General features: G+C 28.5%; 45 protein-coding genes, 4 tRNA genes and 1 rRNA gene. 35 read left to right on the forward strand and 15 right to left on the reverse strand.

Annotated features, from left to right (window positions below):
• From IC173_RS17725 to dnaA, 12 genes are all read right to left on the reverse strand, one after another.
• Positions 1-67, reverse strand: a 16S ribosomal RNA gene (locus IC173_RS17725); the annotation flags it as partial.
• A gap of 181 nt (positions 68-248) precedes the next feature.
• Complete coding sequence (locus IC173_RS17730) at positions 249-1022, reverse strand: SigB/SigF/SigG family RNA polymerase sigma factor (protein ID WP_227436593.1); 774 nt, start codon at positions 1020-1022, stop codon at positions 249-251.
• Positions 1022-1429, reverse strand: a complete 408-nt coding sequence (locus IC173_RS17735) for an ATP-binding protein (RefSeq protein ID WP_227436592.1) — start codon at positions 1427-1429, stop codon at positions 1022-1024. Before IC173_RS17735 ends, IC173_RS17730 begins: the two co-directional genes overlap by 1 nt.
• 3 nt (positions 1430-1432) lie before the next feature.
• The gene (locus tag IC173_RS17740) at positions 1433-1750 is read right to left on the reverse strand and encodes an STAS domain-containing protein (RefSeq protein WP_227436590.1); all 318 of its coding nucleotides are present in this window, start codon (positions 1748-1750) and stop codon (positions 1433-1435) included.
• Between the two features lie 11 nt (positions 1751-1761).
• The gene (locus IC173_RS17745; RefSeq protein WP_054272124.1) at positions 1762-2022 is read right to left on the reverse strand and encodes a hypothetical protein; all 261 of its coding nucleotides are present in this window, start codon (positions 2020-2022) and stop codon (positions 1762-1764) included.
• On the reverse strand, positions 2022-2318 hold the full coding sequence (locus tag IC173_RS17750) for a YtxH domain-containing protein (protein WP_227436588.1): 297 nt from the start codon (positions 2316-2318) through the stop codon (positions 2022-2024). Before IC173_RS17750 ends, IC173_RS17745 begins: the two co-directional genes overlap by 1 nt.
• 68 nt (positions 2319-2386) lie before the next feature.
• On the reverse strand, positions 2387-4813 hold the full coding sequence (gene gyrA, locus IC173_RS17755; RefSeq protein ID WP_227436586.1) for a DNA gyrase subunit A: 2427 nt from the start codon (positions 4811-4813) through the stop codon (positions 2387-2389).
• Positions 4814-4832: 19 nt separating this feature from the next.
• Positions 4833-6734 carry a DNA topoisomerase (ATP-hydrolyzing) subunit B gene (gene gyrB / locus IC173_RS17760; RefSeq protein WP_227436584.1) on the reverse strand — a complete coding sequence of 634 codons (1902 nt, stop codon included), beginning with the start codon at positions 6732-6734 and terminating at the stop codon, positions 4833-4835.
• Entirely contained in the window at positions 6735-7850 is a 1116-nt protein-coding gene (recF, locus tag IC173_RS17765) for a DNA replication/repair protein RecF (RefSeq protein WP_227436582.1), read from the reverse strand.
• Between the two features lie 16 nt (positions 7851-7866).
• The gene (gene yaaA, locus IC173_RS17770; protein WP_227436580.1) at positions 7867-8073 is read right to left on the reverse strand and encodes a S4 domain-containing protein YaaA; all 207 of its coding nucleotides are present in this window, start codon (positions 8071-8073) and stop codon (positions 7867-7869) included.
• A gap of 137 nt (positions 8074-8210) precedes the next feature.
• Positions 8211-9317: a DNA polymerase III subunit beta gene (gene dnaN, locus IC173_RS17775; protein WP_227436578.1), complete on the reverse strand. Its 1107-nt coding sequence runs from the start codon at positions 9315-9317 to the stop codon at positions 8211-8213.
• 241 nt (positions 9318-9558) lie between these two features.
• Positions 9559-10878: a chromosomal replication initiator protein DnaA gene (gene dnaA / locus IC173_RS17780; protein ID WP_255613434.1), complete on the reverse strand. Its 1320-nt coding sequence runs from the start codon at positions 10876-10878 to the stop codon at positions 9559-9561.
• Between the two features lie 658 nt (positions 10879-11536).
• Here dnaA and rpmH point away from each other — a divergent pair.
• The 12 genes from rpmH (at position 11537) to IC173_RS17840 (ending at position 21837) form a co-directional block, all read left to right on the forward strand.
• The gene (rpmH, locus tag IC173_RS17785; RefSeq protein WP_003420485.1) at positions 11537-11674 is read left to right on the forward strand and encodes a 50S ribosomal protein L34; all 138 of its coding nucleotides are present in this window, start codon (positions 11537-11539) and stop codon (positions 11672-11674) included.
• Between the two features lie 77 nt (positions 11675-11751).
• On the forward strand, positions 11752-12096 hold the full coding sequence (gene rnpA, locus IC173_RS17790; protein ID WP_227436576.1) for a ribonuclease P protein component: 345 nt from the start codon (positions 11752-11754) through the stop codon (positions 12094-12096).
• Between the two features lie 32 nt (positions 12097-12128).
• A complete protein-coding gene (gene yidD, locus IC173_RS17795; RefSeq protein ID WP_227436574.1) occupies positions 12129-12380 on the forward strand; it encodes a membrane protein insertion efficiency factor YidD in 252 nt (83 codons plus the stop codon).
• A 31-nt stretch (positions 12381-12411) separates the two neighbouring features.
• Positions 12412-13119: a YidC/Oxa1 family membrane protein insertase gene (locus IC173_RS17800; RefSeq protein ID WP_227436572.1), complete on the forward strand. Its 708-nt coding sequence runs from the start codon at positions 12412-12414 to the stop codon at positions 13117-13119.
• Positions 13088-13717 (forward strand): RNA-binding cell elongation regulator Jag/EloR, encoded by a 630-nt coding sequence (gene jag, locus IC173_RS17805; RefSeq protein ID WP_227436570.1) that lies wholly within the window; start codon positions 13088-13090, stop codon positions 13715-13717. The genes IC173_RS17800 and jag overlap by 32 nt, the downstream gene beginning before the upstream one ends.
• 109 nt (positions 13718-13826) lie before the next feature.
• On the forward strand, positions 13827-15206 hold the full coding sequence (gene mnmE / locus IC173_RS17810; RefSeq protein ID WP_227825085.1) for a tRNA uridine-5-carboxymethylaminomethyl(34) synthesis GTPase MnmE: 1380 nt from the start codon (positions 13827-13829) through the stop codon (positions 15204-15206).
• A 122-nt stretch (positions 15207-15328) separates the two neighbouring features.
• Positions 15329-17224 carry a tRNA uridine-5-carboxymethylaminomethyl(34) synthesis enzyme MnmG gene (mnmG, locus tag IC173_RS17815; protein ID WP_227831491.1) on the forward strand — a complete coding sequence of 632 codons (1896 nt, stop codon included), beginning with the start codon at positions 15329-15331 and terminating at the stop codon, positions 17222-17224.
• Positions 17217-17936 (forward strand): 16S rRNA (guanine(527)-N(7))-methyltransferase RsmG, encoded by a 720-nt coding sequence (rsmG, locus tag IC173_RS17820; RefSeq protein WP_227834982.1) that lies wholly within the window; start codon positions 17217-17219, stop codon positions 17934-17936. The genes mnmG and rsmG overlap by 8 nt, the downstream gene beginning before the upstream one ends.
• Positions 17937-18100: 164 nt before the next feature.
• Positions 18101-18886 (forward strand): nucleoid occlusion protein, encoded by a 786-nt coding sequence (gene noc / locus IC173_RS17825; RefSeq protein WP_227436562.1) that lies wholly within the window; start codon positions 18101-18103, stop codon positions 18884-18886.
• Between the two features lie 134 nt (positions 18887-19020).
• Positions 19021-19794: a ParA family protein gene (locus IC173_RS17830; RefSeq protein ID WP_227436560.1), complete on the forward strand. Its 774-nt coding sequence runs from the start codon at positions 19021-19023 to the stop codon at positions 19792-19794.
• Between the two features lies 1 nt (position 19795).
• Positions 19796-20662 (forward strand): ParB/RepB/Spo0J family partition protein, encoded by an 867-nt coding sequence (locus IC173_RS17835; RefSeq protein ID WP_227436557.1) that lies wholly within the window; start codon positions 19796-19798, stop codon positions 20660-20662.
• A 32-nt stretch (positions 20663-20694) separates the two neighbouring features.
• The gene (locus tag IC173_RS17840; protein WP_227825083.1) at positions 20695-21837 is read left to right on the forward strand and encodes an aminotransferase class V-fold PLP-dependent enzyme; all 1143 of its coding nucleotides are present in this window, start codon (positions 20695-20697) and stop codon (positions 21835-21837) included.
• A 78-nt stretch (positions 21838-21915) separates the two neighbouring features.
• Here the strand turns inward: IC173_RS17840 and IC173_RS17845 are convergent, their stop codons facing one another.
• Positions 21916-22497 (reverse strand): GerMN domain-containing protein, encoded by a 582-nt coding sequence (locus IC173_RS17845; RefSeq protein WP_227855997.1) that lies wholly within the window; start codon positions 22495-22497, stop codon positions 21916-21918.
• Between the two features lie 258 nt (positions 22498-22755).
• Between IC173_RS17845 and rstA the strand changes: the two genes are divergently transcribed.
• The 19 genes from rstA to IC173_RS17940 all read left to right on the forward strand — a co-directional run bounded on the left by rstA (position 22756) and on the right by IC173_RS17940 (position 35554).
• Positions 22756-24048 carry a toxin production/motility transcriptional repressor RstA gene (rstA, locus tag IC173_RS17850; RefSeq protein WP_227436552.1) on the forward strand — a complete coding sequence of 431 codons (1293 nt, stop codon included), beginning with the start codon at positions 22756-22758 and terminating at the stop codon, positions 24046-24048.
• Positions 24049-24152: 104 nt separating this feature from the next.
• A complete protein-coding gene (gene yedF, locus IC173_RS17855; RefSeq protein ID WP_227436550.1) occupies positions 24153-24740 on the forward strand; it encodes a sulfurtransferase-like selenium metabolism protein YedF in 588 nt (195 codons plus the stop codon).
• A gap of 78 nt (positions 24741-24818) precedes the next feature.
• Positions 24819-25082 carry a DUF3343 domain-containing protein gene (locus IC173_RS17860; protein ID WP_227436548.1) on the forward strand — a complete coding sequence of 88 codons (264 nt, stop codon included), beginning with the start codon at positions 24819-24821 and terminating at the stop codon, positions 25080-25082.
• A gap of 14 nt (positions 25083-25096) precedes the next feature.
• Positions 25097-25282 carry a DUF951 domain-containing protein gene (locus tag IC173_RS17865; RefSeq protein ID WP_054275506.1) on the forward strand — a complete coding sequence of 62 codons (186 nt, stop codon included), beginning with the start codon at positions 25097-25099 and terminating at the stop codon, positions 25280-25282.
• A 102-nt stretch (positions 25283-25384) separates the two neighbouring features.
• A complete protein-coding gene (locus IC173_RS17870) occupies positions 25385-26581 on the forward strand; it encodes a PLP-dependent aminotransferase family protein (RefSeq protein WP_227851740.1) in 1197 nt (398 codons plus the stop codon).
• Positions 26582-26800: 219 nt separating this feature from the next.
• Positions 26801-27079 carry a 30S ribosomal protein S6 gene (rpsF, locus tag IC173_RS17875; RefSeq protein WP_227436544.1) on the forward strand — a complete coding sequence of 93 codons (279 nt, stop codon included), beginning with the start codon at positions 26801-26803 and terminating at the stop codon, positions 27077-27079.
• A gap of 36 nt (positions 27080-27115) precedes the next feature.
• Positions 27116-27550 (forward strand): single-stranded DNA-binding protein, encoded by a 435-nt coding sequence (locus IC173_RS17880; RefSeq protein WP_227436543.1) that lies wholly within the window; start codon positions 27116-27118, stop codon positions 27548-27550.
• An 18-nt stretch (positions 27551-27568) separates the two neighbouring features.
• Positions 27569-27796, forward strand: a complete 228-nt coding sequence (gene rpsR, locus IC173_RS17885; RefSeq protein ID WP_021386573.1) for a 30S ribosomal protein S18 — start codon at positions 27569-27571, stop codon at positions 27794-27796.
• Between the two features lie 141 nt (positions 27797-27937).
• On the forward strand, positions 27938-28258 hold the full coding sequence (locus IC173_RS17890; RefSeq protein WP_227436541.1) for a MazG-like family protein: 321 nt from the start codon (positions 27938-27940) through the stop codon (positions 28256-28258).
• Between the two features lie 7 nt (positions 28259-28265).
• Positions 28266-29222, forward strand: coding sequence for a YybS family protein (locus IC173_RS17895; protein ID WP_227436539.1), 957 nt, complete (start codon positions 28266-28268; stop codon positions 29220-29222).
• A gap of 10 nt (positions 29223-29232) precedes the next feature.
• Entirely contained in the window at positions 29233-31227 is a 1995-nt protein-coding gene (locus IC173_RS17900) for a DHH family phosphoesterase (RefSeq protein ID WP_227855998.1), read from the forward strand.
• Positions 31228-31677 (forward strand): 50S ribosomal protein L9, encoded by a 450-nt coding sequence (gene rplI, locus IC173_RS17905; RefSeq protein ID WP_227855999.1) that lies wholly within the window; start codon positions 31228-31230, stop codon positions 31675-31677.
• A gap of 18 nt (positions 31678-31695) precedes the next feature.
• Positions 31696-33024 (forward strand): replicative DNA helicase, encoded by a 1329-nt coding sequence (dnaB, locus tag IC173_RS17910; RefSeq protein ID WP_227856000.1) that lies wholly within the window; start codon positions 31696-31698, stop codon positions 33022-33024.
• A 204-nt stretch (positions 33025-33228) separates the two neighbouring features.
• The gene (locus IC173_RS17915) at positions 33229-33537 is read left to right on the forward strand and encodes a hypothetical protein (protein ID WP_227436532.1); all 309 of its coding nucleotides are present in this window, start codon (positions 33229-33231) and stop codon (positions 33535-33537) included.
• An 81-nt stretch (positions 33538-33618) separates the two neighbouring features.
• Entirely contained in the window at positions 33619-34908 is a 1290-nt protein-coding gene (locus tag IC173_RS17920; protein ID WP_227436530.1) for an adenylosuccinate synthase, read from the forward strand.
• Positions 34909-35216: 308 nt separating this feature from the next.
• Positions 35217-35292, forward strand: a tRNA-Lys gene (locus IC173_RS17925).
• Positions 35293-35298: 6 nt separating this feature from the next.
• Positions 35299-35373, forward strand: a tRNA-Glu gene (locus IC173_RS17930).
• A gap of 4 nt (positions 35374-35377) precedes the next feature.
• A tRNA-Val gene (locus IC173_RS17935) sits at positions 35378-35453 on the forward strand.
• 26 nt (positions 35454-35479) lie between these two features.
• Positions 35480-35554 (forward strand) — tRNA-Thr (locus IC173_RS17940).
• 365 nt (positions 35555-35919) lie between these two features.
• Here the strand turns inward: IC173_RS17940 and IC173_RS17945 are convergent.
• Together IC173_RS17945 and IC173_RS17950 are read right to left on the reverse strand one after the other, a co-directional pair.
• Positions 35920-36912: an ATP-binding protein gene (locus IC173_RS17945; RefSeq protein WP_227436528.1), complete on the reverse strand. Its 993-nt coding sequence runs from the start codon at positions 36910-36912 to the stop codon at positions 35920-35922.
• 8 nt (positions 36913-36920) lie between these two features.
• Positions 36921-37979, reverse strand: coding sequence for a DnaD domain protein (locus tag IC173_RS17950; RefSeq protein ID WP_227436525.1), 1059 nt, complete (start codon positions 37977-37979; stop codon positions 36921-36923).
• 124 nt (positions 37980-38103) lie between these two features.
• Between IC173_RS17950 and IC173_RS17955 the strand changes: the two genes are divergently transcribed.
• The 4 genes from IC173_RS17955 to rlmH all read left to right on the forward strand — a co-directional run bounded on the left by IC173_RS17955 (position 38104) and on the right by rlmH (position 43112).
• Entirely contained in the window at positions 38104-39567 is a 1464-nt protein-coding gene (locus tag IC173_RS17955; protein WP_227856001.1) for a M1 family metallopeptidase, read from the forward strand.
• Positions 39568-39651: 84 nt separating this feature from the next.
• A complete protein-coding gene (locus IC173_RS17960) occupies positions 39652-40449 on the forward strand; it encodes an MBL fold metallo-hydrolase (RefSeq protein WP_227436522.1) in 798 nt (265 codons plus the stop codon).
• A gap of 12 nt (positions 40450-40461) precedes the next feature.
• The gene (locus IC173_RS17965; RefSeq protein WP_227483323.1) at positions 40462-42564 is read left to right on the forward strand and encodes an EAL domain-containing protein; all 2103 of its coding nucleotides are present in this window, start codon (positions 40462-40464) and stop codon (positions 42562-42564) included.
• Positions 42565-42632: 68 nt separating this feature from the next.
• Positions 42633-43112 carry a 23S rRNA (pseudouridine(1915)-N(3))-methyltransferase RlmH gene (gene rlmH / locus IC173_RS17970; protein WP_227436517.1) on the forward strand — a complete coding sequence of 160 codons (480 nt, stop codon included), beginning with the start codon at positions 42633-42635 and terminating at the stop codon, positions 43110-43112.
• The last annotated feature ends 181 nt before the right edge of the window (positions 43113-43293 follow it).

The following is a 43293-nucleotide window of genomic DNA, read 5'->3' on the forward strand; positions in this document are numbered from 1 at the left end:
GCTCAACTTGCATGTGTTAGGCACGCCGCCAGCGTTCATCCTGAGCCAGGATCAAACTCTCAAATAAAAGTTTATCAGGCTCAGATACTATTGTTATCTAAATATCTGGCTTTATGGTTTGTTTCTTAATATAAATTAACCTACTGTTTAATTTTCAATGTTCGTATTTTTTCTTGTTCCTTTTTTTCAAGGACAAGTAATACTATACCATCATTCAAACAGTAGGTCAATACTTTTTTTATTATTTTTTAGAAATTTTTTTCATATTCTTTTTTTAGCTTTTCTACGACCTTTTTTTCTAAGCGAGAAACAGTCATTTGAGATATATCTAATTCTTTAGCTATACTAGACTGGGTTTTATCGAAGAAAAATCTATCTTTAAATATTTTTACTTCTAACTCATTTAAAGTTTCAATAAACTTATTAATAAAATCTTCGTATTCTATACTTCCGAAATTACCTTCTTCTTTTCCTATTTTATCAATAAGAGTTATGTCTTTGTCTTCTGAATCATCATTACTTGATGAATCTAAAGACATAGGTTGATAACCATAAGATGCTTCCATAGCCTCTAGTACATCTTCTTCACTAACTCCTATATAGTCAGCGATATCTTTTACCTTTGGATGTTTTTTATTTTCTTGCTCTAGTTTAATTTTCGCATCACTTATCTTTTTGCTTAATTCTTGTATTCTTCTTGGTACTCTAAGTGTCCATACTTTATCTCTAAAATATTTTTTAATTTCTCCTACTATAGTTGGTGTTGCAAAACTGGAAAATTCAAATCCCTTTTCAACATCATATCTATCAATAGCATAAATTAATGCTAATGAAGCAACTTGATATATGTCTTCAAAATCAACACCCTTGTTTATATACTTTTTAGCTAACAACCTTGCTAAATATAGATGTCTTTCAATAAGAATATTCCTGATATCTACGTTTTTATTTGTATTATATAAATTAAATAGCTCTTTTGTATCCATATTTAGGTAATGTGTAGCATTAGCTACATTTTTCATTAAATATCAACTCCTAAATACTTAGTCATTTTTATTTTTGTTCCTTGATTACATTCTGATTCAATATCTACATCATCCATTAAAGTTTTAATTATAAATAATCCAAGACCACTTTCTTTTGGATTCTCTAAATCTGGTGTACTTATTGAGCTAACATCATATCCTTTTCCATTATCTTGAATCTCTATATTAATTGCATCGTCTAAAATATTAAATACTATATTGAATACATCATCATTACTATGTTTTATTGCATTGGTACATGCCTCTGATACTGCTACCTTTATATCTTCTATATCATCTATTGGAAACCCCATTTTATTTGCAATCCCAGACGCTGTTAATCTTATTATGCCTACATAATCTGGATTTGTAGTAATTTCCATCTTTATAGTTTCACAAGCCAAAATTTATCCCTCCACTTTAAATATTTTATCTAGACCTGTTATAGTAAAAATTTTCCTAACATTACTCTTAGGATTTACTATGTATATCTCTTTTTCATTTATTTTTAGTTTTTTTAAAACACCTATCATAGCTCCTAAACCTGTAGAATCTATATAATCTAAATCTTTAAGATTAATCTTTACATCCAACATGTTTCTTTCTATTAAACCATGTAAATGTTCTTTTAATTTATCTGCTGTAGAGACATCAAGTTCTCCATCAATACAAACATTCCAAAACTTATTTTGAGAATCTAAATTTGAATCTATATTCATAGACATGTAAAAACCTCCTATTTTCTCTTAATAATTTTAAATATATTACCTATACTCAATATCTTATTAATTACATAAACTATATCATCTATTCCCTTTGATATTGATGATGCATTTTCAACAATATCTTGTATATGTCTTTCATTGTAATCTACAATCTTATAAGCTTTTTCAACAACTTTATTTAAACTATTTAGAGTTTTAGCTAAATAAATTGCTACTATAAGAGCCGAACTACCTACTAACACTGCTCCTATTTGCCACCCCCATGCATTCATTAGTTAACATCTCCCTCGTCGTCAAAACTTTTACTTATTACTATATCTTCTTCTGAAATTTTTATATCTTCTTCATTATTATCATCATCTACTAAAGTTATTATTCTCTCTTTAACATCATTAAATGTTTCATGTAGAACTTCTTTTGGGTTTTCTTTCACTTTATCAAACTTATCTTTTGTCTCTTTTCTTAACTCAGAACCTTTTTTTGGTGCAAGAAACATACCAAATATAAAACCTAAAATGGCTCCTATTAATAAAAATCCACCTTTTTTACAACCTCTTTTATTACACATAACAACTACTCCTTTCAATTTTAAATTTTTATCTAAGTACATTATACAAAAAGAATAGGATATTTATCCTATTCTTCTTCAATATTTATTTTAGCAATCGAAACTACATTCACTTCTTCATTAGTCTTCATTAATTTAACACCACTTGTAACCCTTCCAAATAGTGAAATTTCATTAACTCTTATTCTAATAAGAACTCCATCAGAATTTATAATCATTATCTCATCATCTTCATTGACCATCTCTGCACCAACAATTGTACCAGTTTTTTCAGATATGTTATAAGTTTTAATTCCTTTTCCAGCTCTTATTTGGCTTCTATATTCTTCTATATTTGTTCTTTTACCAAAACCATTTCTACTGACAACTAATACATCTGTACCTTTACTACAAAGATTCATAGATACAACAAAGTCTTTTTTACTTAAAGTTATACCTTTTACACCCATTGCTGTTCTACCCATATATCTTATATCATTTTCATCAAACCTTATAGACATACCTTCATTAGTTACTAAAAGTACTTCCTGTTTTCCATCTGTTAGCTCTACTCCAATAAGTTCATCATCATCTCTTAAACCTATAGCAATAAGACCAGATTTGTTTATATTTTTAAACTCTTCTCGTTTAGTCTTTTTAACGATACCTTTTTTAGTTGTAAGTAATAAATATTCATTTTCATCATTACCATCTATAGGTATTAAAGTTGCAATCTTTTCGTCTGCTGACAATTGAAGTAAGTTTACTATAGCAGTACCTTTTGCTTGTCTCTTACCTTCAGGTATTTCATATGCATTTAATTTAAATACTCTACCCTTATTTGTAAAGAACAGTAATCTACTATGAGTAGTTGTAGTTATCAAATGTCTTACAAAGTCCTCTTCTCTAGTTGTAAGTGCTGAGATACCTCTTCCACCTCTTTTTTGGCTCTTATAAGTATCAGATGGAAGTCTTTTTATATATCCAAAGTGAGTAAGAGTTATGGCTATTTCCTCATCACTTATAAGATCTCTCATATCTATCTCGCCTTCAGCATGTCTTATTTCTGTTCTTCTTTCATCAGAATAATTTTCTTTTATTATTGTCATTTCATCTTTTATTACATTTAAAAGTAATCTTTCATCAGCCAAAATTTCTTTTAATCTATTTATTTTCTTTATTAAGTCTTCATACTCAGCTTCTATCTTATCTCTTTCTAGACCTGTAAGTCTTTGAAGTCTCATATCTAGTATAGCTTGAGCTTGAATCTCAGTTAGATTGAATTTTTCTACTAAACCTATCTTAGCTTCTTGGCCTGTTTTTGAAGCTCTTATCAAGCTTATAACAGCATCTATATTATCTAAAGCAATTTTTAATCCTTCTAAAATATGTGCTCTTGCTTCAGCTTTGTTTAATTCAAATTTAGTTCTTCTTGTAACAACATCTTCTTGATGTTTAATATAATGATATAGTATTTGCTTAAGATTTAAAACTCTTGGTTGACCATCTACAAGAGCAAGCATTATTATACTAAATGTATCTTCCATTTGAGAATGTTTATACAGATTATTTAATACTATATTAGCATTAGCATCTCTCTTTAATTCTATAACAATTCTCATACCATTTCTATTACTTTCGTCTCTTAAATCTGATATACCTTCTATTCTTTTTTCTTTAACTAACTCAGCTATTCTCTCAACTAATTTAGCTTTATTTACTTGATAAGGTATTTCTGTAACTATTATCTGTTGTTTTCCTTTTGGAAGTTCTTCTATAAAAGCTCTAGATCTAACCTTAACTTTACCTCTTCCAGTTCTATATGCCTCTGCTATATTCTCTTTTCCCATTATAATTGCAGCTGTAGGAAAATCTGGACCTTGTATAAATTTTATTAAGTCCTCAACACTACAATCTGGATTGTCAATCAAATGTACAGTTGCATCAATTACTTCAGCTAAGTTATGTGGAGGTATTGAAGTTGCCATCCCAACAGCTATACCATTAGACCCATTCACTAATAGATTGGGATACCTTGCTGGTAGTACTGAAGGTTCTTTTAATGATTCATCAAAGTTTGGTTTAAAATCTACAGTTTCTTTTTCTATATCTCTTAATAATTCTAATGATAATTTACTCATCTTAGCTTCTGTATAACGCATTGCCGCTGGTGAGTCTCCATCAACAGAACCAAAGTTACCATGACCATCTACTAAAAGTGCTCTAGTTGAAAAGTCTTGAGCCATTCTAACCATTGCAAAATAAACAGCAGTATCTCCATGTGGATGGTACTTACCTAAAACGTCCCCAACAATACGGGCTGACTTTCTATATGGTTTATCTGGTGTTAAGTTTAATTCACTCATTGAGTATAGTATTCTTCTGTGAACTGGCTTTAGACCATCTCTAACATCAGGAAGAGCACGTCCAGCTATAACACTCATCGAATAATCGATATAAGATTTTTTCATTTCTTCCGCTATTTCAATAGGGAGTATTTTGTTATTTTCTTCCATGTATACTAATCCCCTCTCTCTATATATCTAAGTTTCTAACGAATCTTGCATTTTCTTCTATAAATTCTTTTCTTGGAGCAACCTTATCACCCATAAGCATTGAAAATACTTCATCTGCAATTGCAGCATCTTCTACAGTTACTTGCAATAAAGTTCTTGTATCAGGATTCATAGTGGTATCCCATAATTGTTCTGCATTCATCTCTCCAAGACCTTTATATCTTTGAAGTTCTGCACCATTTCTTCCAATTTCATCTAATAAAACATTTAATTCTTTATCTGAATAGACATAATGTTCCTTTTTTTGCTTTGTTACTTTATATAAAGGAGGTTGTGCTGCATAAACATACCCCTCATCTATAAGAGGTCTCATGTATCTAAAGAAGAATGTTAATAGCAAAGTTCTTATATGAGCTCCATCTACATCGGCATCGGTCATAATTATAATTTTATGATATCTAGCCTTATCTATATCAAAATCTTCTCCTATACCACAACCATAAGCTGTTATCATATTTTTTATTTCGTCTGAAGATAATATTCTATCTAGTCTTGATTTTTCGACATTAAGTATCTTACCTCTTAATGGAAGTATCGCTTGGCTATTTCTATCTCTACCTTGTTTTGCGGAACCTCCCGCTGAATCTCCTTCGACTAAGAATATTTCACTTTTAGCAGGATCTTTTTCTGCACAATCTGCTAATTTTCCAGGTAAAGATGTGCTTTCTAAAACACTCTTTCTTCTTGTTAATTCTCTTGCTTTCTTTGCAGCTTCTCTAGCTCTTTGTGCTCTCAAAGCTTTATCAACTATTATTCTAGCTGTTGCTGGATTTTCCTCTAAGAAAGAGCCAAGTTCATCAACTGTTACACTATCAACTACACCTCTCATAAAACTATTACCTAGTTTTGTTTTAGTTTGTCCTTCAAATTGAGGTTCTGGTAATTTAACTGATACTACAGCTGTAAGTCCTTCTCTTATATCTTCACCTAATAAGTTAACATCATTTTCTTTTAAGAATTTATTTCTTTTAGCATAATCATTTACAGTTTTAGTAAGAGCTGCTTTGAATCCACTTAAATGAGCTCCTCCTTCATGCGTATTTATATTATTTGCAAAAGAATATATGTTCTCTGTATAACCATCCGTATATTGCATAGCTAATTCGACAATACAATCATCAACTTTTTTATCTATATAAACTATGTCATCATGTATTCCAGTTCTAGATTTATTTAAATACTTAATATATTCTACTAGACCACCTGTATAGTGAAATTCTTTTCTTTTTTCTTGATTTTCTCTTTTATCTTCAAATACTATTTTTATTCCTTTATTTAAAAAAGAAAGTTCTCTAAGTCTATATTCTAATGTTTCATATTTAAACTCTATTTCATCAAATATAGTAGCATCAGGCATAAATTGAATTATTGTTCCTGTACTTTGAGATTCTCCAACTATCTCAATCTTAGATGTTGGTAGACCTTTTTCATATGTCTGCTTATATATTTTTCCATTTAAATAAACTTCTGCTATCATCCATTTTGATAATGCATTAACTACAGAAACACCAACTCCATGAAGACCTCCAGATACTTTATATCCTCCGCCTCCAAATTTTCCTCCTGCATGAAGATTAGTTAATACTGTTTCTAAAGTCGATTTTCCAGTCTTAGGATGTGTTTCGACTGGGATACCTCTTCCGTCATCTTTTACTAAAATACTGCCATCTTCATTAATAGATACATATATATTTGAACAATAGCCTTGTAAAGCCTCATCGATACTATTATCTACAACTTCATAAACTAAGTGGTGTAAACCTCTTGGGCTTGTACTACCAATATACATACCTGGTCTTTTTCTAACGGCCTCTAATCCCTCTAATACCTGTATCTGACTTGCACCGTATTCTTGTTTCATTTAATTTCCTCCATTCTCTATGCTAATAACATTGCCGTTTTCAATATTAAATATTGTAACATCCTTTTCATCAAATATTTTTTTATGTGAAATTTCAGCACTTGTTATAAACATTTGAACATTGCTTAAATTATTTACTAAAAGTTTTTGTCTTGCTTCATCTAACTCACTAAAAACATCATCTAAAATTAATACTGGATATTCTTCAACCTCATTTTTTATTAATTCTATCTCTGATAGCTTTAATGATATTGAAGCAGTTCTTTGTTGACCTTGTGAACCAAAAAGTCTTGCATCTAAATCATTTATGAATATATTTAAGTCATCTTTGTGTATACCATATCTAGTAGTTCTAGATTCTATATCATTAGGTCTATTTGATGACAACTTGGCTAAAAATTTATTATATACTGTTTCTATAGTATCTTCGTCAGTTATATTTATTTGAGTTTTATATTTGATTGATAATTTTTCAACTCCATTAGTCAAATTCATATGCATATGTTCAGATATATTAGCTATCTTTTTTATAAAGTCTCTGCGTAAAATATAAATATAACTTCCGTATTTTGCTAGTGTATCATCATATACATCTAATAAAGCTTCATCAACATGCATGCTTTTTAGAACTCTACTTCTTTGAGAAAGTATTTTATTGTAATTAGTAAGATAATTATAATATTTAGGAATAATTTGGCTAATCTCTTTATCTATGAAAGTCCTTCTCTCTTTAGGACCTTCTTTAACCAGTCTTAAATCTTCAGGTGAAAATATGACAACATTTAAGTTGCCAAGTAATTCCTGCATTTTTTGCAAAGGAACTTTATTTATTCGTATCCCCTTTTTATCTTTTCCAATAATTAGCTCTATTAGACTATATTTATTATATTTTGAAAAACTTCCTCCAACATATAAATTTTCACTATTAAATCTAACCATTTCTCTATCTTTGTTGGTTCTAAATGACTTGCCAAAAGAAAGCATATAAATAGATTCTACTATATTTGTCTTTCCTTGACCATTTTTTCCAACAAGAAGATTCACTTTACCATTAAATTCCAGATGCAACTTTTCATAATTTCTAAAATTAACAAGCTGCAAACTTTTAAGTTTCACAAAAAGTTCTCCTTTTTTACAATACTTTTATTTTAGTTCCTTCTATCTCAACTATATCTCCTGATTTTATCTTTTTCCCTCTTCTTAATTCTATTTCATCATTTACAGTCACTAAACCTTCTTGAATTAAAAATTTTGCATGACCTCCGGTTGATGCAATCTCTGCTAGTTTTAGGAATTGATCTAACTTTATATAGTCTGATTCTATAGTTATTTCAGTCATAAGAGTTCCTCCTTGCCATTATTTTAGGTAAATAGGTATTAATACACTAAAAGTATATTATACCATAAAAATACTTGCAAAAGGAGTTGCCTAAGATTAGAAAAATTTTTCTACAAAAGACAACTCCTTAATATCTACTATATATTAGATGATATTCTTACTGGAAGTAATAAGTAAATATAATTAATATCATCTGTTGGTTTAATTATACAAGGATTTACATTTGTAGTAAATTCTATAAATATTTCCTCATTATCTATATTTTTCAATCCTTCAATAAAGTATCGAGAGTTAAAAGCTATATCTAAATAATCTCCATCTAAATCTATTTCAACTTCTTCATAGACATTTCCTTTTTCTGTATTAGAAGTAATTGCCATTACTTTATCCCTTATAGATAATTTTATAAGGTTATTTTTTTCTGATTGAGACAATAAAGATGCTCTTTCTATACTATTTAAAAGTTCTTTAGTATTTAACTTTACTCTACTATTATGCTCTCTTGGCAATAATTTTTTATAATCAATAAAATCTCCTTCAAGTAATCTTGTAATAATTTTTGTATCATTAATTATAAAAATAGCATTTTTTTCGTTAAATCCAACTTTAACATTATCTTCTCCAGAAAGCAAGCTATTTACATCTATAAGTGTCTTTCCTGGAATTATTACTTTTATATTTTCAGTTAAACTATCAACTGAACAGCTTTTTACAGCTAATCTATAGCCATCAATTGCTACTAGATTTAAATTTTTATCTACAATTTCTAGAAGTTCTCCCATTAAAACAGGTTTTGTTTGGTCTTGTGAAATAGCAAATACAGTTTGTTTAATCATATTTTTTAGGAGTTCTTGAGGTATGCTGTATAAATCTTCTTCATTTAATTCTGGTAGTTTAGGAAATTCTTTAGCTGCATATCCTTTAATTTTAAATCTTGAATTTACACAATTTATGTAAATATTATTTTCTGAATCTGTTTCTATCTCAACAAAAGAATCTGGTAATTTTCTAATTATATCTCCAAATAATCTTGCATCTACAACAACATCACCTTTTTCTATAATCTCTGCTTGTACATAAGTTTCTATTCCTATCTCCGCATCATATCCAGTAAGTTTTAACTGGCCTTCTTCTGTAGATATAAGTATACCCTTTAATAGTTCTATAGTTGTTTTTCCATTAATAGCTTTTTGAGCAATCCCGATTCTATTTGCTAGGATTTTTTGATTACAAATTATTTTCAATGTGGATAACCTCCTCTGGCTTTTTATATAAAAAAATAAGTTAAAATCATAGTAGTAATAGTAGTAGGTGTTGTTGATAATGTTAATAAGTACATGTAACATTATAAATGCAAAGATATCAACATGTGTATAAGATGTTGATATCTTTGTTATTTTATACTTAATTATTTGTTAATAAATTTTAAGATAAAAAAGTATAAACAAGTTATTCAATAGATATAAACAGACAATTGTGTATAAATTATCCCTTTAAATCTGATATAATTTTGTCTATTTTAGTCTTAATTTCTTCGCTTTCTTCTATGTCTTTAGATACTTTATCATGAGCATGAATTACTGTTGTATGATCTCTTCCTCCAAATTCTTCACCTATTTTAGGGAGAGATAAATCAGTAAGTTCGCGCGTTAAATACATAGCTATTTGTCTTGGAAAAGCTATTGAACGAGTTCTTTTTTTAGAATTAAAATCTTCCATTTTTAAATTAAATACAGAAGAAACTTTTTCTTTTATTCTAAGCACATTGATTTCTTCATTTTTAGAAGTTGTTATAATATCTTTTAAAGCTTCTGTAGCAAGATCAAAAGATATCACTCTATTACTAAGAGAAGAGTAAGCAACTACTCTAGTTAAGGCACCTTCTAGTTCTCTTATATTTGACTTAATATTTTTTGCTATATATGACATAACTTCGTTTGGCACTTCTATACGTTCTAATTGAGCCTTTTTTCTAAGGATAGCAATCCTTGTTTCAAAGTCTGGCGCCTGAATATCAGTTATAAGTCCCATTTCAAATCTCGATCTTAATCTATCTTCTAGTGTAGGTATATCTTTTGGTGGTCTATCACTAGAGATAATTATTTGTTTATTTGCCTCATGAAGAGTATTAAATGTATGGAAAAACTCTTCTTGAGTTCTTTCTTTCCCAGCTATAAATTGAATATCATCAATTAATAAGACATCTACGTTTCTATATTTATTTCTAAATTCTTCATTTTTATCATCTTTTATAGAGTTTATAAGTTCATTAGTAAATTTTTCTGAAGAAACATAAACAACTTTTGAATCCTTTTTTTGGCTAACAATATGATGTCCAATAGCGTGCATTAAATGAGTTTTACCTAAGCCAACCCCTCCATACAAAAAAAGTGGATTGTAAGCTTTAGCAGGAGATTCAGCAACTGCAACACATGCAGCATGAGCAAATCTATTGCTATTACCAATAACGAACGTATCAAATGTGTATTTTGGATTCAGGTTAGGGTAAAGTACTCTATAATTTAAATCTGCACTATCAGAATTTAGGTCAGCAACTTCTTTTTCGCTCAATACAAATTTAATATTATACTTTTTTAATGACAGTTGATTTATAGCATCTTCAATTAAATGCAAATATCTATTTTCTAGAATATCTTTATTGAAATCACTAGGAGCTAGTAGTATCAAGTCATTAAGATGTATTTTTAATGGTACGATGTTTTTAAAAAAGGTATTAAAACTTACTGAAGTTAAGTCACCTTTTATTAATTGTAGGGTTTTGTCCCATAAAGAAACTATATCCATAATATAAACCTCCGAACAGAATAATTAATATTTTCCACAAAGTTATTAACAGAAAAGCAAAAATATATATAAATTTTACAGAATAACTAAATTTATGGATAATGGTGTTGATAAATTAATAATAGTATAAATTATTAAAAAAATATGAAAAGATATAAACAATATGTAGATAAAGTTATAAATAACATAAACATACAATAAATGGTGATTATAACTAGAGTATTGTCAGTAATCTTAAAAGTTATACACAAAAGTATCCACAAGCTGTGAATAATTTTTAATAAGTTGATAACATTTATACACATTATCAACAAGTATATTTATAATATCAAAATATATGTCAAACTTCAATGATTTGTAACTAATTTATCCACAATATTAACTAATTGTTGATAAAAATATAAACATGTTAAATTTGCTTTATTTGTGTATATAATTGAAAAAAATAATTTAGAATAAAATTAAATAGATTTTTACTAGTATTTTCAATAAAAAAAATACATAATATATATATGGTAGATTTTGTGATGCAAGCATACCAAAAACTCGTTGACAACGATAGTAAAAGTATTTATAATTATATGTGTTATGTTTACTTTGAGGGTAAAGTTATTATTTTTATAAACGGAAAATGAAATCTGAAAGGCGGTGCAAAATAATGAGTAAAAGAACTTATCAACCAAAAAAGAGACAAAGAAGTAAAGAACATGGTTTCAGAAAAAGAATGAAGACGTCTAACGGAAGAAACGTGTTAAAAAGAAGAAGAGCTAAAGGAAGAAATAGATTAACTCATTAATTACAAAAGGGCCGCTGCAAAGGTGGCCTTTTTGTGTAAATAATTACAATGCATAGCTGTGTTTATGGAGGTTAACTATGGACTTTAATAGGACAAAGGGGTTAAAAAAAGACTCTGATTTTAGAAAAGTATATAAACACGGCAAATCTTTTGCAAACAGATATTTAGTAATATATATACTTAAAAATAAATCAGATTATAGTAGAATAGGTATTTCTGTTTCAAAGAAAGTAGGAAAAGCTATCACTAGAAATAGAGTAAGAAGATTAATAAAAGAAGTCTACAGATTAAATATTGATGAAAAAATTAAGCCTGGATATGATATAGTATTTATAGCAAGAGTATCTAGTAAAGATGCTAGTTTTAAAGAGATAGACAAGTCTATAAAAAATTTAGTTAAAAGAACGGATATTTCTCTTTAAATTATATGCTATAAATATGGAGGTTAATAATTTTGAATAAAATAATTTATATATTAAAGGAAATAAGTAGGTATTTATCGAATTTATGTATTTATTTAGTAAAATTTTATCAAAAGTATATATCTCCCTTAAAGGGACCTACTTGTAGATTCTATCCAACTTGCTCACAATATTCAATAGAGGCATTTAAAAAATATGGATTTGTAAAAGGTATGTACTTAACAATAAGAAGACTTCTAAAATGTCATCCTTTTCATCCAGGAGGTTACGACCCTCTAAAATAAAAGAGAGTAACTATTAGGAGGTATAAAAAAATTGAATATAATAGGAAATTTCTTAGGATTAATTCTTAAGGTAATATTTGAATTTGTTAACCACTATGGTATTTCTATAATAATTTTTACTATACTTGTAAAGATTATTTTACTACCATTAACAGTTAAACAGACTAAGTCAACAAAGGCAATGCAAGATATACAACCTCGTATAAAAGAGATACAAGAAAAATATAAAAATAAGCCAGAAAAACAAAATGAAGAAATTGTTAAGTTATATGGAGAAGCTAAAATTAATCCACTATCTGGTTGTTTACCTTTATTAATACAGTTTCCTATATTAATAGGATTATTTAGCGTTTTAAGAGAGCCAGTTGCTCATGGCGTTTTTGCAAATCAAGCTGCATTTATGGCAGCTGACAATGGGTTTTTATGGATAAAAAGTTTAACAGCACCAGATTATGTATTAGCAGTATTTTCAGGAGCAAGTGCATATGTAATGCAAAAAGTAATGACTCCAAAGGACCAACTACAAGGCTCTATGAAAGTAATGACATATGTAATGGCAGGGATGTCTTTCTATTGGGGATTTATATTCCCAGCAGGACTTACATTGTACTGGACAGTAAGTAACTTATTCTCAATAGCTCAGTATTACTTAATAATGAATCCTTTAAAAGCTAAGCTGGCTGCTAACTCTAAGGAGGAAAAAGTTAATGAGAAAAAGCCTAAAATTAATAAAAAGTAAAAGTAAAGAAGAAGCTATAAATAAGGCGATAGCAGATTTAAATTTAAAAGTAGAGGATATAGAGGTAGAAATACTAGAAAATCCAAGCAAGGGGTTTTTAGGTTTTATAGGTGCTAAAGATGGTACCTATGAAATTTTTGTTATTGAAAAGGAACTAGATGTAGCTAAAAATTTTATAGAGGTAATGTTGAAAAATGCAAATGTTGATGCCAAAGTCAATGTATCTCAAAAAGATAATTTAATCATGGTTGATATTGAAGGCAAAGAAGCTGCAAGTTTAATTGGTAGAAGAGGGGAAACTTTAGATTCTATTCAATTTTTAACTGGATTAGCTCTTAATAAAATAAATAAAGACTCTCATACAAGAGTACTTGTAGATATAGAAAACTATAGGTCAAAAAGAGAAGAATCTTTAATAAGATATGCTAATAAGGTTGCTAGAGAAGTAGCGAAAACAAGAAAAACTAAAAAATTAGATTATATGAATCCATATGAGAGAAGAATAATACATTCAGCCCTTCAAAATGACAAATATGTAATTACATATAGTGAAGGAACCGATCCATATAGAAGATTAGTAATTGAGTGTAAAAGATAAAATCAACCTCCTAAACATTAGGGGGTTTTATTTTTTAATCTTATTAAATCATTGTAATTGGTCAAAAATAAATCTATATGTAAAAATTATAAATTAAGAGGTGATAAATTTGTTTATAGATGATACAATAGCGGCTATAGCTACAGCACCTGGAGAAGGTGGTATAGGTATACTGAGAATAAGTGGAGAAAAAGCTTTAAAAGTTGCAGAAGAAATCTTTAAATCCATGTCAGGAAAGAGTATTAAAGATTATAATAAAAGAACATTAATATATGGAAATATTGTAGATAATGAAAATGCAATAGATGAAGTATTATTGGCATATATGAAGGGTCCCAATTCATATACAGGAGAAGATGTTATAGAAATAAATTGCCATGGTGGATTTATTTCAGTAAAGAAAATTTTAGAACTAATATTATCTAAAGATGTTAGATTGGCAGAAGCTGGGGAGTTTACTAAAAGAGCATTTTTAAACGGAAGAATAGATTTATCTCAAGCAGAAGCAGTAATAGATGTTATAAAGGCAAAAACTGATATAGCTCATGAAGTTGCTCAAAACCAGTTAGAGGGTTCTCTATCAAAGAAGATAAGAGACTTAAGAGATAAAGTTACTGAGATACTGGCACATGTAGAAGTTGCTATAGATTATCCTGAAGAAGATATTGAACATATAACATATCAAACGCTTAAGGATAAAACTGGTGAACTTAAAAAAGAAATTAAAAAATTATATGATACAGCTGAAAGTGGGAAAATACTTAGAGAAGGCTTGAAAACAGTAATTGTTGGGAAACCAAATGTAGGAAAATCTTCACTGCTTAACTCTATTTTGGGAGAAAATAGAGCTATAGTTACAGACATACCAGGAACTACTAGAGATGTTATAGAGGAATTTGTTAATATAAAAGGTATACCTCTTAAGATAGTTGATACAGCAGGTATAAGAGATACTGATGATATAGTTGAAAAAATAGGAGTTGAGAAATCTAAAGAATCATTTACAAGTGCTGATTTAATTATAATGGTTTTAGATGCATCAAGAAAGTTGTCAGAAGAAGATATAGAAATATTAAAGAAGCTTAAAGATAAACAAACAATAGTACTATTAAATAAAAATGACTTAAAACAAGAGATTGAAGAAGAAAAAATACTTAAATATGTAGAAAATAATAGTATAATAAGAATATCAGCTTTACAGCAAGAAGGAATAGAAGCATTACAAGATAAGATAGAGTCTATGGTATATAAAGGAAGTATCAAAAATAATTCTAGTTTAATAGTAACTAATTCTAGACATAAGGATGCACTTGGTAAGGCATATAAGTCTGCAACAGATGCTTTAATTGCTCTAGAACAAAGTATGCCATTTGACTTTGTAGAAGTAGATTTAAAAAATATATGGGACTACCTTGGATATATTAATGGAGATACAGTAACAGAAGATTTACTAGATAATATATTCCATAACTTCTGTATAGGAAAATAGGATGTAAAATACAAAAGGAAAGAAGATATAGAAGTAATAAATTTCATTTTTTATTATAGAAATTATAGATATTTTATAGTGTTTCTCATGAAACATTAATATTAAAAAGAAAGGAATTATAAATGATAAAGTTTGAAGCAGGAAAATATGATGTTATAGTAGTTGGGGCAGGTCACGCGGGATGTGAAGCTGCTTTAGCTACGGCAAGAATGGGATATAAAACTTTGATAATAACAATGTCTTTAGATTCTATTGCATTAATGCCTTGCAATCCATCAATTGGTGGAACGGGTAAAGGTCAATTAGTAAAAGAGATAGATGCTTTAGGTGGTCAAATGGGACTAAATATAGACAAGACATATATACAAAGTAGAATGTTAAATACTGCTAAAGGACCAGCAGTTCATTCTTTGAGAGCCCAAGCAGATAAATTTAAATACCATGAAGAAATGAAAAAAACATTAGAAAATGAGCCAAACCTCGATATAGCTATGGATGAAGTTGTAGAAATATTACATGAAGGAAATGTTGTAATAGGTGTTGGAACTAAGCTAGGATGTTCATTTAAATCTAAAGCTGTAATATTAGCTACTGGAGTTTATTTAAATTCAAAAATATATATGGGTGAGGTGGCATTTTACGAAGGTCCTAATGCACTAGGATATGCAAAATACCTTACAGATAGTTTAGTTGAATTAGGTCTTAGAATGAGAAGATTTAAAACAGGAACACCAGCAAGAGTCCATAGAGATAGTATAGATTTCTCTGTAATGTCTCTACAAGAAGGTGACGAAAAAGTAACTCCTTTCTCATTTATGAATGAAAACATAGAGAAAGAGCAAGAACCTTGTTATTTAACAAGAACCACTGAAGATACTCAAAGAGTTATACTAGATAATTTAAAAAGGTCTGCCATGTATAGTGGAGTTATAGAAAGTACTGGGCCAAGATATTGTCCTTCTATAGAAGATAAAGTAGTAAGATTTAGTGATAAAACTTCACATCAATTGTTTATAGAGCCAGAGGGTTTGAATACTAAAGAAATGTATATTCAAGGGATATCAACTAGTTTACCTTTTGAAGTTCAACTAGATATGTATAAAACTATAAAGGGGCTTGAAAACTGTAAGATAATGAGACCTGCATATGCTATAGAATATGATTGTGTTGACCCAACACAATTAAAAATAAGTTTAGAAATAAAAGGTGTTGAAAACTTATTTAGTGCAGGGCAATTTAATGGAACTTCTGGATATGAAGAAGCAGCAGCTCAAGGGCTTATGGCGGGTATAAATGCTGTTAGAAAGATAGAAGGAAAAGAACCTTTTGTATTAGATCGTTCAGAAGCATATATAGGTGTATTATTAGATGACCTTGTTACTAAAGGAACTAATGAACCTTATAGAATGATGACATCAAGAGCAGAATATAGATTGTATTTAAGACAAGATAATGCGGATATGAGATTAACTCAAAAGGGTTATGAATTAGGCTTAGTTAAAAAAGATAGATATGAAAGATTCATAAATAAAAAGGATGCTGTTGAAAAAGAATTTGAAAGATTAAAGAGCGAAAGGGTTACACCAAAGGAAGTAAATAATTTACTAGAAGAAAAAGGTGCAACGCCAATAAAAGTTGGAATATCACTGTATGAGTTTTTAAAAAGACCAGAAGTATCCTATGAATTGCTTGAAGAAATAGGAAAAGATGCTGGTGAAGATGTTTCAAGAGAAGTTAAAGAACAATGCGTAATAATGACTAAGTATGAAGGTTATATAGACAAGCAATTAAAACAGATAGACCAATTTAAAAAGCTTGAGAATAAAAAATTAGATGAAAAAATAAATTATTCATCAATAGAAGGACTTAGATTAGAAGCAAGACAAAAACTAGATGACATAAAACCTATTTCAATAGGTCAAGCATCTCGTATATCAGGTGTTTCTCCAGCTGATATATCAGTATTACTTATACACCTAGAACAAGTTAGAAGAACTAGAGGTGGAAAAAGTGAATAATATAAAACTTCTAGAAAATGGAATTAAAAATTTTAATATAGATACAAATGATGATATGTTACAAAAATTTAAGACTTATAGAGATATATTAGTTGATTGGAATCAAAAAATGAACCTTACAGGAATAGAGGATGAAAAAGAAGTATATATAAAACATTTTTTAGACTCTATTTCAGCTGTAAAAAATGGATATATAAAAAATGGTATGTCCATAATAGATGTTGGTACAGGTGCTGGTTTTCCAGGTATACCACTAAAAATATGTTTAGAGGAGTTAGAGTTAACCTTATTGGACTCTTTAAATAAAAGAATAAGCTTTCTAGAAGAAGTTGCTAGAGCATTAGAACTAGAGGGTATTAAATTTATACATGGAAGAGCTGAAGATTTTGGAAAAGATGAAAAGTACAGGGAAAAGTATGATATTGCTACAGCAAGAGCTGTAGCTGGATTACCAATTCTTATGGAATTTTGTGTACCATTTATAAAAGTAGGAGGATATTTTATTTGTTTAAAAGGTCCAAATGCTAATCTAGAATTAGAGGAATCAAAAAAGGCTATAGATACTTTAGGATTAGAGTTTGTTGAAAAAATAGATGTAGAATTACCAGAAATAGATTTAAATCATAATATATTAGTTTTTAAAAAGATACATGAAACACCAGTTAAATACCCTAGAAAAGCTGGTAAGCCAGCTAAAAATCCTATTAAATAATCAAGATATTAATTAGTAGGCAACCTTAATCATTTCTCAGGAAATAATTAAGGTTGCCTCAAAACAAACAAAAATAAAGGAATTATTAAAGTAGATGCAGAAATAAAATTGTATGTACATATAGAGAACAAAAATATTTATATCTAAAATAAGAGAGGTATGTTATGGAAGATAAAAGAGTTATGGAGATACCTATAGAAGATATAGTTCCAAATCCATACCAACCAAGAAAAATATTTTCACAAGTTTCATTGGAGGAATTGAGCAATTCTATAAAGGTATATGGTATAATTCAACCTATAACAGTTAGAGCAAAAGATGGTAAATATGAACTAATTGCTGGAGAAAGAAGATTAAGAGCAGCTAAGTTAGCAGAGCTTAAAACTGTACCAGCAATTATAAATAATATGAACGATGAATCTTCTGCTGTTCTAGCGTTATTAGAAAATTTGCAACGAGAAGACTTAAATTTTATTGAAGAAGCAATTGGCTATGAAAACTTAATAAAAGAGCATGCTTTTACTCAACAGCAATTAGCAGAAAAATTAGGTAAAAATCAATCTACTGTAGCAAACAAGCTTAGAATATTAAAGCTTCCAAACGATATAAAAATGAAGCTAATAGAGAATAATTTAACAGAAAGACATGCTAGGGCATTCCTTAAATTACCAAGTGAAGATTTAATGAAAAGTGTACTAGAAAAGGTCATAAAGAATGAATTGACTGTTAAAAAAACAGAAAAACTGATACAAGATATACTAGAAGAAATTGAAATTCAAGAAGAGCCTGATAAAAAACAGAATATAAAGGGTGCTATGAGTATAAGAATTTACATAAATACTATAAAGCAAGCCTTTGATGCTATATCAAATACAGGAATTGATGCTAAGTATAATGAAATAGATAAGGGAGATTATATGGAAGTTGTCGTAAAAATCCCTAAAAAATAGAGATTACTGCTTACCAGTAATCTTTTTTTTTAAACAAGCCTTGTAATATAAATTGATTTATAGACATTATTTATAATTATAAAAGCAACTAGTCAATATTTAAAATTAATTTGATTCTTAAAGGGGGGAACATCATGGGCAAAGTTATAGCTATATTTAATCAAAAGGGCGGAGTCGGAAAAACTACAACAAATGTAAATTTAAGTGCCAGTTTAGGAACCTTAGGAAAAAAGATATTAGTATTAGATTTGGACCCTCAAGGAAATACAACTAGTGGATATGGTATTGATAAAAATGAAGTAGAAAATACAATCTATGAGATTATGTTAGATGGTTTGCATATTAAAGAAGCAATAATAAAAACAGAGTTTGAAAATGTAGATGTAGTTCCATCAGCTACGGAACTAGCAGGTGCAGAGATAGAGCTTGCATCTATAAATAATAGAGAGTATATTTTAAAAAATTCCATAAAAGTAGTAAAGGATGAATACGACTATATATTTTTGGATTGCCCACCTTCACTTGGAATGCTTACAATAAATTGTCTAACGGCTGTAGATAGTGTTTTAATTCCTATACAATGTGAATATTATGCCTTAGAAGGTGTAAGTCAATTAATGGAGACTATAAAATTAGTAAAATCAAGATTAAATACAGATATAGAAATTCAAGGTGTTGTTTTGAGTATGTTTGATGGAAGAGCCAATCTATCAATACAAGTTGTTGAAGAAGTTAAAAAGTACTTTAAAGGTAGTGTATACACTACTCTAATTCCAAGAAATGTAAGACTTGCAGAAGCTCCTAGTCATGGTAAACCAGCAATTTATTATGATAAAAGATGTAGGGGGTCTGTAGCTTATTTGGAACTAGCAGAAGAATTTATAGATTTAGAAGAGGAGGAGTGGTAGTATGGAGAATAAGTCTAAAAGAAGTAATAGATTGGGTCGAGGTCTTAGTGCATTGATACCAGAAATTAAAGGAGAAACTTCAGATAAAGAAATAGTTAATATAGATATAGACAAAATATATCCAAACGAAGTTCAGCCAAGAAAGCAATTTGATGAAGAAAAAATAAAAGTATTATCTGAGTCTATAAAAAATTATGGTGTACTACAACCAATAGTAGTTAAAAGAGATGAAAACAATAAGTACATGATAATAGCTGGTGAAAGAAGATTTAGAGCATCAAAACTTGCAAATAAAAGTCAAATACCTGCTATAATTAAAGATATAGAGATGAAAGACATAATGGAGATAGCTTTAATTGAAAACTTACAGAGAGAAGATTTAAATTCAATAGAAGAAGCACTAGCATATAAAAGTTTAATTGAGCATTATAATGTAACTCAAGAAGAAATATCAGAAGCTGTCGGTAAAAGTAGACCTCATATAACTAACACTTTGAGACTTTTAAATCTAGGACAAGATGTTATAGACATGATAGATAGTGGTAAAATCACAGCAGGTCATGGAAAGGCTCTATTAAGAATTGTAGATAAAAAATTACAACTACAAATTGCAAAAAAGATAGAAGAGGAAGAACTTTCTGTAAGAGAAGTTGAAAACATTGCAAAAAAAATATCTGAAAATAAAGAAGAAGATATGCCAAAGAAGTCTAAGCCTAAAGATGTATTTATTTTAGATGTAGAAGATAAACTTAGAAATATTTTTGGAACTAAAGTAAATATTTCCAAAGGTAAGAAAAAAGGTAAAATAGAGATAGAATACTATAATGATGATGATTTAAACAGTATTGTATCAATGCTTCTTGAATAACACACAAATATAAAATAGAGAGGACGATGAATATGATTTATCTAGACAATGCTGCAACTACATATCCAAAACCAGAAAGAGTTTATGATGCTGTTTTAGATTGTATGAAAAACTATTGTGCAAATCCAGGAAGAGCAGGGCATAAGCTTGCTATGCGAGCTGCTAGAGAAATTTATGATACAAGAGAAAATATAGCTAAGTTATTTAATGTAAGTAATCCTATGAATATAGTATTTACGTCTAATGCAACAGACTCTTTGAATTTAGCAATAAAAGGTGTATTACAAAAAGGAGATCATGTAATAACAACATCTATGGAACATAATTCAGTAATAAGACCTATAAAAGCTCTTGAGAAAAAAGGGGTTGAAAATACTGTAGTAAAATGTGATGATGAAGGTTTTTTAGATTATGAAGAGTTAGAAAAATCAATAAAGGATAACACTAAGCTGATTGTAACTACACATGCATCTAATGTATGTGGAACATTAATAGATATAAAAAAAGTTGGAGAAATAGCTAAGAAACATAATATAATATTCTTGGTAGATGCATCACAAACAGCAGGTGTTTATGATATAGATGTGAAGAAATGTAATATAGATATGTTGGCTATGCCAGGTCATAAATGCTTATTTGGACCTCAAGGAACAGGTATCTTATATGTAAGAGAAGGCCTAAATTTGAATATATTAAAAGAGGGTGGAACAGGTAGTAAATCAGAAGAAATGGTTCAACCAGAACTGTTCCCAGATAAATACGAGTCAGGAACTCATAATACTCCAGGTATAGCAGGGCTTAACCAAGGTGTATTATTTATATTTGAAAGAGGAATCAACAATATAAGACAACATGAAGAAGAATTATGTCAATATATGCTAAATAAGTTAGAAGAAGTATCAGATATAAAGATATATGGACCAAAAGACAGTAAAAAAAGAGCCTCAGTAATAGCTATAAATATAGGAAACATGGATTCTGGAGAGGTTACTTTCTTATTAGATAGTGAATATAATATAGCAACTAGATCAGGAATACATTGTTCTCCATTAGCTCATACTACTTTAGGTACGTTAAAACAAGGTGCGGTAAGATTCAGTATAGGATATTTTAATACGAAAGATGAGATAGATAAAGCAATAGATGCCTTGAAGAAAATTTCAAAAAATAAATAGTATAAATTACAACATAAAAATAGTGTCAACTTTATAGATAGTTGACACTATTTTTGTAGCTTAATATAATTTAAAAACTTACTTTAAATAATCTCCATCTTCAAGAACTATATGACCACTTTCATAGTTAGCGCCATCAACAGTAAGCTTTATTTGTTCAACATTCATGTTTTTTATGTAAGTACGTGCAACTGAATCAAGCATAAAAGTTTCTGCATCACTACCTAAGTTTGATTTTGTAAAATCAGAGTTAACATCTAATATACCAGTTTTTACACCATCAATATCTTTTGTAGTAAATGAATTTAGTTTTGCAGATTCTGGAATTACTTTAAGCTTTTGTAGTTCAGCAAATAAAGTGTTTTCATCAATTTTTTCTAAATCAACCTTATTCTCAATTAAATCTGTTTTGTCTACATCAAAAGAATAAATAACAGCAGACTCCGTCTTTTTTTCTTCCTTTGGAGCTGATGTAGACTTTTTATTAGGAACTTCTTTTTCATCATTATTTTCTTTATTGTTTTCTTCCTTTGGTTGCTCAACATTTGTATTATTTTTAGTTTCTTTTTTAGTTGCTTCATTTTGAGCATTGCTACATCCAACTGCCAATATAGATATAGATAATATACTTAACACTAACATTATTTTCTTGTTTTTCATAAAAATTACTCCTCTCAAGATACTATTCTTATATATAATTATAATCGTTATGACTGAATATATGAATACAAAATAGTAACAAATTTAAAAAATGATTTATTTAAGTTAATTAAATACAAAATAAACTAAATATTAGTCATTTTTATGGGAAATCATTTAATGTATAGAGAAAATATTGTAAAATAAAAGTAGTGTTTTTAAAATAAATATAAGTTATAATTATATTATAAAAAAATGTCTTCAAAAGGTGGGAATAGTATGGAAATTTTGAGCTTAGGAGAAAAGATTAAGAAATTAAGAAAAGAAAAAAATATGACATTAAAAGAGTTAGCTGGAGATAGAATAACAGCAGCACAAATAAGCCATATAGAGAGAGATAAATCTCATACTAGTTATGAACTGTTGGAATATCTAGGTGATAAGTTAGATGTAAGCGTGGAATATTTATTAGAAACAAAAGAAATGCAGTCAAAAAAGATAACAGATAATTTAATACTGCAAAGTGAAATTTATATAAAAGAGAATGAGTTAAACAAGGCTGAGGACCAAATAAAAGAAGTTTTAGATATATGTAAGAGATACGATTTAATGGAGAACTATGGCAGATGCAATTTTCTTATGGCTAACATTAACTTAAAAAAATCTAATTACAATAATGCTATAGAAAACTTTGAAAAGGCTTTATTTTTCTTTATAAAAAACAATGATAGTGAAAACATACTAAAGTGCTATTTAAACATAGGAAAGATATATATGCAAGAAGACTTTTATAAAGGTGCGATAAGTCACTTTAATTTTGCAGAGGAAATTTTGTCAGAGAATAAGTTTGAGGATATTAACGTATATAAGGAATTATATAGTAAGATGGCATATTGTTATATAAAATTAGATAATCCAAATATGTCATTAAAGTACATAGATAAAATAAATGAAATAGATAATAAAAATGATAGAAAAGAAGATGTCGATATTTTGGTGTTAAAAGCAAACAACATGCTTGAGATTGGAAAATATGAGGAATCAAAAGAGTATTTTAAAAAAGCACTAAAAATACTTGAAAATGAAGATAATAAAACTGGAATAGCAAATGTATACTTAACAATTTGTGATGTTTATAGAAAAATAGGTGAGACAGATAGAGTTCTTGAATATTCTCAAAAAGTGTACAACATAAAGAAAAATGATGAAGACGAATATATGATGTCAGGTTTATTCAAGATAATAGAAGCGTACATAGATAAAGAAGATTATGATTTAGCTAGAAAATATTGTAAAATAGCTTTAGCATCATCAATAAAAAATAAAAATAAGTTTAATGAGTATAAGGCATTAAAATTCTATTCTAATATGTATAAGAATCAAAATGAAATTACTCTTGCTATTGAGTACTTAATTAAATGTATAAAAATAGTATCAGACTTAGGTAATAATAAGATATTAGCAAACTTGTACATAGACTTAGGTCAATTATATTCAAGCATATCAAAAGAGAAAGAATTAGAGTACTACCAAAAGGGAGTATTTATGTATAAAAATTTAGAGATAATGTAAGTATAATAAACCTATAATAGTATAGAAACAATCTATAACAAGCAAGATAATATCTATGATAAAATATAAATTGTATGAATAATTTTAAGGAGATGAATCAAACAATGAGTATAAAAATAGATGCTAGAGGGCTTGCTTGTCCTAAACCAGTTATAAATACAAAAAAAGAATTAGATAATATAGAAGAAGGCATTGTAGTTACAACAGTTGACAATGAAACAGCAAAAGAAAATATATTAAAGCTTGCTAAATCTTTAAATTGTGAAGCAAGGATTGTTGATGAAAAAGAAAACTTAATTTCTATAGAAATTAAAAAAGGTAATAATGTTGTAGTTCAAAAAGAAGAAAGCGAACTAGAAGATACATGTGTATTTATATCTTCAGATAAGATGGGATTGGGAAATGATGAATTAGGACAAGTATTAATAAAAGGTTTTATATATACTTTAACAGAATCAAAGCCATATCCTAAACATATACTTTTAGTTAATGGAGGAGTAAAATTAAGTGCTGAAAATGAAGCAACTATAGAAAATCTTAAAATACTTGAAGATGCAGGGGTAGAAATTTTATCTTGTGGAACCTGTTTAGATTACTATAATTTAAAAGAAAAATTACAAGTTGGTTCAGTTACAAATATGTACACTATAGTTGAAACATTAAAAAATGCATCAAATACTATTTCTATATAATGTATGTTTGTTTAACAATATAAAGTTAATAGGAAATATTAAACTAAAGAAAAGTAGATAGTCAGAAAGGATTAAGCAATGAATCAAATGTATATAGTATCATTTAATTCTACACATCATGCAATAAGGTCAGAAAAGCTATTTGGTGAAAATGGTTTAAAAGTAATGGCTCTTCCAACACCAAGAGAAATAACAGCAAGCTGTGGAATATCAATTAAATTTTCTTTTGAAGATATGAAAAAAATAAAGACAATTTTAGTTGAAAATAATGTAGATATAAAGGGAATTTACTGTATAAGTAAATTAGAGGATGGCTCAAGGGAAGCAAAGAAGTTAGATTAGGAGGCTAATTATTTATGCCAATGGATTTAAAAATAGGGGATATTGTTGAATTGAAAAAACAACATGCATGTGGATGTAAAGAGTTTGAAATCGTAAGAACTGGAATGGATATAAAGATAAAATGTACGAAATGTTCAAGGCTAATAATGCTTGATAGAGAGACATTAGAAAAGAGAGTAAAAAAGCTAATAAAAAAATGATATAAATTTAACATTTAAAAAATGTCAAATACCGTATATTAATATCCAAATTTTTGGTATAATAGAAATTGAAGAAAACATTTTCATGGGGGTGCTTTAATTATGGCAGTTAAATATGCAAAAAGAATGGAAGGTTTACAAGGATCTGAAATACGTGAGCTTTTAAAACTTACTCAACAACCACAAATAATATCTTTTGCGGGTGGAATGCCTGCTCCAGAATTATTTCCAGTTGAAGAAATGAAAAAAGTATCAGTTGCAGTGCTTGAAGAAAATGGAAGATCAGCTATGCAATATACTACAACAGAAGGATATGAACCATTAAGAGAAAAAATAGCAGCTAGAATGAATGACAAAAACAAAACTAATGTAAATAAAGATGATATATTAGTTACAAGTGGTTCTCAACAAGGTCTAGATTTTGCAGGAAAAGTATTTATTGATGAAGGTGATGTAATTTTATGTGAAAGCCCATCTTACATAGGAGCTATAAATGCATTTAAATCTTACCAACCTAAATTCATAGATGTTCCAACAGATTCTAATGGAATGATAATGGAAGAACTAGAAAAAATACTAGAAACAACTGATAGAATAAAAATGATTTATGTAATACCTGATTTCCAAAATCCAACAGGAAGAACTTGGCCACTTGAAAGACGTAAAAAATTCATGGAAATAGTAAATAAATATGAAATACCAGTAATAGAAGATAATCCATATGGAGATTTAAGATTTGAGGGAGAATCTTTACCATCTTTAAAATCAATGGATACAAAAGGATTAGTAATATTCTTAGGAACTTTCTCTAAAATATTCTGCCCAGGATACAGATTAGGATGGACTTGTGCTTCTCCAGAAATACTATCTAAATTTAACTTTGCAAAACAAGGTGCAGACTTACAAGCATCAACTATATCTCAAATGGAAGTAAGTAAATTTATGGATATGTATGACTTAGATGAACACGTTGATAAAATAAAAGCTGTTTATATCAAACGTAGAGATGTTATGCTTAAGACTATGGAAGAAGAATTCCCAGAAGGATTAGTATTTACTCATCCAGAAGGTGGATTATTTACATGGGTAGAGCTTCCAAGTAATTTAAATGCTAAAGAATTAATGCCAAAATGCTTAGAAAAGAATGTTGCTTATGTTGCTGGAGGAGGATTCTTCCCTAATGGTGGTAGAGAAAATACTTTCAGACTTAACTATTCAAATATGCCAGAAGAAAAAATAATAGAAGGTATCAAAAACATAGCATCAGTTTTAAAAGAAGCTATGGGTGTTGAAGCTTAATTAAAAATAATAACTTAAGATATATTATAAGGGATGGCAATAGCCATCCCTTGTTAATTTAAAAAATATATTTCACCTTATATTAAATATTAAAATTTGTCCAAAATTTAAATTGACATAAATAAGAAAAAATGATAAAATGTGTAGGTATGAGATTTTAGTCTCATTTCTCTGCTCTAAGAGTGTAGAGCCGTTAAGTCCAAAGGGAGGTGAATTATAGTGAGAAATTATGAATTAGTTTATGTAGTAAAGCCAAACTCTGATGAAGAAACAAGAGAAGCTGTACTAAACAAAGTTAAGGAAGTTGTTGCAACTGAAGGAGAAATAGTTAAAGTTGATACTTGGGGAACTAAAAAATTAGCTTATCCAATAGCTAAGTTTACAGAAGGTTTCTATGTGTTAGTTAACTTCAAATCAGCAGTAGACGTTCCTAAAGAAATAGACAGAAACTTAAAGATAAATGAAAACGTAATAAGACACATGATAGTTGTTGCTTAACAACTAGTTTTATTATAAAAAATAGGTGGTGTTTTTATGAATCAAGTTGTATTAGTGGGAAGGTTAACTAAAGACCCTGAATTAAGATACATCCCAGGTACAGGAACACCAGTGGCATCATTTACAATAGCCATTGATAGAGACTATGTAAAAAAAGATGGATCTAAAGAAACTGATTTTATACCTGTTGAAGTAATGGGTAAATCCGCTGAATTTTGTGCCAACTACATAACTAAAGGTAGATTAGTTGCACTTCAAGGATCGATAAGAGTAGACAATTATCAGACACAATCAGGCGAAAAAAGAACTTTTACAAAAGTAAGTACTAGATCGGTACAAGCTTTAGATAGCAAGAATAAATCGGAAAATTCATATAAAGAGAGTGCTCCAGCTTTTGAGCCAAGCTTTGAACCTCAAGGGTTAGACCCACAAGGTTTCCAAGCTATAGATGATGACGATATACCATTTTAAAAAGGAGGGAAAAAAGTCATGATGAATAAAAAAAGACGTAAGAAAAAAAGAGTTTGTCAATTTTGTGCTGACAAAAACGCTAAAATAGATTACAAAAGTACTCAGAGATTACAAAAGTATATAACTGAAAGAGGAAAGATATTACCAAGAAGAATATCTGGAACTTGTGCTAAGCATCAAAGAGAATTAACAGTTGCTATAAAAAGATCAAGAAATATAGCACTTTTACCATATACATTAGATTAAAAAATGAGCCTTGTGCTCATTTTTTATTATAGATATTTATATAAGTAAATGAGACGAGCTATAACGCTCGTTTTTTTGTTTATATACTTAAATATATTATTATTTATGATATAATATTATATATTAAGGAGGGTTGCAAACGTGAAAATAGATAAAGGTTCTGAGATAACAAGAAACATAAAGATAATAGAGTGGATGAAAACAGAAATATTAATGAGTGTAAGTGATTTGTTTAACTTATTATTTAAAGGGGTAAAACCTTTAGATGAGGCAATTCAAGATACTCTAGCAAATATAATAATGATAACATATCTCTTAGCAAAGAGATTAGGAATTAGTTTTAGAGACGTAGATTATAAAGTCAAGGAAAAAATAAAAATTGGTATAGAGGAAGACCATAGTGTTGAAAGATGGTATGGAGATTTATCTAACTTAAAAAAACATATGGATAATAGGGAGTGATATTAAATTGAATAATAAAATTAGACTATCTAAAGCCATGTCTATAATAGTTTTAGCTATAATAATTGCTTTAGTAATAGCCTATATTCCAATGCTAGGAATGTTTAGCATATTAGCAGCTGTCCCATATGTAATTATAGGTGCCATCACTGATAAAAAGTATTCTTTTTTATCTATTTTGATTACATTTTGTGTGCTAGTTTTATTTGCAGACATTTCGTATGCATTAAATATATGTATAATGTATTCTTTGCCAGGCATAGCAATAGGAAAGATGCTAAAGAGAAGTTTTGAGCAAGAAGATAGTAATAAATTTGAACCAATATATGGAGGAACAATAATATTTGTGCTTGCAATGGTTGTGTATTTCTTTGTATTGAAGACATTTTTAAATGTAAATTTATTAGATGAAGTTTCTAAAATGATAACAGAAATTGTAAATATTCAAAAAAATAGTTTTTCTGCAACTGAGCTTAAAGTATTTGATAAAATGAAGCCAGATGAAATTGTAAGTTATTTTACAAATATGCTACCAATGATGTTATTCTTACAAGGTTTATTATCAGCATTTGTAACATATTATTTAAGCGTATTCTTTATCAAAAGGATTACAAATTTGAATATAAGATTTCCTAAATTTGCTGACTTTTATTTACCAGGAAATGCTATAGTCACAACTTTTTTACTTTATTTATTAGTCTTATTTATTGAAATTATTGGCTCAAAATTATATACAGAATTAATAATGACTAATTTACAGCTAGTTTTTAACTTAATGTTTGTAATTCAAGGAATAGCAGTTTGTATTTATTATTTAAAGAAATGGATAAGACAAGGGCCAAATAAAATTATGTTTCTTTCAGGGATAATTTTATGTTTATTTGGATTTATGGGAATATCTTTTGTTGGTATGGTAGATAGTATAATTGACTTTAGAAAGGTGAGAAGTTATAAATCCACTTAGGAGGATAGAAATGAGTAATAAACAAACCTTTAAATTAAATATGCCAGAAATAAATTTATATATAATTATTATTGGTATTTCTAGTATAATTTTGCTTTATTACAACTTGTATGTAGGGTGTTTATTTTTCTGTATTTTTGCATATATGGTTTTTCACAATTGGAGAACAACTAATATTAGACGTCATGAATGGACAGAGTATATTCAAAATTTATCTTTAGATATAGATGAAACAACTAAGAAAGCTATAATAAATCTTCCAATACCACTATGTATTCTAGAATTTGATGGAAATATATCATGGTATAATGGAAAGTTTTATGATATGATTGGTCAAAAAGATTTACTTGATAAAAATATAGAAGATATAGTTAAAAATCTTAATTTAAGAAAAGTATTAAATGAAAATAAAGAGATGTACACTGAAATAAACTATAAGGATAGAGAATATACAATAGTTTATAATGTTATAAAAAATGATCAAGAAAAAAATCCTAAATATTTAATGATATTATACTGGATAGATAAGACAGAATATTTACAAGTAAAACAAGATTATGATGATGAAAAAGATGCAATGATGTTAATACAAGTAGATGGATACGATGAAGTATTAAAAAGTGCAGCAGAAGATAAGAGAGCTTTAATTAATGTTGAAGTAGAAAAAATACTTTCTGCTTTAGAATTAAATTCAAATGGTGCTTTGAGAAGGACTTCAAAAGATAAATTCTTCTTGGTAATGCATAAAAAAGAGTTAAAAAAATTGGAAGCTGAGAAGTTTTCTATTTTAGATACAATAAGACATATTGATTATGGAAATAATCTTCCTGTTACAATAAGTATAGGAATTGGTATAGATGGAGATACATTAAATGAGAACCTAAAACTTGCTACAGGTGCTCTTGATTTAGCACTTGGTAGAGGAGGAGACCAAGCTGTTGTAAAGACAAAAGATAAGTTTGTATTTTATGGTGGAAAGTCTAAGGCTGTAGAAAAGAAAACAAAAGTAAAATCTAGACTTATAGGTCATGCTCTGAGAGAGGTTATACAAGAAAGCGATCATGTTTATATAATGGGTCATAAATATCCTGACATGGACGCTATGGGAGCCGCAGTTGGGGTTTATGACATATGTAAATCTTGCAATAAGACAGCAAATATAGTTTTACAATCTATAAATGAATCTATAGAGATATTTATAAACAAAATAAATGAAAGTAATTATTATAAGAAGTTGTTTATTGGAAAAGAGGAGGCTATTGATAACTGTACTAAAAATACACTAGTTGTTGTAGTTGATACTCATAGACCTAATTATACTGAATGTGAAGAACTCTTAAAGTTATCAGAGAAGGTAGTAGTAATAGACCATCATAGAAGAGGTGTAGAGTTTATAAATGATGCAGTGCTTTTATTCCATGAAATATATGTATCTTCAACATGTGAAATGGTTACAGAATTAGTTCAGTATATGGATGAAGAGGTAACAATCAATAAACTTACAGCTGAAGGTCTTTTAGCAGGAATAAGCTTAGATACTAAAAACTTTGCATTTAAAACAGGTGTGAGGACATTTGAAGCTGCTTCTTACCTTAGAAAAGTTGGAGCAGATACAATAGAAGTCAAGAAGTTTTTCAATTCTGATGTAAAAGATTTTATAATAAAGGCTGAAATAATTCAAAGTACAAAGATAATTAATAATAGAATATGTCTAGCATATTCAAGTACAGAAATAGATAGTATAAACGTCATAATAGCTCAAACTGCTGATGAGTTATTAAATATAAAAGAAGTAGAAGCCTCCTTTGTATTAGGAGAAAAAGATGATACTATATTTATAAGTGCAAGGTCTTTGGGGCAAATAAATGTACATGTACTTATGGAAAAATTAGGAGGCGGGGGACATATAGATATAGCTGGTGCACAGTTAAAAAATGTTTCTCTAAAAGAAGCTTACAAGATAGTAAATAAAATAATAGAGGAGTATTTAGAGGAGGAAGAATAGATGAAAGTTATATTATTAAAAGATGTAAAAGGAACTGGTAAAAAAGGGGAAATGAAAGAAGTAAGTGATGGATATGCAAGAAATTTCTTATTTCCTAAGAAAATGGCTGTGCAAGCAGATAGTGTAGCAATCAAGGAATTAAATGAAAAGAATAAATCTAAAGAAATAAAAGCTCAAAAAGAATATGAAGAAGCTGTTTTACTAGGAAAACAAATGGAAGAAATTAATATAGGAATATATTCAAAATCAGGTGAAGGTGGAAGATTATTTGGTTCAATAACAGCCAAAGAGATAGCTGAGCAATTGAAGAAACAAAAAGATATAGATGTAGACAAAAGAAAGATTTTATTAGATGAACCAATAAGAACTTTAGGTTCAACATTTGTAGAAATAAAAATACATCAAAAAGTAACTACTAAAATAAGAGTAGATGTAAAAGAAAAACAGTAATAACTAGAGGTGATAAAGATGGAAGACATGACGAGAATTCCTCCTCACAGTGTAGAATCAGAGCAGTCAATATTAGGTTCTATACTACTAGACAAAGATGCTATAATAACAGTTACAGAAACTATAAGGCCTGATGACTTCTATAAAGAGGCTCACAAAATAATATATGAATGTATGATAACTTTAAGCAATAAAGGTGAGCCTATAGACTTAATAACATTGACAGAAGAGCTAAGAAAACAAGGGCATCTTAATGATATTGGAGGAATCAGTTATATTACAAGTCTTTCTACAATAGTGCCAACAACTTCAAATGTAAAATACTATGCTGATATAGTAAAAGAAAAGTCTGTACTTAGAAAGCTTATAAAAGCATCTAATGAAATAATAAATCTAGGATATAGTGGAGCAACGGAAATTGAAGATGTTTTGGAACAAGCTGAAAAGAGAATATTTGATATATCACAGGAAAAAACTAGTGACGATTTTAAATCTATAAACTTAGTTTTGATGGATGCCTATGATATGATAGAAAAATTATATACAAATAAAAGCGATGTAACTGGTATAACTACTGGTTTTAAAGATTTAAATAAAAAAATAAATGGTCTTCAAAGAACAGATTTAATATTAGTTGCGGCAAGACCTGCAATGGGTAAAACGGCCTTTTCTTTAAATTTAGTACAAAATGCAGCTTTAAAAGGAGATGCTTCTGTAGCTGTGTTTAGTTTAGAGATGTCAAAAGAACAGTTAGTACAACGTATGCTATCTTCGCAATCTAGTGTAGAATTGAAAAAGATAAAGACTGGAACACTTAATGATAATGATTGGCCTAGGATTATAGATGCAATGGCAGTACTGTCAGATGCAAAAATACACATAGATGATACTCCTGGAATAAAAATATCAGAATTAAGGTCAAAGTGTAGAAAGTTAAAGATAGAAAAAGGTCTAGATTTAGTGCTTATAGATTATCTTCAACTTATGGAAGGTGAAGGTAATAATGAAAGTAGACAACAAGAAATATCTAAAATATCAAGGTCATTAAAAGTATTAGCAAAAGAATTAAATTGTCCTGTAGTAGCATTATCTCAGTTATCACGTGCCCCAGAGCAAAGAGCAGACCATAGACCTATGTTATCTGATTTAAGAGAATCTGGAGCAATTGAGCAGGATGCAGATATAGTTATGTTTTTGTATAGAGATGAATACTATCATGCTGATTCTGAGAGTAAAAATATAGGAGAAATAATAATAGCAAAAAATAGACATGGTGAAACTGGTTCTGTGGAACTAGTTTGGCTTGGTGAGGTTCAAAGATTTGGGGATAAGTTGAGAGACCTATAATTTAACTAATATCCACAGAACATCCTTTCTTTCTACAGGAAAAATGTGGATACATGTCACTAAATATGTCTAAACCTTGAAATTTAGCTAAAAAATTATCCACACTATCCACAGATAGCCTGTTGATAAGTGTGAATAAGTAGATAAAGCAAGCTTTTAGCTTGCTTTATCTGTGTATAAGTATTAATTATCAGGAGGAATAATATGGAAAAAATAAGCTTAAAATGTATATATCCCAATATAATTAAAGTACTTGATGAAATAAACTTATTTAGGATAGTTGATAATAATTTAAAAGAATCAATTGTTGTTTATGCTAGTATTGTGGACAATCAATATCATATAAACATGACTAATACAAACTTTGGAAATATAATTAATGTATGTAAATTAGAAAAACTTTTAGACGTGGACAAGTTTATAGAAAAAGTTATAAAAAATAGCACAGAAATTAAAAAAATAGATGACTTTTCAAAAATAGAAGAGTATCTGTTAAATATTGGAGAACGTTAAAAAAGTTGAAAAAAATACGAATATTTGATAGAATAAATAAGTAAAGCGTTCGAGAGTATATAAAATATAGAGGTGAATTACATGAAAACAGTTGCAATTGTTGGTTCTCAATGGGGAGATGAAGGTAAAGGTAAAGTTATCGATTATCTTGCTACTCAAGCAGATGTAGTAGTAAGAGGACAAGGTGGAAATAATGCAGGTCATACATTAGTTGTTGAAGGTAAAAAATATGCATTACACTTAATTCCATCTGGAGTTTTAAATCCAAAGACAGTGAACATAATCGGAAATGGAATAGTATTTGACCCTAAAGGATTCTTAGAAGAATTAGAAATGTTTAAAGCAGATAATATAAATACAGAAAACATAAAAATTAGCGATAGAGCTCATGTTATATTCCCATACCATAAAGAGCTAGATGCATTATCAGAGGAAGCTAGAGGCGATTTAAAGATAGGTACGACAAAAAAAGGTATTGGACCTTGCTATATGGATAAGACAGAGAGATCTGGAATCAGAATATGTGATTTAATGGATAAAGATAAATTTGCCATAAAATTAAAGGCTCAGATAGAAGCTAAAAACAAATTAGTTAGAAACATATATGGAAAAGAAGAATTATTTGATTTTGAAGCTATATATAATGAATATATTGGGTATGCAGAACAAATAAAAAAATATGTAGCAGATACATCAGTTATTGTATATGACGCGGTAAAAGCAGGTAAAAAAGTGTTATTTGAAGGAGCACAAGGTACTTTATTAGACTTAGACTTAGGAACTTATCCATTTGTTACATCTTCTCATCCAATATCTGGGGGATTTGCTATTGGTGCAGGTATAGGACCAAATATGATAAAGGATGTTGTTGGTATAGTAAAAGCTTATACTACAAGAGTTGGAGAAGGTCCATTTGTTACAGAACAAATAAATGAAACTGGTGATAAGATAAGAGAACAAGGGCATGAATTTGGAGTAACTACTGGTAGACCAAGAAGATGCGGGTGGTTTGATGCTGTTATAGTAAAATATGCAGCTAGAGTTAATGGATTAACTAGTATTTCATTTATGTTATTAGATGTGTTAACTGGATTTGACAAAATTAAAGTTTGTACATCTTATAAAATGGACGATAAAATAATAACAGATTTCCCAGCTTCGTTAGATGATTTAGCAAAATGTGAACCTATATATGAAGAATTAGATGGATGGAATGAAGATATAACTCAAGTAGACAATTTTGATGACCTTCCAGAAAATGCAAAGAAATATATTGCTAAAATAGAAGAGTTGATTGGAGTAAGTGTAGATATGGTTTCTGTTGGGCCTAATAGAGCTCAAACTATAATAAGAAAAAACATATTTGCTTAGTATCTTAAGTAAGTGATTTAAATTATAAATGATTAAAAAAAAGAGTATCTCAAGATAATATTTACAATTATTAGAGATGCTCTTTTATATTGAGTTAAAATTATTTATGTATATTTTAATAAAATTAAGGTCGAATTTATACCCTTGAATTAGATGTCTTATTTAGATGATTTTGTTGAAAATCAATGATTCAGGATTATTTTAATTATATACTAAAAAAAATAAAAAAAACTGTTGACTAAAAGTTATACAGCAGTTATAATATAACTTGTGAGTGAAAGAAACGACGAAAAAAGTCGAAAAAATGTGGTCTATTAGCTCAGTCGGTAGAGCACCTGACTTTTAATCAGGGTGTCCCGCGTTCGAGTCGCGGATAGATCACCAAATCATGGCTCGTTGGTCAAGAGGTTAAGACACCGCCCTTTCACGGCGGTAACAGGGGTTCAATTCCCCTACGAGTCACCAATATGGGACTATAGCTCAGCTGGGAGAGCACCTGCCTTACAAGCAGGGGGTCACAGGTTCGAGCCCTGTTAGTCCCACCAGTTTTTAGATGAAAAATACTATATATGCTGGTGTGGCTCAACGGTAGAGCAGCTGACTTGTAATCAGCAGGTTGTAGGTTCGATTCCTATCACCAGCTCCACAAAATACATACATGTAAATTAATATAATTTTCTATGTTACAGGATACTTTTAGGTATCTTTTTTTTAATTGCGTCAAAAATTAATTATAATTAAATTTTTAAATATTATACAATATCATATATTTAGAAACAGAGTCTATAAATGTACTATAATAAATTTAAATAATGCAATATATTAAGAATGATATTAATATATATAAAATTACAAACTAGATAAATGATTAGTATATTAAAAGGTATATTAGGAATACAATTAGAAAAACTGAATGGATAATGTGATTATATAGTATAAGTTTTAAACAGAGAAGCAAGTATGTTCTTACCTCTCTATTTAAAAATAAAAAAATGTTTTTTAAGGGCTACTTTATTTAAATCTCTCCCATCTCAAATCATCTCCAGTAAATTCTAAAATTCTAAACTTATCTAAAATCCTAGATAGAATTCTTTGAGTATAAGTATTTCCTATTTGAGATGGTGTTAAGTTGGTTGATATAATAATCTTTTTACCAGCAACAAGTCTTGTGTTTACAATATTGAAAATTTCTCCACTAGTAAAAGAATTATTAAGTTCAGTACCAAGGTCATCTATTATTAATAAATCACAATCAAACAAGTTTTTATAATTTTCTTCACTTATTTGATTGTTTGGGTCTCTTCTAAATTTATAGTCTTCAAGAATATCTAAAATTCTAAAAGATGTTTGATAAATTACAACATTACCTTTGTCTAACAATTCTTTTGCAATACAGTTACACATATATGTTTTACCTAGTCCAGTAGAACCATAAAACAATAAGTTTTCACTATTATCTACCTTAAAGTCATGAACAAAATTTTCGCAGATACTTAGATTATTTAACATATTTTCTCTTGGAGATATTTCTCCATCAGGACTTTTCTTAGGAGAAAATATATTCAAGTTAAAATTCGAAAAATTTTCCTGACTTAAAATTCTATCTAAATTAGACATTTTATAAGCCTCATTTACAATTTCTTGTTTTAGACAAGAACATTTTTCACCATTAGGTAAAAATCCTTTGTCTTTACAAGAGTCACATTGAAACTTTATTTCTAAGTAATCAAGAGATATGTTGTTTTTAACTAAAAGTTCTTCTTTTCTCAATTTTAAAGATTCTATAGTTTTCTTAGACTCATTCACAATTTCATCTTTAGATTTAGGATTTAAAAGAACTGTTTTAGCTAAGTTAAGACCTATTTTAGAAATATCATCATCTATAGATTTTATCTCAGGAATTCTATTATAGACCTCATTTTTTCTATGTTCCAATAGTAGCTCATTTTTATCTCTTTTATTGGCATATTTAGCCAGTATTTTTCTTATTTTATCTTCATTCATTTAATCACCTACTTAAACTTTTCTTTTTGACTTTTTTTAATAATTTCATCGAGTTCATCAGATGTATATTGAGTAAATGTTTCGTTGAAATTATGAAACTTAGTTTTCTTGTAAGTATTGTTGTTTTGAGTAGTATTAATCTGCTTCTTATTAATATTCTCCTTAACTATACGTTCTTCCTCTTTTTGCTTTAAATCATTTAAATTTTTTATATTTTTTTCGTGCCAATTTTTAATTATTCCATTTATATAAGATATACTTGGGTTTGGTATATTCTTAGATTTAGAACATGCATTTACTATTAAGTCCATATCCATGTCAAATTTATCAAACCAAGCATCCATGAGTTCTTTTTCTGATTTCGTTGCTTGTCTTGAAAATCCCAATTCATTGAAAATAGTTTTATATAAAATATATCGTTCACTTCTAATCAAGAAGCTGTCTTCAACATCTTTTGGGGTATATAAATTTGAATCATACCAGTTTCTAATAATGCCTTCGATGTATTTAACTGGTTTAGATGTACCAGTTTTATCTTTAACATATTCATAAGCACAAAGTATCATATCAGGGCCCATGTTGTATTTATTCATTATATCCATAATACTTATTTTTTCACTTGGGTCAAGATATCGACCAACTATTTTATTTATAGAATTGAACATCTTTCTAATACTTGGATTTTCAGAAGTAGATACAACTTTATCTGTATTAGATTTTACAGATGAATTATTACCTAATATATTTTCGATATAGAAATTTTTTAAATCTAAAAATTCTATTGAATAATTAAAATTATCATATTCTCCATTATCATGTATTTTTATAATCTTTTTTTCTTCCCAGAATTTCCAAGCAGATAGTACATCAGACAAAGGTATATTTAGGTTCTTGGCTATTGAGCTATTGTCAAACTTAGGATTAGAAGTAATATCACATGCCTGTCTATAGCCTAAAAGATAAACTTTTACGTATAACCCGTCCGCCATTGGCATAAATATATCTATAAAGATATTGGGAATAGTGATTTCACCTAAATCTATTTCATTGCTTTCTTTGAAAAACATTTTATCACCTCAGATTAAATTATATCATTTTTTGTATTACATTTGGTTGTAAACAAATAAAAGGTCATAAGATTAGCATGTAAATATTTTCTAAAAGTATTCATTTTAAAAAGGAGGAGATATTTTGGTTATAAAATTCAACCAAAAAGTAAGAAGAACATTATCAGTAGCAATTTTATTTATGGTACTAATAATAGGTTGCTTCATAGAAAAGGATGACAGTTTAGAAACGTACAAAGAAAAATCTAATTCAAAGATAAATCAATATAATATGGATGTTATATTTGATGATGAAACTAAGAGGTTAATGTGCAATCAGAGTGTTGAGTACATAAATAAGACAAAATCAAACATGGATAAAATATATTTCCATATATATCCGAATGCTTTTTCTAAAAAAGAATTTGCTCCTTTTGAAAAAGGTGAGATGACAAGAGCCTATCCTAATGGATTCAATGAAGGATATATAGATATAAAAAACATACTAAATAATAGCAGTAAAATGGAATATAAAATCAAAGGAGATAAAAATGATATACTAGAAATAGAATTGGGGAAAGAGTTAAAGCCAAATGAAAAGATATCTCTGGATATAAAATATAACGTAAAAATACCAAACTCAGTGGGAAGGTTTGGATATGGAGAAAACACTATAAATATTACTAATTGGTTTCCTATAGCTTGTGTTAATGATGAAAGAGGATGGAATCTAAAGAGTTATGAAACTATTGGGGACCCATTTTATAGTGAAACTAGTGATTTTCATGTGAAACTATTGATTCCAAATAAGTATAAGATTGCTCATACAGGTAAACTTGTTAATGACAAACATGATAACAAGAAAATGTTGTATGAGATAGAAGCTGAAAACGTTAGGGATTTTGCATTTATATTAAGTAGTAAATTTGATGTAAATAAAGTTGACTCAAAGGGTGTAGCTATTAGTACATACAATTTAAATAAGAAACTTTCTAGCAGAGCAACAGAGATTGCAAAAGATTCAATAAATATATTTAGTGCGTTGTTTGGCAAATACCCATATAAAGAATATTCTGTTGTAGCAAGTGATTTCTTTATAGGTGGAATGGAATATCCAATGCTTGTTATGATAGACCAAAGCTTATATAATGAAAAAAATGAGTTTTTACTTGAGTATGTTATAGCACATGAAACAGCGCATCAATGGTGGTATTCTGCTGTTGGAAATGATGAAATAAGTGAACCTTGGTTAGATGAAGCACTTACTGAATATTCTACAATAGTTTATTTTGAACAAAAATATGGAAAAGAAATGGCAAATAAACTTATAAAAACTATGCAAATACAAACAAAGAGTTATTTGAGTGAAAACATATTTAAACCATCAAATGAGTATAAAAATTCTACTGAATACAGTTTAAATGTTTATACAAAAGGAGCAACAGCTTTTAATGAAGTAAGAAAAGAAGTTGGAGATAAGGTATTCTTTGAAACACTAAATGAATATTACAATAAATACAAACATAAAAATGCCAATGGAAGAGCTTTTGTAGAGTTATGGAACAGTAAAGGGGTAGATATAAATAAGATTATAAGTGAATACAAGTAAATTTCGTACAGAGTATTAAATTTTATTTAATACTCTGTTTTTTTGGTATAATATAATTTATAAGGCAGAAAAAGAGGTGAAATAATGCTAAAGTATTGTTCAGTGGGAAGTGGTAGTAGTGGAAATTGCCACTATATAGGATATAAAAATACTAATATACTGGTAGATGCAGGATTAAGTGGAAAGAGAATAACTACAGGTCTTAAAGACATTGGAGTAGATTCAGATAAATTAAAAGGGATATTTATAACTCATGAGCATATTGACCATATAAAAGGGGCAGGTATATTGTCAAGAAAGTTTGACATACCAGTGTTTGCTAATATAAAGACATGGTGTTCTATGAAAGACAAGCTTGGTGATATTAAGGACAAAAATATGAAGGTCTTTGAAAATGATAAAACTTATTCATTAGGAGATGTTATAGTAAGACCTTTTTCAATAGAACATGATGCAGCTGACCCAGTTGGATATAATTTCTATACAGAAAACGATGAAAAAATGTCTATAGCTACTGATATAGGGTGTATTACTGAAAATATAAAAAAACATCTATATAAATCTAAATTAGTGGTATTAGAATCAAATTATGACCCTAATATGCTTATGATGGGTTCATATACATATGCTTTAAAGAAAAGAGTAATGTCAGATACAGGACATTTATCTAATGAAGATGCAGCAAATTTCTGTGTTGAACTTATTGATAAAGGTACAGAATCTATATTATTAGCACATTTAAGTAAAGAAAATAATTTTCCAGAATTGGCATATGAAACTTCAAAGGGAGTATTAGCATCAAACGATATAGTAGTTGGGCAAGATGTAAAACTAGATGTATTATCACGCAATGATGTTTCTAATGTTTATAAGATGAAGTAGAGGTGAATAACTTTGCTAAAAAGAAATTTCGAAAATGTTGAGGATAATAAAATCTTATATTCTATAAAGCAAGGGATGATTTTAGCAATACCTGCTATTATGACTGGTTCAATTGCACTTGTTATTTTGAATCTTCCAATAAAAATTTATCAAGAATATATAGCAAGTTTATTTAATGGTGAGATTTTAAATATGCTTACATTTATAAATGATTCTACCTTAGGAATTATCTCATTAATAATATTGTTGACAATAAGTTATAGCTATGGAAAAATCTATGGGAGCAAGTATACAGTACTTGTTCCTATAGTTGCAATGTGCTCTTTTTTAGTATTTTCACATGGTAGTGAAATAGATTCTTATGTGGAGATATTTAAAACAAAGTGGTTGTTTACAGCTATTATTGTTTCCATAACGTCTTCTATGTTATTTGTAAAGCTCACAGAGTCTTTTATAACAAGTGTAAAGTTTCATACAGAGGGGGCTGATGCTGATTTTAATATGGTGGTTTCAGCTATAATTCCATTTATAACTGTAGTATTTTTATTTTCTATTTTGCGTGTAATAGTAATAAATCTAATTGGAAGTTCAAATTTTCAAGATATATTTTATAATTTATTTTCAAATATATTTAATAGTATGGGAAGAAACCTTATGAGTGCTTTGCTATTTATATTTCTAATGCATTTTATGTGGTTCTTTGGTATTCATGGAAGTAATGTACTTGACACAGTTGCAAAAAATTTATTTGAAAATGGGATGGCAATTAACATAAATTTAGTTAATAATAATCAATTACCAACAGAAATTTTTACTAAGACTTTTTTTGATACAATGGTTTTATTTGGTGGATGTGGAGCTTTGTTGTGTTTAGTAATTGCCATTTTTCTTAGTGAGAAACGTATAAATGTAAGAAAGCTGGCTAAAATTGCTTCAATACCAGCTCTTTTTAATATAAATGAGATGCTAGTTTTTGGGATTCCAATTGTTTTTAACTACATCATGTTTATACCATTTATAATTACACCTATGATTCTAACAATTACAAGTTATGTAGCTATGTCTACAGGTATTGTACCTTGTACAGTTTCTGCAGTAGAATGGACATCACCTATATTTTTAAGTGGATATATGGCTACAGATTCAATAAGAGGAAGTTTGTTGCAATTGTTTAATTTGTGTGTAGGAGTTATGATTTATATTCCATTTATAAAGATGTCACAAAATAGATATATTTACATGTTTAAAAATAATATAGAAAATTTAACAAATTTAGTAAAAAGATGTGAATTAACAGGAGAACAACCAAATATTTTAAATCATAGTGGAAAAATAGGTTCAATATCAAAAATGCTAGCATCAGATTTAAAGTTTGCTATGAAAAAAGAAGATATAGAGATTTTTTATCAACCACAAGTTAATTATGATGGGAATATTGTAGGAGCAGAGGGGTTACTTAGGTGGAGGCATTCAATAGGTGGATTTATTTATCCGCCACTTGTTATACTTTTAGCTAAAGAAGAAGGTTTTTTAGATGAACTTGGAGAGTATATTATTAATAAAGCATGTGTTGATTTAAAGAAAAGTGAAAGCTTATTAATAAATCCTATTAAATTTTCTGTAAATATATCTCCAGACCAACTTAATGCTCCTAATTTGCCAGAGCAAATAAAAAATATAATTGAGAATAATAATATCAACCCTAATATGCTTGGTATAGAAATCACAGAGCAGGTTGCATTGTCAGGTTCTCAGATAATTATAGATCGAATAAATGCAATACATGATTTGGGTATAAAGCTTATTATGGATGATTTTGGAATGGGACACAGTTCCCTTGTATACCTCCAAAATAATAATTTTGATATAGTTAAGTTGGATGGTTCACTTGTTAAAGAGATACTTACAAACAAAAGAAGTAGTGAAATCATAATGTCTATTGTAAATCTTTCAAAAAACCTAGATTTTGATATAATCGTGGAGTATGTTGAAAATTTAAATCAGAGAGATAAGTTGTATGGCTTAGGATGTGAAATATATCAAGGATATTATTATAGTAAAGCTATACCTTTTGAGGAGTTTATAGATTATGCAAATCGAGAACTTGCTAAATAGTCTTACTAACAGTTTGTAAGTTATATTAGTATATAAATTTGTAATAAGATTAAGTTTAGGAGAAGTATATGAATATAAGTATAGTTGTAGTAGGTAAAATTAAAGAAAAATATTTAAAGTTAGGTATTGATGAATTTAGAAAGAGGCTTTCTAAGTATTGCAAGTTGGAAATTATAGAGTTAGATGATGAAAAAGCTCCCGAAAATTTAAGTGCTAAGGAAATGGAAATTATAAAAGATAAAGAGGGAAAGAAGATTTTAGGTAAGATAAAGCATAACAGCTATGTTATAGCTCTTGCTATTGATGGAAAGAATTTGTCTTCCGAAGAACTGGCTAAGACTATGAGTGATTTAGCAGTTAGAGGTAACAGTAGTCTTTGTTTTATAATTGGAGGTTCTCTAGGGCTTTCTGATGATGTTTTGGCTAGGGCTGATTATAGATTATCTTTTTCTAGGATGACTTTTCCTCATCAGATGATGAGGTTGATATTGTTAGAGCAGATTTATAGGGCTTATAGGATAAATAATGGAGAACCGTACCACAAGTAACGGAGCACGGTTTTTGAAGATAAATAAGAAGATAGTAGAAACATACTATCTTCTTATTTGAGACTGTAAATTAATTTGTGCTTTTAAAGATAATTTCTACTTTATAGCAACAATTATTTATTTACTATTAATATTTCCCAATATATGAATTTTATTCTAATAAATTGTAAAAAATATATAC

Origin of the sequence: Clostridioides sp. ES-S-0048-02, from assembly GCF_020658495.1 — a bacterium.
Taxonomy (GTDB): Bacteria; Bacillota; Clostridia; order Peptostreptococcales; family Peptostreptococcaceae; genus Clostridioides.

What these genes read in the sequence shown, in the direction of transcription:
- IC173_RS17740 (WP_227436590.1), bottom strand. Translation starts at nt 1,750, where the DNA reads ATGTCTATGAATATAGATTCAAATTTAGATTCTCAAAATAAGTTTTGG.
- rlmH (WP_227436517.1), top strand. Translation starts at nt 42,633, where the DNA reads ATGAATATAAGTATAGTTGTAGTAGGTAAAATTAAAGAAAAATATTTA.
- IC173_RS17920 (WP_227436530.1), top strand. Translation starts at nt 33,619, where the DNA reads ATGAAAACAGTTGCAATTGTTGGTTCTCAATGGGGAGATGAAGGTAAA.
- rnpA (WP_227436576.1), top strand. Translation starts at nt 11,752, where the DNA reads ATGGACTTTAATAGGACAAAGGGGTTAAAAAAAGACTCTGATTTTAGA.
- rpmH (WP_003420485.1), top strand. Translation starts at nt 11,537, where the DNA reads ATGAGTAAAAGAACTTATCAACCAAAAAAGAGACAAAGAAGTAAAGAA.
- rplI (WP_227855999.1), top strand. Translation starts at nt 31,228, where the DNA reads ATGAAAGTTATATTATTAAAAGATGTAAAAGGAACTGGTAAAAAAGGG.
- IC173_RS17840 (WP_227825083.1), top strand. Translation starts at nt 20,695, where the DNA reads ATGATTTATCTAGACAATGCTGCAACTACATATCCAAAACCAGAAAGA.
- IC173_RS17830 (WP_227436560.1), top strand. Translation starts at nt 19,021, where the DNA reads ATGGGCAAAGTTATAGCTATATTTAATCAAAAGGGCGGAGTCGGAAAA.
- IC173_RS17960 (WP_227436522.1), top strand. Translation starts at nt 39,652, where the DNA reads ATGCTAAAGTATTGTTCAGTGGGAAGTGGTAGTAGTGGAAATTGCCAC.
- noc (WP_227436562.1), top strand. Translation starts at nt 18,101, where the DNA reads ATGGAAGATAAAAGAGTTATGGAGATACCTATAGAAGATATAGTTCCA.
- jag (WP_227436570.1), top strand. Translation starts at nt 13,088, where the DNA reads ATGAGAAAAAGCCTAAAATTAATAAAAAGTAAAAGTAAAGAAGAAGCT.
- IC173_RS17870 (WP_227851740.1), top strand. Translation starts at nt 25,385, where the DNA reads ATGGCAGTTAAATATGCAAAAAGAATGGAAGGTTTACAAGGATCTGAA.
- IC173_RS17745 (WP_054272124.1), bottom strand. Translation starts at nt 2,022, where the DNA reads ATGAATGCATGGGGGTGGCAAATAGGAGCAGTGTTAGTAGGTAGTTCG.
- rpsR (WP_021386573.1), top strand. Translation starts at nt 27,569, where the DNA reads ATGATGAATAAAAAAAGACGTAAGAAAAAAAGAGTTTGTCAATTTTGT.
- IC173_RS17865 (WP_054275506.1), top strand. Translation starts at nt 25,097, where the DNA reads ATGCCAATGGATTTAAAAATAGGGGATATTGTTGAATTGAAAAAACAA.
- IC173_RS17730 (WP_227436593.1), bottom strand. Translation starts at nt 1,022, where the DNA reads ATGAAAAATGTAGCTAATGCTACACATTACCTAAATATGGATACAAAA.
- IC173_RS17915 (WP_227436532.1), top strand. Translation starts at nt 33,229, where the DNA reads ATGGAAAAAATAAGCTTAAAATGTATATATCCCAATATAATTAAAGTA.
- IC173_RS17945 (WP_227436528.1), bottom strand. Translation starts at nt 36,912, where the DNA reads ATGAATGAAGATAAAATAAGAAAAATACTGGCTAAATATGCCAATAAA.
- yedF (WP_227436550.1), top strand. Translation starts at nt 24,153, where the DNA reads ATGAGTATAAAAATAGATGCTAGAGGGCTTGCTTGTCCTAAACCAGTT.
- rstA (WP_227436552.1), top strand. Translation starts at nt 22,756, where the DNA reads ATGGAAATTTTGAGCTTAGGAGAAAAGATTAAGAAATTAAGAAAAGAA.
- dnaA (WP_255613434.1), bottom strand. Translation starts at nt 10,878, where the DNA reads ATGGATATAGTTTCTTTATGGGACAAAACCCTACAATTAATAAAAGGT.
- yaaA (WP_227436580.1), bottom strand. Translation starts at nt 8,073, where the DNA reads ATGACTGAAATAACTATAGAATCAGACTATATAAAGTTAGATCAATTC.
- IC173_RS17845 (WP_227855997.1), bottom strand. Translation starts at nt 22,497, where the DNA reads ATGAAAAACAAGAAAATAATGTTAGTGTTAAGTATATTATCTATATCT.
- mnmG (WP_227831491.1), top strand. Translation starts at nt 15,329, where the DNA reads ATGATAAAGTTTGAAGCAGGAAAATATGATGTTATAGTAGTTGGGGCA.
- IC173_RS17880 (WP_227436543.1), top strand. Translation starts at nt 27,116, where the DNA reads ATGAATCAAGTTGTATTAGTGGGAAGGTTAACTAAAGACCCTGAATTA.
- gyrA (WP_227436586.1), bottom strand. Translation starts at nt 4,813, where the DNA reads ATGGAAGAAAATAACAAAATACTCCCTATTGAAATAGCGGAAGAAATG.
- dnaB (WP_227856000.1), top strand. Translation starts at nt 31,696, where the DNA reads ATGGAAGACATGACGAGAATTCCTCCTCACAGTGTAGAATCAGAGCAG.
- IC173_RS17900 (WP_227855998.1), top strand. Translation starts at nt 29,233, where the DNA reads ATGAGTAATAAACAAACCTTTAAATTAAATATGCCAGAAATAAATTTA.
- gyrB (WP_227436584.1), bottom strand. Translation starts at nt 6,734, where the DNA reads ATGAAACAAGAATACGGTGCAAGTCAGATACAGGTATTAGAGGGATTA.
- IC173_RS17950 (WP_227436525.1), bottom strand. Translation starts at nt 37,979, where the DNA reads ATGTTTTTCAAAGAAAGCAATGAAATAGATTTAGGTGAAATCACTATT.
- IC173_RS17860 (WP_227436548.1), top strand. Translation starts at nt 24,819, where the DNA reads ATGAATCAAATGTATATAGTATCATTTAATTCTACACATCATGCAATA.
- IC173_RS17750 (WP_227436588.1), bottom strand. Translation starts at nt 2,318, where the DNA reads ATGTGTAATAAAAGAGGTTGTAAAAAAGGTGGATTTTTATTAATAGGA.
- IC173_RS17835 (WP_227436557.1), top strand. Translation starts at nt 19,796, where the DNA reads ATGGAGAATAAGTCTAAAAGAAGTAATAGATTGGGTCGAGGTCTTAGT.